At 60.6% G+C, this 57,671-nt stretch carries 48 protein-coding genes and 1 tRNA gene (2 of these 49 cut by a window edge); 20 read left to right on the forward strand and 29 right to left on the reverse strand.

Annotated elements, in window-relative coordinates:
* From SAZ10_RS00550 to SAZ10_RS00565, 4 genes are all read right to left on the reverse strand, one after another.
* On the reverse strand, positions 1-82 hold the 5' portion of the coding sequence (locus SAZ10_RS00550; RefSeq protein ID WP_318607210.1) for a hypothetical protein. It extends 779 nt beyond the left edge of the window; only the first 82 of its 861 coding nucleotides appear in the window; its start codon is at positions 80-82; its stop codon lies beyond the left edge, outside the window.
* A 551-nt stretch (positions 83-633) separates the two neighbouring features.
* Positions 634-1,071 (reverse strand): hypothetical protein, encoded by a 438-nt coding sequence (locus SAZ10_RS00555; protein ID WP_318607211.1) that lies wholly within the window; start codon positions 1,069-1,071, stop codon positions 634-636.
* An 863-nt stretch (positions 1,072-1,934) separates the two neighbouring features.
* Entirely contained in the window at positions 1,935-3,980 is a 2,046-nt protein-coding gene (locus SAZ10_RS00560; RefSeq protein WP_318607212.1) for a portal protein, read from the reverse strand.
* Between the two features lie 231 nt (positions 3,981-4,211).
* Entirely contained in the window at positions 4,212-6,056 is a 1,845-nt protein-coding gene (locus SAZ10_RS00565) for an LPD23 domain-containing protein (RefSeq protein WP_318607213.1), read from the reverse strand.
* A 295-nt stretch (positions 6,057-6,351) separates the two neighbouring features.
* On the opposite strand from SAZ10_RS00565, the gene SAZ10_RS00570 reads away from it, so the two are divergent.
* On the forward strand, positions 6,352-6,861 hold the full coding sequence (locus SAZ10_RS00570) for a hypothetical protein (RefSeq protein ID WP_318607214.1): 510 nt from the start codon (positions 6,352-6,354) through the stop codon (positions 6,859-6,861).
* 60 nt (positions 6,862-6,921) lie between these two features.
* On the forward strand, positions 6,922-7,620 hold the full coding sequence (locus SAZ10_RS00575; protein WP_318607215.1) for a hypothetical protein: 699 nt from the start codon (positions 6,922-6,924) through the stop codon (positions 7,618-7,620).
* Here SAZ10_RS00575 and SAZ10_RS00580 read toward each other — a convergent pair.
* Positions 7,617-8,732 carry a hypothetical protein gene (locus SAZ10_RS00580; RefSeq protein WP_318607216.1) on the reverse strand — a complete coding sequence of 372 codons (1,116 nt, stop codon included), beginning with the start codon at positions 8,730-8,732 and terminating at the stop codon, positions 7,617-7,619. The two genes, SAZ10_RS00575 and SAZ10_RS00580, sit on opposite strands and share 4 nt — an antisense overlap.
* 1,301 nt (positions 8,733-10,033) lie before the next feature.
* Between SAZ10_RS00580 and SAZ10_RS00585 the strand changes: the two genes are divergently transcribed.
* Positions 10,034-11,023, forward strand: a complete 990-nt coding sequence (locus tag SAZ10_RS00585; RefSeq protein WP_318607217.1) for a hypothetical protein — start codon at positions 10,034-10,036, stop codon at positions 11,021-11,023.
* Positions 11,024-11,142: 119 nt separating this feature from the next.
* Complete coding sequence (locus SAZ10_RS33540; RefSeq protein WP_412535130.1) at positions 11,143-11,406, forward strand: DUF982 domain-containing protein; 264 nt, start codon at positions 11,143-11,145, stop codon at positions 11,404-11,406.
* 937 nt (positions 11,407-12,343) lie between these two features.
* On the opposite strand, the gene SAZ10_RS00590 is transcribed toward SAZ10_RS33540, so the two are convergent.
* From SAZ10_RS00590 to SAZ10_RS00600, 3 genes are all read right to left on the reverse strand, one after another.
* A complete protein-coding gene (locus SAZ10_RS00590; RefSeq protein WP_318607218.1) occupies positions 12,344-13,603 on the reverse strand; it encodes a hypothetical protein in 1,260 nt (419 codons plus the stop codon).
* Positions 13,604-13,841: 238 nt separating this feature from the next.
* Positions 13,842-15,305 (reverse strand): terminase large subunit domain-containing protein, encoded by a 1,464-nt coding sequence (locus SAZ10_RS00595; protein WP_412535131.1) that lies wholly within the window; start codon positions 15,303-15,305, stop codon positions 13,842-13,844.
* A complete protein-coding gene (locus tag SAZ10_RS00600; protein WP_318607220.1) occupies positions 15,214-15,624 on the reverse strand; it encodes a hypothetical protein in 411 nt (136 codons plus the stop codon). Before SAZ10_RS00600 ends, SAZ10_RS00595 begins: the two co-directional genes overlap by 92 nt.
* 1,446 nt (positions 15,625-17,070) lie before the next feature.
* On the opposite strand from SAZ10_RS00600, the gene SAZ10_RS00605 reads away from it, so the two are divergent.
* Positions 17,071-17,721, forward strand: a complete 651-nt coding sequence (locus SAZ10_RS00605) for a hypothetical protein (RefSeq protein WP_318607221.1) — start codon at positions 17,071-17,073, stop codon at positions 17,719-17,721.
* Positions 17,722-18,041: 320 nt separating this feature from the next.
* Here SAZ10_RS00605 and SAZ10_RS00610 read toward each other — a convergent pair whose 3' ends face one another.
* Positions 18,042-18,626 (reverse strand): tyrosine-type recombinase/integrase, encoded by a 585-nt coding sequence (locus SAZ10_RS00610; protein ID WP_318607222.1) that lies wholly within the window; start codon positions 18,624-18,626, stop codon positions 18,042-18,044.
* Between the two features lie 395 nt (positions 18,627-19,021).
* On the opposite strand from SAZ10_RS00610, the gene nhaA reads away from it, so the two are divergent.
* From nhaA to SAZ10_RS00625, 3 genes are all read left to right on the forward strand, one after another.
* Complete coding sequence (gene nhaA, locus SAZ10_RS00615; RefSeq protein ID WP_318607223.1) at positions 19,022-20,182, forward strand: Na+/H+ antiporter NhaA; 1,161 nt, start codon at positions 19,022-19,024, stop codon at positions 20,180-20,182.
* Positions 20,183-20,257: 75 nt separating this feature from the next.
* Positions 20,258-21,061 carry a potassium channel family protein gene (locus tag SAZ10_RS00620; protein ID WP_318607224.1) on the forward strand — a complete coding sequence of 268 codons (804 nt, stop codon included), beginning with the start codon at positions 20,258-20,260 and terminating at the stop codon, positions 21,059-21,061.
* A gap of 374 nt (positions 21,062-21,435) precedes the next feature.
* Entirely contained in the window at positions 21,436-23,145 is a 1,710-nt protein-coding gene (locus SAZ10_RS00625) for an adenylate/guanylate cyclase domain-containing protein (RefSeq protein ID WP_318607225.1), read from the forward strand.
* 24 nt (positions 23,146-23,169) lie between these two features.
* Here the strand turns inward: SAZ10_RS00625 and SAZ10_RS00630 are convergent, their stop codons facing one another.
* The 8 genes from SAZ10_RS00630 to SAZ10_RS00665 form a co-directional block, all read right to left on the reverse strand.
* Positions 23,170-23,616, reverse strand: coding sequence for a response regulator (locus SAZ10_RS00630; protein WP_318607226.1), 447 nt, complete (start codon positions 23,614-23,616; stop codon positions 23,170-23,172).
* A 39-nt stretch (positions 23,617-23,655) separates the two neighbouring features.
* Entirely contained in the window at positions 23,656-26,331 is a 2,676-nt protein-coding gene (locus SAZ10_RS00635; RefSeq protein WP_318607227.1) for a PAS domain S-box protein, read from the reverse strand.
* A gap of 560 nt (positions 26,332-26,891) precedes the next feature.
* The gene (locus SAZ10_RS00640) at positions 26,892-28,202 is read right to left on the reverse strand and encodes a sorbosone dehydrogenase family protein (RefSeq protein WP_318607228.1); all 1,311 of its coding nucleotides are present in this window, start codon (positions 28,200-28,202) and stop codon (positions 26,892-26,894) included.
* 175 nt (positions 28,203-28,377) lie between these two features.
* Positions 28,378-30,192 carry an SLC13 family permease gene (locus SAZ10_RS00645; protein ID WP_318607229.1) on the reverse strand — a complete coding sequence of 605 codons (1,815 nt, stop codon included), beginning with the start codon at positions 30,190-30,192 and terminating at the stop codon, positions 28,378-28,380.
* Positions 30,193-30,329: 137 nt separating this feature from the next.
* Positions 30,330-31,994 carry a gamma-glutamyltransferase gene (gene ggt / locus SAZ10_RS00650; protein ID WP_412535149.1) on the reverse strand — a complete coding sequence of 555 codons (1,665 nt, stop codon included), beginning with the start codon at positions 31,992-31,994 and terminating at the stop codon, positions 30,330-30,332.
* 87 nt (positions 31,995-32,081) lie between these two features.
* A complete protein-coding gene (locus tag SAZ10_RS00655) occupies positions 32,082-32,303 on the reverse strand; it encodes an EmrB/QacA subfamily drug resistance transporter (RefSeq protein WP_318607231.1) in 222 nt (73 codons plus the stop codon).
* Between the two features lie 12 nt (positions 32,304-32,315).
* Positions 32,316-33,944 (reverse strand): L-lactate permease, encoded by a 1,629-nt coding sequence (locus SAZ10_RS00660; RefSeq protein WP_318607232.1) that lies wholly within the window; start codon positions 33,942-33,944, stop codon positions 32,316-32,318.
* A gap of 399 nt (positions 33,945-34,343) precedes the next feature.
* Complete coding sequence (locus SAZ10_RS00665) at positions 34,344-34,844, reverse strand: hypothetical protein (RefSeq protein WP_318607233.1); 501 nt, start codon at positions 34,842-34,844, stop codon at positions 34,344-34,346.
* Positions 34,845-35,004: 160 nt separating this feature from the next.
* Here SAZ10_RS00665 and SAZ10_RS00670 point away from each other — a divergent pair, with 160 nt between their 5' ends.
* Positions 35,005-36,690 (forward strand): Na/Pi symporter, encoded by a 1,686-nt coding sequence (locus SAZ10_RS00670; protein ID WP_318607234.1) that lies wholly within the window; start codon positions 35,005-35,007, stop codon positions 36,688-36,690.
* 75 nt (positions 36,691-36,765) lie between these two features.
* On the opposite strand, the gene SAZ10_RS00675 is transcribed toward SAZ10_RS00670, so the two are convergent.
* Complete coding sequence (locus SAZ10_RS00675; RefSeq protein WP_318607235.1) at positions 36,766-37,704, reverse strand: DMT family transporter; 939 nt, start codon at positions 37,702-37,704, stop codon at positions 36,766-36,768.
* Between the two features lie 650 nt (positions 37,705-38,354).
* On the opposite strand from SAZ10_RS00675, the gene SAZ10_RS00680 reads away from it, so the two are divergent.
* Complete coding sequence (locus SAZ10_RS00680) at positions 38,355-38,678, forward strand: hypothetical protein (protein ID WP_318607236.1); 324 nt, start codon at positions 38,355-38,357, stop codon at positions 38,676-38,678.
* Positions 38,679-38,958: 280 nt separating this feature from the next.
* Here SAZ10_RS00680 and SAZ10_RS00685 read toward each other — a convergent pair whose 3' ends face one another.
* Together SAZ10_RS00685 and SAZ10_RS00690 are read right to left on the reverse strand one after the other, a co-directional pair.
* Positions 38,959-39,168 (reverse strand): hypothetical protein, encoded by a 210-nt coding sequence (locus SAZ10_RS00685; protein ID WP_318607237.1) that lies wholly within the window; start codon positions 39,166-39,168, stop codon positions 38,959-38,961.
* Positions 39,169-39,396: 228 nt separating this feature from the next.
* Entirely contained in the window at positions 39,397-39,525 is a 129-nt protein-coding gene (locus tag SAZ10_RS00690) for a hypothetical protein (RefSeq protein WP_318607238.1), read from the reverse strand.
* A 396-nt stretch (positions 39,526-39,921) separates the two neighbouring features.
* Between SAZ10_RS00690 and SAZ10_RS00695 the strand changes: the two genes are divergently transcribed.
* Positions 39,922-40,173, forward strand: coding sequence for a hypothetical protein (locus tag SAZ10_RS00695; RefSeq protein WP_318607239.1), 252 nt, complete (start codon positions 39,922-39,924; stop codon positions 40,171-40,173).
* A 245-nt stretch (positions 40,174-40,418) separates the two neighbouring features.
* The gene (locus SAZ10_RS00700) at positions 40,419-40,706 is read left to right on the forward strand and encodes a hypothetical protein (RefSeq protein ID WP_318607763.1); all 288 of its coding nucleotides are present in this window, start codon (positions 40,419-40,421) and stop codon (positions 40,704-40,706) included.
* Here SAZ10_RS00700 and SAZ10_RS00705 read toward each other — a convergent pair.
* From SAZ10_RS00705 to SAZ10_RS00735, 7 genes are all read right to left on the reverse strand, one after another.
* Positions 40,619-41,566 (reverse strand): DUF5996 family protein, encoded by a 948-nt coding sequence (locus SAZ10_RS00705; protein WP_318607240.1) that lies wholly within the window; start codon positions 41,564-41,566, stop codon positions 40,619-40,621. The genes SAZ10_RS00700 and SAZ10_RS00705 overlap by 88 nt on opposite strands.
* Positions 41,567-41,666: 100 nt before the next feature.
* A complete protein-coding gene (locus SAZ10_RS00710; protein ID WP_318607241.1) occupies positions 41,667-42,074 on the reverse strand; it encodes a response regulator in 408 nt (135 codons plus the stop codon).
* 287 nt (positions 42,075-42,361) lie between these two features.
* Positions 42,362-42,553, reverse strand: a complete 192-nt coding sequence (locus SAZ10_RS00715; protein ID WP_318607242.1) for a DUF3606 domain-containing protein — start codon at positions 42,551-42,553, stop codon at positions 42,362-42,364.
* 229 nt (positions 42,554-42,782) lie between these two features.
* Positions 42,783-43,307, reverse strand: a complete 525-nt coding sequence (locus SAZ10_RS00720; RefSeq protein WP_318607243.1) for a ferritin-like domain-containing protein — start codon at positions 43,305-43,307, stop codon at positions 42,783-42,785.
* 208 nt (positions 43,308-43,515) lie between these two features.
* The gene (locus SAZ10_RS00725) at positions 43,516-43,989 is read right to left on the reverse strand and encodes a VOC family protein (protein ID WP_318607764.1); all 474 of its coding nucleotides are present in this window, start codon (positions 43,987-43,989) and stop codon (positions 43,516-43,518) included.
* Between the two features lie 1,870 nt (positions 43,990-45,859).
* On the reverse strand, positions 45,860-46,405 hold the full coding sequence (locus SAZ10_RS00730) for a hypothetical protein (RefSeq protein ID WP_318607244.1): 546 nt from the start codon (positions 46,403-46,405) through the stop codon (positions 45,860-45,862).
* A gap of 101 nt (positions 46,406-46,506) precedes the next feature.
* On the reverse strand, positions 46,507-46,662 hold the full coding sequence (locus SAZ10_RS00735; protein ID WP_318607245.1) for a hypothetical protein: 156 nt from the start codon (positions 46,660-46,662) through the stop codon (positions 46,507-46,509).
* Between the two features lie 221 nt (positions 46,663-46,883).
* Between SAZ10_RS00735 and SAZ10_RS00740 the strand changes: the two genes are divergently transcribed.
* The 3 genes from SAZ10_RS00740 (at position 46,884) to SAZ10_RS00750 (ending at position 48,573) form a co-directional block, all read left to right on the forward strand.
* The gene (locus tag SAZ10_RS00740; protein ID WP_318607246.1) at positions 46,884-47,279 is read left to right on the forward strand and encodes a hypothetical protein; all 396 of its coding nucleotides are present in this window, start codon (positions 46,884-46,886) and stop codon (positions 47,277-47,279) included.
* A gap of 450 nt (positions 47,280-47,729) precedes the next feature.
* Entirely contained in the window at positions 47,730-48,161 is a 432-nt protein-coding gene (locus tag SAZ10_RS00745) for a hypothetical protein (protein ID WP_318607247.1), read from the forward strand.
* Positions 48,162-48,487: 326 nt separating this feature from the next.
* Positions 48,488-48,573: transfer RNA gene (locus tag SAZ10_RS00750), tRNA-Leu, on the forward strand.
* 116 nt (positions 48,574-48,689) lie between these two features.
* Here SAZ10_RS00750 and SAZ10_RS00755 read toward each other — a convergent pair.
* Positions 48,690-49,391: an outer membrane protein gene (locus SAZ10_RS00755; RefSeq protein WP_318607248.1), complete on the reverse strand. Its 702-nt coding sequence runs from the start codon at positions 49,389-49,391 to the stop codon at positions 48,690-48,692.
* Positions 49,392-49,925: 534 nt separating this feature from the next.
* Here SAZ10_RS00755 and SAZ10_RS00760 point away from each other — a divergent pair.
* The 5 genes from SAZ10_RS00760 (at position 49,926) to SAZ10_RS00780 (ending at position 57,326) form a co-directional block, all read left to right on the forward strand.
* Positions 49,926-50,660, forward strand: coding sequence for a competence/damage-inducible protein A (locus tag SAZ10_RS00760; protein WP_318607249.1), 735 nt, complete (start codon positions 49,926-49,928; stop codon positions 50,658-50,660).
* A 117-nt stretch (positions 50,661-50,777) separates the two neighbouring features.
* Positions 50,778-51,602: a universal stress protein gene (locus SAZ10_RS00765; protein ID WP_318607250.1), complete on the forward strand. Its 825-nt coding sequence runs from the start codon at positions 50,778-50,780 to the stop codon at positions 51,600-51,602.
* 122 nt (positions 51,603-51,724) lie between these two features.
* A complete protein-coding gene (gene gpt / locus SAZ10_RS00770) occupies positions 51,725-52,222 on the forward strand; it encodes a xanthine phosphoribosyltransferase (RefSeq protein WP_318607251.1) in 498 nt (165 codons plus the stop codon).
* Positions 52,223-52,352: 130 nt separating this feature from the next.
* Positions 52,353-52,832: an NUDIX hydrolase gene (locus SAZ10_RS00775; protein WP_318607252.1), complete on the forward strand. Its 480-nt coding sequence runs from the start codon at positions 52,353-52,355 to the stop codon at positions 52,830-52,832.
* Positions 52,833-53,492: 660 nt separating this feature from the next.
* The gene (locus SAZ10_RS00780; RefSeq protein WP_318607253.1) at positions 53,493-57,326 is read left to right on the forward strand and encodes a vitamin B12-dependent ribonucleotide reductase; all 3,834 of its coding nucleotides are present in this window, start codon (positions 53,493-53,495) and stop codon (positions 57,324-57,326) included.
* A gap of 303 nt (positions 57,327-57,629) precedes the next feature.
* On the opposite strand, the gene SAZ10_RS00785 is transcribed toward SAZ10_RS00780, so the two are convergent.
* Positions 57,630-57,671, reverse strand: the final stretch of a protein-coding gene (locus SAZ10_RS00785; RefSeq protein ID WP_318607254.1) for an amidase. Its footprint extends 1,398 nt past the window's final position; only the last 42 of its 1,440 coding nucleotides appear in the window; its start codon lies off the right edge, out of view; its stop codon occupies positions 57,630-57,632.

Consider the following 57,671-nt stretch of genomic DNA (forward strand, 5'->3'; position numbering starts at 1 on the left):
CAAGGGGGCCGCTCTCCGGTTGCTGTTCGATTTCCGGATTTTCCGGTTCATTTTCGGCAACAGGATTCAACTCGTCAGCCATGTGACGCACTCCTTTTGGGTTGGTGCTGATGTGTTGGGTGAATGGCGGCGCCCGCGCCGCTAATCGCGGGGGTCGGCGATTGGCAAAGGCACAAATGCAACGCAGTCAGGGCCGGCGATTAGCGAAGCCCAAGCGGCCGTCCAATCTCCCCCCTTGCGGGGGAGATGTCCGGCAGGACAGAGGGGGGCGCGAAGGGCAGCGACATCGGCCCTTCTTAAGGCGCCTAACATCTCCTGCCCTGCAGCCTGCGTGTCAACCCTGCCTTGCGTTCAGCTCGGCAACAACCTTCATCTGATCGGTCCCGGGCTCAAACCGCTTGCTCGCCATTGGGCTGCGTTAGCTACTGCCATCCGCGCGGCATCATCTCCGCCTGGTAAGCAATCTGGCAGTCAAGACCTGGCCCGCCGCATTGCGTCGGAGAAGGTCCTCCCGAAAGCGCTTTCATTGCTCACTGGCGAGAGATTACCTACCGATGCCCAATCCTGTGGACAAGGCTAACGCCGGGATTGCTGGAGCACGACCACCGCCAAGCGAGTCGCGCCAATTCAAGTTTAGCTATCCTCATAGTAAGAATATATACCCCCGAGCCAATCCAGCACCGAGTGCCACTCCCCGGACAGCGATGCGCCATTATAGATTAACTCATATGATGGAACGTAAAGAACTCCAACTTTCACTCCATGAGTCAGGTAGTCATGCACTTCGCTCTCACCGACTCCGTCGTGAACGTAAACTGCCACCATACCATCATCAATTATTTCAATTTTTCGCTCCTCACGCGAGTGACGTGGCACAACGAATGTTATATACTGCTTCCCGCGCTCGGAGAATTCCAGATCAATTGTTGTCGATAGCTGCCTATCGGACAAATTGTTTACCCGATTTATTGATTCGTCAGGTGATACAACTGAGTATATCATAAGCTCTGCCATTCCTGCAGAAAACACTATCATCACGAAGATAGCAAAACCGACGCTTCTGGCGCGCATGCATCGTCCTTGATAGCTACCCGGTTCGCGTCGGAGAAGCTTCTGCCGAAAGGGTTTCCGTTGCGCCGTGGCGAGATATTACCCACTGATGCTCAATTGTTGGACGGGTCTAACGGAAATATGAAACGCCATTTCTGAGAAATACATATAATATTCCTCAACCGTTCCAGATTCTTCCAACTTAATTATGAGCGTCTTCATCCCATCAGGTCTCTTATTTGAAATATCTACCTTTATAATCTTGTACAAATTGGCCGGGTTCACAACCTCTTTTTCAGCGTTACCATATGCAGTATCAAACATCACAATGTTGAACAATTTAATGTAATCATTCCCGTGGTCATAAAATTGGACCCATATAATAGATGCACCCATGTGCCGCAGCGCCGACAGGTATAATTTTTGCTGTGAAATCAGGTCGCCCAATTCGGACAACAAATCGGCTACACGCTTTTTCATACTGATCAGGTTAGCCAAGAAATGCCGGTTTTGGCAATGATCGAGGGCAACTTCCGCCTGGAGCGGTATGGAACGTATACCCAGTACCGGTATACGGGCATTCGTAGAAACAGGTTCTACCCCTATACGGATTGGGGGTTTCCTGCACAAGATGACAGTCTTGGCGAAGAGACTGTCGGGTTGGCTTGGTTGGCGTCGACATCCGGCCGGCCTGCTGAAGCAGGCCTAGCTTCTCGTCCCCCACGCGCGCAGGCCGCTAGGCGGCCCGGAGCTTTCATCGGCATAGGCCGCTCGCCTTTACCGGCAGTGTTGAGGACCGCTCCAGCAGAACGAGGATCCCGTTCCGCCTTTCCGTTCAGAAGCCCTTGAAGATACTCGAGCAGATTTTCGGGCATGTCGTTCTCCTAAGCTCGGTTTGACGCATTGGCTCCGGGTGCCCGGCCCGACGTCACAGCCGGCATGTTCTCCTCTTGTGGAGGGAAGGCCCGGCCAGTCTGTTCCTTGTTGATCTCGGCAGCGACCTTCATGCGGTCGGTCTCGGCCTCGAACTGCTTGATCGCCATCTCCTGAGCCTTGTTGGCCTGCTGCTGCTTGAGCTGAGCATTCTCGGCCTGCAGCTGCTGGATGAGCTGCTGACCCTGCTGGATCATCTGCTTGCCCTGCTCCATTTGCTGCGCGATCTGCGGCGGCAGGCCTTGCTGTTGCTGTTGCTGCAAACCGGGCGGCAGGAGCGACTTCAGCCGCTCGGCAATCTCGGCTGCACCCGGCCAGTCGAGGTTCTTCGCAAGCAGGTCGCCGATCACCGACGCCGCCGGCGGGAAGGCGCGGATGAACTCGACCATCTGCTCGGCCGCCTCCTCGCGCCGCGTCGTGAAGCTCGGCCCGGTCTCGACGGTGAGGTCGTATTTGCCGGCCGCGAGATCGTGGATCGCGAGGATCGGAGCGCCATTCGGATCGACCATCGGCTGCCCGGTCTGGGCGTTCATCTGCGGCATCTGCTGGTTGACTGGCACGGTACGCTCCGACCCGTCCTCGCCGAGCACACGCACGATGCGCGGCTTGTCGTAGACCTTGGGAATGAGGTCGATCAGGATGCGTCCCGTGTGCCTGATCGCGCGGGCAAGATTGTCGATGAAATGGAAGGTGGAGACGTCCCCTTCCCTTTGCCTTGCCAGGATTGCCCGCCCCGACACCTCGTTCGATCGCGCCCCAAGCGACGCATCATACATGCCGATGATCGCCTTCATGTCGTCGGAGGCGTTCAGCGCCTCCTGCAGCGCGCCGGCTGCCACCCCCATGTCGAGCGGCTGCCGCTGCGGCGGAACAGGCCCCTCATATTCAAGGTATGCATGCGAGCGCGTATTCGCCGTCTGCCACCGCTCCTGGTCGTGATCGAAGGCGCCCTTGGGACCGATGAACGGCACCTTCGGGGCGAGTGCCACAAGCTCGGTGGAAGCCGTGCGCCAATAGTTGAACATGCGCTGCGCATCGGTGGCCGAATGGATCAGCGAGCGGAAATAGCGCCTGCCTTCGATATCGAACTCGTCGCCATAGACCGGTACGATCGGGATGTACCGGCCGAGCCAGTCATTCTCCTCCAGCACCTCGAGCCCGGACATGATCCGCTGCCGGACCTTGAACGACCTCGCCATGCGCTCGCCATGGATCTGCAGCGCGCCCGCTTCGAGCAGCACTTGCAGGTCAGGGTCTGTCTCCAGCGCCTGGCGATCGAGCACAGTGCCGTCCTGCAAGAGCACGATCGGCCGCTCGACCTCTTCGCGCATCCAATGCTCGGCCACCAGCACCGAGCTCTCGTCGCGCCAGTCGGTGCCGATCAGCCCCTTCCAAGCGGAGTCGTCCCAATTGACGGTCGCGTTGCCCTTATACTGCCGCTCATATTGCGCCTTCGCCAGACGATCGACCACGAAGGCAACATTCCAGTCCGAACTGTCGGCCTCCGTCGAATTCGGATCGCCATAGACGCTGAACGGGTTGGCGACGCGCCGGATCAATATGTCGAGGTCGAGGCTGTCGTCGGTCGCATGGTCGAGCACGACGCGCCAGTAGCCGAAGCCGCCCGAGACGGCGGATTCCACGGCCGTGTCATAGGCAACATCGGCATTGGAGACATATTCGATGTTGCGGATCAGCCCACCGATCACCTCGGCCGTCTTCGGATCAGCCTTATCGTCGGCCGGCCTCACCTTGATCGACGGCTTGTTCTGCCGGCTGTCATTCACCACCTGGCGGATGAAGACCGGCAGCTTGTTGATGGTAAGACACGGTCGCCCCTCGCGTATACGCTGAGCCCGAATGTCGGCCGGCCACTGCTCACCCTTGCGGGCAAAGATGATATCCTCGAGCGCCGCCTGCCGGTTGTGCTCCTCGGCAGACTTGCAGCGCTCGTAGGCCTCGCGGGCATCGCGGATGACATCGTCTTTTTCGGACATTGGCGATCTGTCCCCAGGCGTTGAAAGAGTGTACTGATGGTATGGCCAGCGCGCTTCGCGCCCCTCCTCGGAGATTGGCGAAGCCCGCAGTGACGGCCAATCTCCCCCCTTGTGGGGGAGATGTCCGGCAGGACAGAGGGGGGCAACGTAGGGCGCGGCGTCGCCGTGAGCTTGGAAGCCAAATCGTCTCAGCCGAGAAAAACTAGCGTAAGAGACAGCTTGCGTTGCCGATCAAAGGTTCTGCTCGGAGGCGCCGCCCCGTTTCTCCCCGCCCCGTTGACCGAGAAGATAAGCCAGCATCGCGGGCGCACCGACCAGCGTCAACAGACCGCCGCCCGGCAAGGTTGCACGTACAAAGCGTTTCGCCGCCTCGCGCTCATCCATTCCTCGGCGGTTCATCGTCACCAATAGGCGTTCGTTGATGGCATCCCGGAACGATTTGGCCGGACCTGAACCAGCCCAGATACCATGTCGGGCCACTGCCGGTGGGTATCCCAGGTCACCAAGCGCAATATCCTGAATCCAGCGTTCCAGCGCAGCGTACTCGTTCGGCCGCGGCGCGCCTTCCCAAAACGCTGGGTTTCTTAGCGCGTCCTCGATAGTTATCTCGCCATCCAAGAACTCCTTCCTGATATTTCGGGGCGCTGCGTCCCTGCTGGCCTTGTAATACGTGGTAAGAAATCTTGGATCCCGGGTGGCCATCGCAATTCTGCGGAAGACACGTGTATCGATCTGGATCGGCACCAGGTTGCCCTGCAGATTGGCCGTTAATGACGTCCCTTTTGCCTGGAATCTGGGATCGAGCCCGATGCCGGAGCTGATCAGTTCGGCGTTCCTCCCGTGCTGGTTCTGCAGCATATGGCCGAAGCCGTCCGGGCGCGTTCCGAGTATCGGCAACCCATTTTTGTGTAGGGAGTAGTAATAAGAGCCGCTGCGAACGTTCCGACTTGGTGTCGATAGCGCCGTCGAGCCACCGATGTGTTCGGTGAGGTGATTGAACCACTTGTTACCATAGTCCTTGCCGAGTTCATCCACGAATATCAGGCGCCACGGCTCGAGATTTTCGGCCTCACGACCGCCGAGCCTCGGGCCGTCCTCCATCATTTTTCTTATCTCGTCCCGGACCTCGGGCCGATGTAAATTGTCGCGAACACGCTCCGACGTGCCCCGAGCAGGTTTGTATCGCTCCAGCGGCCGCTGCGGCTTGTCCTTAGCGTACACGCCCTCTTCGAACAGGCCGTCCAACGGGCCTCGGCTCGGCCGCGGGGGTTCCGCTGGTGCCGGTTTCACCTGCGCCGGGACGCTCGGTCGTTGCAGAGGAGGGTCGACTTCGGCCAAACGCCCTGTGAGTTCCGTCCCGCCGTTTTCGATTTCCTTCGCCTTCGCCACCTCATTGAGCTGCGCCGCTGCCTGTTCCTCGACCTCGGCCAGTTCGGAACGCCACATGTTGTCCCGCCCTAGAAACAAACCGGTCGCTTGCCTGATCTCTTCATGGCTGGCGCCCCTGGCAAACATCTCCTCGGCGAGCTTCACCGCTTCCCTCGCTGCGACGCCACCTCCTTTTCCGAATGCTGGGATCGCGCCTAGTGCCGATAGAGCCGCTTCGCCATAGCCACCATTGTTGAAAGCCCGTCGCGTATCGTCCGCGGCCGTAAGGACGCCGAGCGGCGACCATTCAGCTAATGCTATGCTCCTTTTGGCGTTGTCTCGCGCCGAATACTTGTCCAGACCGACTTGTTCGAGCCCGGAACTCAAGAGGTCTGTATACCGGTCGCGGAGGCTCGACTCATAGCTATTGAGCTGATCCCGATAGCGCCCCTGCCCCAGATAATACCGCGCAATCATGAGTTTGTCTGAGAGCGAATTCATCGCTCGCTGTACGGGGGCGCTATGCAAACCATCCCGGCGGAGCACATTTAAGAACCCAAGCAGCGCCTCAGATTGATGGAGATCATCCGCTCTCTTCGCCTCTTCGATCGCCGCAGCAGGGTCCTGAGGAGCCCACGACTCACCTTCTGCGAGTTCCCCTGCAGCATTGCTCTGGGCAACATCCCGCAATTTGCCTAAAACGCTCATAGTAAGAATCATCCATTCAGTTCGAATTGCGTTGTAAGTGCAGGCTATGGCGGCCTGCTGTGCTGCAGCAGCTGACCACCTAAACAGGTTAGAGCGTGCGTTTGGGATTTGATCTTCTACTTACGGGAGACTGGCTGAGAGCACTGCTTGGAGCTCGCTCTACTCAGCCGTTGCTGCGAACAAGCCCTCTGATGAGCACCGCGGCGTCATGAACGCGTGCATCTCGGCGCCGCGCCACCATTAGCGCGCCCAAGGGTTTCCACGCCGGCACCGACCAGCATATCTATAGTCTGTCATGCACCCCGATTTCCCACCCGGAAACACCCGCCCCATCGTGTACGCCACCACTGCCGACGGCCTCAGCCTGCCCGTCATCGACGTCACGCATCCGGCATTCGCGGTTCCCGACGATCCCGCGAGCCTCGCGGCCAGGCGCGATGAAATCCTCGCCTTGGCCCGTCGCAACCGCTTTATGCCTGCCTTCGTTACGCGACAGCTCATGCGGTTGGCGGCGCCGCGGTCGCCGCTGCTCCGCAAGCTCCTTGCATCGGACCGCGACTACCTCGACAGCATCTCGACCTACATCCTCAAGCTGGGCCCGGATCACCTGCCGCCAGGATTCGACAGTCCGGTGGACCGCAAGGTCGCGGCGTCTCCGCACATGCCGCTCATCAGGCTGCGCATGCAGCAGATCGCGCGGCTTCTGGCCAAAGCGCTCCTCGCGCCGCTCGGCGAAGCGCCGGACGCGGGCCTCGATCTCGTCAATATCGCGGGCGTCCGGCGCTCGACAGCATCAACGCGCTGATCATTCTCGCGCGTGAACACGCCTCGCTGCTCCGCCGTCCGATCGCAATCCACGTCTTCGATGCGCAGGCAGGAAGGCCCGCCCTTCGGCGCCCGCGCGCTTGTCGAGCTAACCGCGCCCGGCAGACCGCTGCATGGGCTCGAGGTCCAATTCCAGCACCATGCCTACAACTGGAACGACACCGCCCCGCTCGTCCGCCTGCTCGCCGGCCTCGCCGCGCGAGGCGCTGTCATTGCAGCCTCATCCGAAGGCGGTCTGTTCGAATATGGCAGCGATGAAGCGGTCGTGGCCAACCTCACCGTGCTCGCGCGCGCTGGCGTGCCGATCGTCGCCGGCTCGGTCACGAGCTCGAGCAAGCTTCGCAAGCGGATGATCGCGCATACGAAATTCCAACTTTTTGCGCGGGGGCTGGAAGGTTTCGCGCCGCTCGCCGAGCCGAGCGGCTATCACGTCGCCGAGAGCCGCACCGCCATTGTGAGCGAGCAGGTAGTGCTGAGGGCGACGGGAACCCTTTCGCACTCAGTTTGGACAGTTGAACTACCTGTACGTGGGAATGACGCTGAGCCCAGCCTAGCATCTCCGCAAAATGCGAGATCGAACGGCCGCTCCGCCTTCGCCAATTGCCAGCGTGGGGAGATTGGCGAAATCCTTCATAGCAGCCAGTCTTCCCTTTGTGGGGCAGATGTCCGGCAAGACACAGACGAGCAACGTAGGGCGCGGCGTCGCATCGCCCGCCTCCTACCCGCGCAATCCCTCTAACGTCGTGCCGGTGGATCCCCCAGTTGCTCGGCAAGAAATCCGAGCAATCCGACCGGAGCCATCGCCGCCGCGAGACTGTTGACCTTCATAAGATCCTTGAAGGATTGATGGCTGTTGACCTCGCCGCGGCTCATCCCGGCGGCATAGGGATATTGTGTCTGGTTAGAAGGCTCAGCCTGAAGAAGAGGCGACAATTGCGTAATGGTTTTGGCAATGGGGCCCAAGTCCGCCTGCGACCTATGGGCCGACCCGAGACGGCGTGTGGCCGACTCGTCGATGTCCGGGTTCGACAAGGCCCTGTATCCGCGTGGCAGGCTCATCCATTCCCCTGGCAGGATTCCGAAGGGAGCTTCAGCCGACCTAAACGAGATCGGCGATGCGGAAGAATTCGGTTTCGGAGGAGCAGGCGCTGCCTTCGGACCGAAGGATTTCGGCGATGCCGGAGGGATACCAGGCACCGTCTTCGGCGGCAATGCAGCAGCCGGCGACCACGGTGACGCCGGAGATCGGTTTGATCCTGCGCTCGGCTTTCCATAAACGAAATCGGCGCCATACTTCGAAACCAGCGCGGGAAGGATGTTGTTGTCGAGCTGGTCGAAGGAGAGTTGACCGAGGAGAGCGGCGGTTCCCGCAGGATCAAGTCCTGAACCGACGCCTATCGTTTCGACACCAATGTTGCCGTCGCGCTCTACAACTCGTCGAGACACAACGCCCGGATACAACGCGTGCAACCCGGGGACAGTGATGTTACCTAGCGTTAATGAATCATCGTCAACTGAATGTATTACTGTGCCCAAACCTAATGGAATTGTTGTAAACTCTCCGTTCTTCGCAGCGTTCCCGGTGAATGGGGTGGGCGCCTCCGACACCAAGGCATCAAATACCTGGCGAGGAGTAATGTTTCCATACGCGGGAACTATCGGATTGTAAGCGTGATACTCATGATATCCCCCCAAAATGTCATCAATAATAGCGATCTTTTCTTTCGGATTTATTTGAGCTAAACCTGGGTGTGATTGAATATAGTCGCCGAAGTTTTTAAGAGTAAATGACCCATACTTATTAGTCGTGAACGTTGCGGAGCCATCCGCACCAAAGGTCCAGCCGCCCATTCGTTAATCCTCTTAGAGTCTGTTTGAGTTGGTTGAATGAACTATCCTGAAGCAAGACGCTTTTCATTGCAGTTTGGATCAATGTGGTCGGAGGCGTGGATGTATTTTCGCAGTCGTAGCTCACGACGCGGCGACAGCGGCGAGCCAGCCGAGGCTCGGAAGACTCAGCGCCCAGGCAACACTCCGAAATTGGGGCGGAATGCCATTCACAAACTTCTACTTCTGCGCCCGGCGAGCGAAGTACGTGACTAAGCGATCGATAACTTCGAATGCGAGAACAGGTACAATGACCCTGATGTATTCAATAAACAGCCCAAAAACCGTTGGAACGGAGTCGATCCAAATAGCCCTACCAAACGCGTATTCGCTGTAACTATAATTCCCCTGAGGTGAAAAATGCAACAGTCCTTTTATAAGTATATATATCATAGGTACGATATATATGTGGTGCATGCCAAGGTATTTTTTTACTGGATAGATAATCATAAATATTATTAGAAGAAATACCAAAAGAAGCGCAGCAACAATCGGGCTGAACACATTTATATTAACAGAAAACAAATGGACAACTAAAAACAATACAATAGTCCATATCAGGAATTTGATTAATGACAGCATGTGATATTCCCCGGAAGATTGAAAGCGGTCCCCTTTGTCAAGGGCCCGGGCCATGCTGCTGTTCCTTCAACAAATTTAAGACTACCAAGCCCTGAGAAAGCAGCGCTTTCGGCGGTTCGTAGCCAGGATTTCGTCCACGGCCGCTCTGTGTTCCGAAAAGTTGGGTATGAGGCCCAGATCAATTGCCTGCCGCACACATTTGTCACCGCCACCGAGGAGTTGGCTTCAGTCAGGCAGTGCTCCAGCTTAATCATTGAAGCAGCGGGAGGTGGCGTCCGGACGCCCCGGCTGTGACCGTAGCACGATCTACCGAAGTCAACGCTTTCAACCTCCATTCCCGTTTTCGGAGAGTCCTGCATATCCAATACCCGTTATAGTTGTATAAGCTATACACGTCCGCAGGCCGGCTGACGAGCATTTTAATACGTTAGGTGCAACGGAGGCGGCAGCTTTGTTGGCCTCAACCTTTCCTGGTTGCTTTGCCGCTGGTCGCTTACGTCGCAATCAGATGGCATATCGCTACGCAGCCCCCTCTGACATTGATGGCCCGCGCCAGCGCCACCCAATGTTCCCGCCATCGCGCCGCCATTATCGCCTGCCCGTCTCTCCATGCCGTAATCGGCCGGAGAACTTTGGAGCCCCTCATGCAGTCCCCCTGCCCGCCCGCAGACAGCCGCCCCATCGTGTACGCTACCACCGCCGACGGCCTCAGACTGCCCGTGATCGACGTCACGCATCCCGCATTCGCAGTCCCCGACGATCCCGCCAGCCTCGCCGCAAGGCGCGATGCGCTCCTGGCCTTAGCCCGTCGCAACCGCTGGATGCCCGCCTTCCTCACGCGGCAGCTCATGCGGCTGGCGGCCCCGCGCTCGCCGCTGCTCCGCAGCCTGCTGGCGTCGGACCGCGACTATCTCGACAGCATCACGACCTACATCCTCAAGCTCGGTCCGGATCACCTGCCACCCGGATTCGACAGCCCGGTAGATCGCCAGGTCGCGGCGTCTCCGCACATGCCGCTCATCAGGCTGCGCATGCAGCAGATCGCGCGGCTTCTGGCGGAGGCGCTCCTCGCGCCGCTCGGCGAAGCGCCGGACGCGCCCCTTGATCTTGTCAACATCGCGGGCGGTCCGGCGCTCGACAGCATCAACGCGCTGATCGTTCTCGCGCGCAACCACGCGTCGCTGCTCCGCCGTCCGATCGCGATCCACGTCTTCGATTCTCAGCAGGAAGGCCCGGCCTTCGGCGCCCGCGCGCTTGTCGAGCTAACCGCGCCCGACGGGCCGCTGCACGGGCTCGAGGTCCAATTCCAGCACCATGCTTACGACTGGAACGACACCGCCCCGCTCGCCCGCCTGCTTGCCGGCCTCGCCGCGCGAGGCGCTGTCATTGCAGCCTCATCCGAAGGCGGTCTGTTCGAATATGGCAGCGATGAAGCGGTCGTGGCCAACCTCACAGTGCTCGCACGCTCAGGCGTGCCGATCGTCGCCGGCTCGGTCACGAGCTCGAGCAAGCTTCGCAAGCGGATGATCGCGCACACGAAATTCCAACTTTTTGCGCGCGGGCTGGAAGGTTTCGCGCCCCTTGCCGAGCAGAGCGGCTATCACGTCGCCGAGAGCCGCACCGCGCTCATGAGCGAACAGGTGCTGCTGCGGTCGGCGGGGCCATCGAAATAGTCGTTCAAACTATACCGGTGGAGTAAGACTTCTAAGCGCCATATTCGGGCCTCATCCTGGGCGAACAATAACTGGCGCTCCTCCTTCGGAACTTGGACGTCCTTACGCGGTTTAGATTTATGCGACACATAGAATTCGACAGACCAGTGAAGATCGCTCTCGGCAAGCCACGGCGGGCAAGGGCGATCAAAACGGTTATCGAGGCTTCGAACTGCTTGAAAAGTCCGGATTGGCCGACGGGCCACAAACCCCTATCCCGGATCGCCGCAAAGCAGCTCGACGCAGCGCGCATAGGGCATCTGACACCCGCTGAAGCTCGCGAGGCTTTCGCAGATGCCGCGCTTGAGGCCCACGTCCTGGTTCCTGCAGGGACGAAGCACTGAAATCAGGCAATGTCCCCACCGATAAGCGTCATGGTGCTGCAGCAGCTTGCCGGAACACTGCTCCGTCGTAACAGTTAATCTGTGCCGGCACGTTCCCGGCGCGGCCTCATCCGGCTTTCGAAGCCACCTTCTTCTTCGGGGCCGCCTTGCTTTGGCCTGCCTTACCGAATGTCTTTGCATCCTTCGTTCGAGCGGCGCTTGCCGGGTTTGCGCTGCTCTTGCGCTTCCCCGCCGTCGAGTGTTTCACCTGCGCGCGGCTTTTGCTCGGTTCCGACGTCTTTTTCGGAGTCCGCGAGAACAGACGCGTGAGAAAGCCCATGTCATCCTCCATCCGATGTGTCGCGATCACAACGAGCTTGGCAGAGGTGGGGTTCCTCTCTCGGGCGCAGGTCCAAAAGGCGATATAGGGACGTCGTCGTTCCGATCGCCAATTCCCGCAGCTGAATTTCGAGGCGCTTGGTAGTCTCGCCCATGGCCGCTCAGAGGCCGCCTTCGGAGCTGCCACGGCGGGTTTCCTCTGACTGGTGTTCAACGCAGGCTGGCGCGCACTATCGGGGCCGGCGAAGTTGTTGACGTCCACTTACCCTCCCCTCACGGGGCGGCCACTTTATCACTTTCCCTTCTGCTTCCAGTCGCCGCCACTCGAGTTGATACTTCCGCCATTCACGTCGCTGCTCTCTGGTGAGAAGCTTGACGCGATGGCGCCAGCTCTTCCCTATCAGGATTCTTTCGGCCACGGACAGGCCGCCATACCATCGCGGCTGTTCCGGCAGCGGATCGGAACTATCGACCGCTGCGGGAGAGGAGCTTTCCTTTCTGGTCTGGGAAGTGTCCTGCATGACCAACACCCGTTTTGGTTGAATGCAAACTATACACATTCGGCGGCCGACTGACGAGCCTTTCAGCGGCTCACCAAAGATGTAAGCGATAGTTCGCCTTATAAGTTCATAATCTTCCTTGGAGCACTTTTCGGCCGTGGATCGCCCAGTTGGCTGGCAAGGTATCCGAGCAGCCCGACCGGAGCCATGGCCGCAGCAATGCTGTTGAACTGCAGCAGATTCTTGAACTCCGGATGAGTGTTGACTGCCTCCCTGATCTCCCGGGCGAGATCGGGAAACCGGTTCTTGAAGTAGCTCGGGCTTAAGGCGTAAGCGCGAAAAGCATCCGCCCAGAGTTCGCGATCCCTGCTCTGGCCGATATATCCGTATTGCTTCGGCGAAATAAGGTTCTCATTCCGGATCTCGCCATCGATACCCGTGCTGTAGTTCCGGTGCAGCTCCGGCCTACGATTGTAGGTTGGCAGGCCTTTGCGGCCTTTCGCCGTAATCTCGACGACATGGCCGAACTCATGCGCTTTGGTCTCCAGGAGTTCATCGGCTGGTAGCCTTGGATCAACGACTACTTGTGTCGGCTTGCCTGTCTTGTCCAACTTCACGAAGCCCGTTTCACCTTTGGCCAGATCCTTCGGATCGTATTCAATCTCCTTGCCCATTATCTTCTTTGTGATTTCGTCGATCGCCTCCTCCGGCAGAGGCACGTCTTCGCCGCCCGCAACCCGCCGGCCAACCACGTATTCCGCATCCGCATTGAAAGGGCGCCCATCGAGATCGTAGAGGAGCTTTCCTTTCTCATCCGCAGGTACGACTCCCGGGTAGTCATCTTTGAATAGCCTGGTTTCCTTGGGAAAAGGGCTGATCGCAGACCGATTGTTCCTGAGATTTGCCAGCCGTTGGCCGGCGAGCTTCGCAGCTATCTTCTCACCAGCCTCCCCTGCTATCTTTCCCACAGCCTTCCCGGGAAGAAGCTCAGGCTGAAGGAGAAGCGGCGCCCATTCCGCGACGGCTTTGGTCGTGCGGCCCAAATCCGTCGTCGGCTGATAGGTAGGGCCAAGGTAGCGCGTCGTCAGTTCATTGATCTCATCGCTCGTCGGCGGCCTAAAGCTACTTAGCCGGTCTCCGACCTTTTCGAGCAAAGGCTTTGGAACACCCAGCTTCTCGGCCGCCCATGAGGTCAGGTACCCTCCAAGCAAACTAAGGTCACCTGGCATCCCGACGGTTTGTTCTGCCGCAGTACGTACTCCTGCCCCGGCCGACTTGCCGAGATCGGTCGCCGCCTCCCCAAGCCCTCGAAGATCATTCTCCGCCTGGCCCTTCAAAAGGCCATAAAGATACTCACGGCCGAATAGACCGTCGAACATGCTGTCCTCCTTGGTTTGGTGCGTCGGCGCCGGGTCGATATCTCTGCCGCGCTCCGGCTCCCTCGGGAGCGAGATTGCGCCTTGACCGATGGGATATGCGGGTCAGTTCGCCGTCTTGCCGGCTTCGGAGATTGGCTGAAGCGCAAACTCGAAGCTGGAGATCGGCAGCACGCACGCAAACAAAGGGCCAGGAAATGCCCTTGACGCACACAACTCCCCCTACTGCCCTACTGCGTGCTCACCCCATCCACGCCCCCTGCCCGAACGCGGTCTGCCGCTTGGGCTTCGGTTTCGTGCGCGCGTGGCGCAACATCATGTAGGCGTAGCGGGATGCGCTGAGCACGTCGTCGTTGAGCTTCACGATTACGCCGTCCTTGCGGTGGTAGGTGCGCCGCTCCTCCAGCCAGAAGCCGCAAGTCTTGAACACCTTCCAGCGCCCGGTCTGCATGCGGTCGAGCATGTCGATGACGCCGGCCTCGACGCCGACGCCGCCATCCTCGAAGGTCGCCTTCTCGGGCAGCATGGCGAGGCCCTGGGCGACATAGAGCTCCTTGTATTCGGCGCCGGACGGATCCTTGTCGCGCCTCAACCCGTCATGCGGCCACGCCCACGGCAGCCACGCCGCCCATGGCTTCAGCGCCGCCGCATGCACGACAGGCGTCGCCTGGCTTTTGCGATATTCGGCCGTGACATAGACCACGTCATTATCGCGGTCATGCGCAAGCTTCACCGCGCCGAAAGGATGGTCGTAGCCGAAGTCCATCCCGCCGATCTGGGCCCAATGCTCGGGAATGGCGAAGGGCTCCACGACGATCTCATCCTCTGCGACCGGAAAGATCAAGCCGGAGCCAAGCGTGGGAAGGCCTTTGGCCCGCGCCTCGCGCTCATGCGGCTGGTAGGAGGCAATGATCTTCGCCCGCTCGTCCGGCGAATAGTGCTCGGCATCGTCGATCGTCATGCGCGTGACGTGGCGATGCTGAGCCGCGGGATCGTCGGTTGCCGGCATCAGGAAACGGCGCACCACCTCCGACATGCCGAGAAGCGGGGTAAAGGTCTGCTGCGCGAACTGCCCGCGCTGCCCGTTATTCGTGCGCGTCAGGCCCTCGCTATAGATATCGGCCGGCGGCTCCTCGTCGAACCACACGCCGTCGACGGTCGGTCCCTGCCATTTCTCGCGGCCCTTCTCATAGGCCTTGAAGGCAAGGATGCTCTCGCCGGCCTGCAGATCGCCGCCGCCGCCCCAACGCACGACGACGCTGTCGAGCATGTTCGCCACGCCGCTCGCTCGCGTGCGGTCCTTGATGCAGTCGGCGGGAACAAAGCCTGTGCCCCATTCCTCCTCTATTGCGGGTGGACCGATCAGGATGCGCTGCGGGTTGTCGCGCGTGCTCTCGCGCGTCACCGAGCCGGCCCATAGGACCACCGGCTTGTCGAAGGTCGCCCCGTCCCACCAGTCCGGATAGCGACCGGTAAGGTGCATCGCCCATTCCGCGCCGCCGGCAACTGTCTTGCCGAGCTGATTGCCGGCCATGAACAGGCGCTCGCTAAACGTCGCGCCTGCCTGGTGGAACTCTCTCTGCCTCATATAGGGCCGATAGAATTTGAGCCTGTTAGCGCGCTGCCGGCGCTCGGCTTCGGCCTGAAGCGCGGCCATTTCCTTCAGCATTGTCGAGAGCGTCGAGGAAGGGTCGGATGGCGGCATCGAGCTTGCGGATCCGTTCGACAAGCTGCTCATCCGTCATCTGCTCGATCGGGTTGAAGTTGACATTGAGATCGCGCGGCAACAGCGACGTGACCATCTTCACGAAATCCTGCGGCCGCTCGTCGATCATGCGCTGGATAGCGGCCGGTCCCTGGCCTTCCCAGGCGGCAAGCACATCTTCAAGAAATGCTTCGCCAAGCTCGCTGCGCGCGCCCGTGGCTCGGGCGCCAATGGCCCGCCCGGAATTGCCTGGCTTGATGACATCTAAGGGCGGATGGCCCGGGCCGCTCTCGTCCCCATCATCTTCGGAAGCACTCATCCGGCCACGCACTCGATTGTAAAAGAAAATGTAGCAGCGAGAGGCGCCGACGCTGACGCCCGCTCTCGTGAACGACGGAGAGCGGGTAAGTGTGAGGGGCAGCGATCGCGCCTGGCGATTACAATAACGCTCCAGTAATCACCCTCTGAACGGCGCAAAGCAGTAGATCGTCACCCACAGCACATGTGCGGCGATGAAGCCGAGAATGAAACCGACAATCATGCGAGGCGCTCCCTCTGCCAATCTCCGACGTCTGCGATTTGCCGCAAACTGAATGCAAGGCTCCCCTTCTCCCCCTGCGTGGGCTTTGCATGGAGGGCGTAGGCCGGTGAGGTGGGCGGATGGACCGTTTTTTGAAGGCCGCCTGGGCACTGTTCGGCCGCTGGGCGGGGACTGCCGAGGGGTGCGCGACGGAGTGCAACGCTCCCGAAACAGGTGACGCCACGTTTCAACAGCCATCGCCAGCACGATCCGCGCCCGGCCACGCTGTCTCGCCGCCTCTCCAACGACCTACAATTCTAGAGGATAATTTTCCTATGCCACTTTCGGTTACCGAATGCAAGAGCTTTTTGCGCACCGAAGCGAATTTTCAAATTTTCGGTGGCGGGTCGCCCCAGAGGTGGGGGGTCCGTGGGAACCTTCCGCAGATGGCCAAACCCGTTGGTCGACCATCGGGCAACGATAGATGGCGAGAGCGGCGTCAAACTCATCAGTGGACGACACGTCCGAGTCACCGCCTTAGGCAGCGCCTCCGCATGGTCCGGATGCCCCCAGCCGGTATGACGAACAGCCGGCGCCCGGTTGCATCGACGGGCATAACGCCTTTTAGCGCTCGGCTTCGCTCCGCCGCCGCGTCGATGTTTACAATTCTGGAGGATAATTTTCCTATGCCAAATCCGGTTACCGGATGCAAGAGTTTTGTTTGCCAGGTCGAACCGAATTTGTCCCTTCGCAAATTGAGCCCGTTGACGACCTTCACTAACGGGGTCGGACGGCGGATTTGCGCCAGTTTGCGACCTCGCGCCAACAATCGGTGAAGGTCGCCTTTGGGGAGTAAGAAGCGGACACTGCGTTGCCAGGGCCTTGTCTTAGGGGGCGAACGGCCGTTGGTTGGCATTACAGCTAGACTTGGGTCCGACCGCGATTGCTCATCCAAGGCGCGTTCGACGGTGATAACAGTAACGTACTTCAACCCCTGCACTTTCATCGCATGGCATGAAGAGGATTGCCTCCCGCCAATCGCGGCCGCTCTAGTACCCAACATTGCGGGAGCGTGAGTCAATGGCGTTGCACGCTCTTCCTGAGTTCCCAGGACGAAGGTCTGGAACTGCCGATGTTCCGTGCTCCAATGATTCCAGGTACTAGTGTCGTTTTGATTTCGAAGTTCGCCCAGAACCTGATATCAAAGTCAGGCGAACGTCGAAATCATGGCACCGGGAGTTTGCGATGATCAAACGGAGGCTGGCGGTCAGCGTTTTATCTTTCGCAATATACTTGCCGATTTCGGAGCAAGTTCTTGCTGACGATGCGATGCTGACGGGTTTTCCCTCGATCGTGCTTTCGGGGGGATTGGCAAGGGTAAAGACCTACCCGATGCGCCAGCCATTCGACAGCACCTTGAAGACCGACATTCTGGATGTTTCTCTCGAGAAGACGACCCTCGATGATGTCGTCAAGGCGTTTGGCGGCAAAATACGCACGCGCGGCGACAAGGCAGCATCGGTCAGCTGGGTTTGCTACGAAGTCGAGATAGGCAACCACTACACTCGTGAATGGTTCATCGCTGATGGAGGTACAGGCGAAGGAAAGCACATCCTGACCACGTTGGCGGGAGAGGAGAGTGACGATGCGATGTCGGGATGCGAGATTGGCCCGAAGGAACTGATGAATGTGAAACTGCCTGTTCCCGCTCTCGACAAAAGCAACAAGGACCTCGAGGCGGCTTTCGGGGTAGCGGTCTCAAACGGTATTATTCGTTACGCTCATGCCGGCCGCTCGGATCAGGATGGGAGGGCGAAATTGCAGTTCTTGGTTTATCGTCTCAAGGAAGGCCACATCACCGGCATCGCGCTAGTCCAGCGAACGTCTTCACGTTGACGGACAGCAAAGAGTGAACCTTGCAGGGCTGAATGGCCTCTGTTGAGACTGGTTTTACACCCCCTCGGGCCAGAAATGGTTCCCGTGGTTCCGCGTGTAAGACCCGGAGAAGGCGATTTCCGGCAAGAGTTGGAAGTTGGCGGATATCGACAAGGTAGAGTAACGTTAGGCCGCCGATGCCGGGCGGTGGATCAGCGCAGAAGACCGGGCATTGTTGGAGGTCAGGTAACCAAACTCTGTGCGGACCTTGCAGCCGTAACAGCCGAAGGTCTGCAATGGGTCACAGAGCGCCGCTTCCTACGGCGACGGTCTGCAGTTCTCTACAATTCAACCTGTTCCGAGATTGCCAACGCATCGTCGACTTCGATGCCGAGGTAACGGACGGTGCTCTCCAGCTTGGTGTGACCGAGTAGAAGCTGCACGGCGCGGATGTTCCCGGTCTTCTTATAGATCTGCGACACTTTGCTGCGTCTCATCGAATGCGTGCCATAACGCTTTGGGTCGAGCCCGATGCTGGCAACCCATTTGTCAACAATCCTTCCGTACTGTCGTGTCGACAGATGCGGTTTCGCCCGCACGCGGCTAGGGAAAAGATAGTTTCGCTCGGTGAGATGTCGTCGCGCAATCCAGGCACCGACTGCGACTCTGGTCTGTTCCGTGATCTCGAACTGCACTGGTCGCCCAGTCTTGCGTTGAATGATGACCGCGCGATCACGAACGATGCCGGAGAGCCCAACAGTGACGGCGACCAAGTCGCAACCACGAAGCTTACTGTCGATCGCGAGATCGAAAAGTGCCAAGTCCCTTGCTGCGCCAGACACCTGCAGCCGTGTTCGAATGCTCCAGACCTCGTGCGGCTTGAGCGGAGGCTTCTGACCACCGATATGGCTTCTGTTCCAGGGCATGGTTTTTCTCCATGCCGCCCTCCGCAGCCGCAGCACTCCTATGAGCCACTGAACTCTAGCCCTGGTCTTGGAGTACCCCTGAAGGATTCGCCATCAATGGGTACCGACTTGGAACGACATTGATATCAGGGCCTCAACAAGGGACGCGCTCGCGCCACTTCTCGACATTCGTGCCATCGGTCAGGAAGGTGGCTCATTAAGCCCCAGGCGGTCATTCCGCACTACCTAGGCGTTGACACAGCCAATCGCACTTTCTATCTGAGGCCAAAGGCGTGTGCTGCGTGCGCCCGGGGTTTGCCCCGAATACGGAGAACGAGACCAACCGTTTTCCGCAGGGACCGCAGCCTTTGTCGATTAGCAAATCTCATCCGTCACGTGGCCGCCGTCCGTCCTCGATGCTGCGAGAGTTTCTCGACAGTTCGGCCTCGGGCGGTCTGATATTGATGGCCGCAGCCGCGCTCTCGCTCGTTGCGGCCAACTCGCCGCTTGCACCCGCCTATTTCAGCGCACTGTCGAGCTATCTCGGCCCGCTCAGCGTGTCGCATTGGATAAACGATGCGCTCATGGCGCTCTTCTTCCTGCTCGTCGGGCTTGAGATCAAGCGCGAGATGCTGGATGGTCAACTCTCCTCCTGGAACAAGCGCATTCTTCCCGGTGTGGCCGCCCTTGGCGGCATGATTGTACCGGCGCTCATTTACTCGGCGTTCAATGCGGGCGACCCCGCAACCGCACGCGGCTGGGCCATCCCGTCCGCTACCGACATCGCATTCGCGCTCGGGGTGCTGTCGCTTTTGGGCAACCGCGTTCCCACTTCGCTGAAGGTGTTTCTTGCCGCGCTTGCCATCATCGACGATCTGGGCGCCGTCATCATCATCGCGCTCTTCTACAGTGGCTCGCTCGACATGCTCGCGCTCGGCAGCGCAGCGCTCCTCCTAGCGAACCTCGTCATCTTCAACCGCATGGGTGTCGCCCGGTTGTGGCCCTATCTCGTGCTAGGGGTGCTGCTATGGTTCCTCGTGCTGCGCTCCGGGGTGCATGCGACGGTTGCGGGCGTATTGTTGGCGCTCACGATCCCCTTACGCACATCTCCTGCCCGGCCTCACGATATGGAGCATTCGCCACTCCACAGACTTGAGCACGCTCTATACGGTTGGGTGACATTTCTGGTTGTCCCGATCTTTGGCTTTGCCAATGCGGGCGTATCGCTCTCCGGTCTTTCGCTCGGTGCGCTGACCGACAATCTCACGCTTGGCGTGGCGCTCGGGCTCCTTGTCGGCAAGCTGGTGGGTGTTTTCGGCAGCGCGTACCTCGTCATTCGTGCTAACTGGGCTGAGATGCCAGCAGCCGCAAGCACGCTTCAACTGCTCGGTGTGTCACTGCTCTGTGGTATCGGCTTCACGATGAGCCTCTTCATCGGTCTGCTCTCCTTTGCCGATGTTCCGCTTGTGCAAGAAAAGGTCAAAATCGGCATTCTCGGTGCCTCGCTCGTGGCGGGGCTGCTCGGATTTGCAATCCTGCGAGTGGCACCGAGTGAGACGAACAAGGCCATGCAGTGATCGACCAGTTGCGGTTCTATAGTGACCAGCCGACCTGGTGCGACTTCTCACATCTTGGGGCATTATCGAGCAGCCATGGACGACCGCCCAGCCACCGAAAGCCGGCCACGCAGCAGTGCGGGTGCGCTCCGCGCACGTCTCCGTCGGCTCTATCATGGCCGCTCTGCCGGTTCTGAGTGGTTCCAGTACGCTGTCATGGTCGTCGATCTGCTGATCGTCGCCTTCTTCGTGGCCAGTCCTATTCTGCGCGAGCGGCCGCTCTTCCTCTGGATAGACTATTCGATTGCGGCTCTTCTCGGCCTCGACATCACCGCCCGGGCACTGGCTTCGAGGGACATCCCGCGCTGGCTGCGGCAGCCAACGAGCATCGTGGATACATTCATCCTGCTCACGCTGCTCTTTCCGCTATGGCTTGCCAACCTAGGGTTCCTACGCGTGCTGCGGCTATGGTCGCTGTCGCGAAGCGGAACATTCTGGCGCCCCCTGCTCAGACGCGGCTACGCTCCTTGGCGCGAAGTCGTTCAGTCCGTGATCAACCTGATCACCTTCCTTTTCGTGGTGACAGGCTTCATCTACACATTCTTCTTCCGCGAAGGCTCGGGTTTAGCAGGGTATATCGACGCTCTGTATTTCACCGTAACCAGCATGACGACGACAGGTTACGGCGATATCCTGCTCCCAGGCCCCTGGGGCAAGCTCACTTCGGTTGTGATCATGCTGGCCGGCGTTACGCTCTTCATCCGGTTAGGGCAGGCCGTTTTCCGGCCGTATAAAGTCTGGCATCCCTGCCCGCGGTGCAGGCTGCAGCGCCATGATCCGGACGCGGTCCACTGCAAGGCGTGTGGATACATGCTCAAGATTCCGGATCCGAACGATTGATCCCGTTGCGGAAGCTGAGTCAGCCTCAGCGGCGAGTGCGCGGCTTCAAATCATCTTGCTGCGCATGTAAACTGCTCCGCATCGAGACCGAAATGGAAATAACTGGGCGCCACGTCCGCGTAGGCGAGGCGAACATTGCAAATCTGCGCGAAGCGCATGCTTGTGGCACCCGACTCCGTTGACCGCTATGGGTCACGACTTCGCATTGGGCGACAACGCAAGTCGCCTGGACGTTCGCTTTGGACGGCGCGAAGGCCACGCTCCGACTTACGAACGCATGCCGCTGCTCGAGCAAATCGCAGTGGGGACGTGGCTGATTGTGGTTTCATTGCCGGCGGGATAGAAATTGCTATCCTCGAATTGAAACCTATCGCATGGGCGAAGCGCCGACAAAGAGGTCGATAGCCGTCCTCGCGGCGGATGCCGTGGGGTATAGCCATGTGGTTGCGACTGACGAGGCTTTGGCCCTTCGCGCGCTGGCGAGCAGCCGGCGCCTGATCGACCCACTCATCGAGGAGCATGGCGGGCGAATCTTCAACACCGCCGGAGACAGCGTCCTGGCGGAATTTCCTCGAGCAGCCGAGCCAGTCCGCTGCGCGGTAGCCATACAGGAGACCTTGCGCGGCACTGAAGGCAAAAATCCCCTCCTCACATTTCGCATCGGTATCTCCTTCGGAGAAGCCATCGCCGATGGCTCCAATCTTCTCGGCGCAACTGTGAACATGGCGGCACGGCTCGAGGCGGTTGCGCCTGCCGGAGGTCTCTGCATCTCGGGTGCCGTTCATGACGCGATCATTGGAGAAATTGCCTATGAATGGCAGGATCTGGGCTTCCGTCATCTCAAGAACCTCATCAAGCCGGTCCGCATTTTCCGTCTGGCTGCCGGGAATAGCTGCGCCGTGCCGGTCGTGGCCGGCGCCACCAAACCCCTGATCATCGTTCTTCCCTTTGCCAGCAAGAGCGGCGGCCAAGCCGAGGAGGCCTATCTGAGCGATGGGATCACCGAAGACGTGATCGCCGGATTGTCTCGATTTGGCCGGTTGGCCGTTCTCGGCATGGCGTCGTCCGACGCCTATCGCGATCGCACGGCGGCACTGCCCGACCTGGTGAAGGAATTGGGGGTGGATTATGCCGTGCAGGGCAGCGTCAGGCGCGCGGGCGAAACCATTCGGCTGTCGGTGCAGCTCATCGACGCGCGCTCCGGCCTGGCGATCTGGGCGGAGCGATATGACCGCATCATCGACAATCTCTTTGCGGTCCAGGACGATATCTCCGCCACGATCGTGGCCACGATTGCGGGTCAGCTCGAGGACGAGGGTGCCGCAGCCGCGAGCCGAAAGCGCACCGAGAACATGGAGGCGTATGACTTTCTGCTGCGTGGGATTCATCTCGCCCGCGCCCTGGATCCGGCCTCGGCTACCGCAGCGCTTGCCATGTTCGAGAAGGCGCTGGCGCTGGATCCCGACTATGCGCTCGCCCTGGCATGGTTCGCCTTGATGAAGCTGCGTGTGACGGTGTGGCACCCTGGCGACCCGGACGAGATACTTGAGCCGGCACAACGGGCGCTGGAACGCGATCCATCTGAAAGCTGGTGCCATCTCGTCTTCGGCCAGATCATGATGTACCGCGGGCAGCTCGCGGAGGCGGAGCAACACCACCAGCGCGCATACCAGCTGAACCCGTTCGATGCCCATGTGATGGCCCTGCGCGCGCCACTCGCGACTTATCTCGGCAGGCCGGGCGAGGGAGAACGATGGGCGCGCCGGGCTATGCAGCTCAACCCCGCCCATCCGGACTGGTACGCAACCAATCTTGGGCTCGCACTCTACTGCCAGGGGCGCTATCAGGAGGCCGTTTCCGCATACGCGGAGGTCGCTGCGCCGCAGATCGGCATTCTTGCAGGGCTCGCGGCGAGCTATGCGCAGCTTGGTGATATGGACCGGGCAGCGGCGTCGAAAAAGCGTCTCCTTGAGCTTGCGCCCGACTTCTCGGCGAAACGCGCCGTCGGGTCCAGGCCGTTTCTCCTTGAGCGGGACCGAGCTCATCTTCGCGAAGGTTTGGAGAAGGCCGGACTGCCGCTTTAGAAATGAAGCTGCGTAGAAAATGTTCTAGGAGAGCCGAAGGGCGGTCCGAACTACCGCAACCAGGGAAGCCGAGGTGTAAGGCTTGACTAGCCAGCCGAGTGGCTGTGCGGGTGCGGCGCGGGCCTGGGCAGCTGGATCGGAATGCGCAGTCGCGAAGACAGAGCGCAAGCCATATCTTCGAAACAGCTCCAGCGCAGCATCGATCCCATCCAGAGCGCCGGATAATCGGATATCCATCACGACGAGGCTAGGCCGGTCCGAAGCGGCAATCGCCAGGGCCTGCTCGGCTGAACCCGCTACTGCAACCTCAAATCCGGCCTCGGTCAGTGCGCTCTCCATATCCGTAGCGATGAGAAAATCATCCTCGACGACCAAGATTCGCGCCGCCGCGGCGCTATCCACCGGTTCGACCGCCTGCAAATCCGGAGAAGTCGGCGATTGGCGGTCAGGCGGGGCGGTAAACTCATGCATCCGGCGCGATCCAGGAATGACAGAAGGAAATGGGGCCCATTACGAGAAACGAACAGTGCATTGGGTGTTTGGCGCTGTCGTCACGGTGAGTTCACCGCGAAGCTGCCGCGCGAGGCCCTGGACGAGCCTGAGCCCGGACGAGCGGTGGCGGACCGCGGCCAGATCGAAGCCCGGACCATTGTCTTCGACAAAGATCCTGAAAGCCTCACCATCACGCCGCAGGCCGACCCGGATCGTGTCGGCTGCGCCCGAGGTTCCGTATTTGAGAGCGTTGGTCAACAGTTCATTGAGAATCAGCGCCAACGGCATGGCGGAATCATTGGGAAGCTCAGCGTCATCCATCTCATACGCGATGCTGACGTCTTCCGGAAAGGTTTGTCGTATCGTCTCACAGACAGCGCGCAGGAAATCCCCCGCGTTGAAGTGGGTCGAGTTGACTGTGCCATATAGGACCTGCTGGGCAGCGGCCATTGCTGCAACCCGATTACCCGCTTCACGAAGGATGTGTCGCGCCTCTTCATTTCCGGTCTTCTGGCCGGCCATTCTCAGGAGCGACTGCAGCATTTGCATGTTGTTCTTCACGCGATGATTCAACTCGTTGAACAGCAGCCGCTGCTGTGTTTCAGCCTGCTTTCGTTCGCTGATGTCGACGAGCATGTTGATGCCGCCGACGATTTTTCCGTTCTCGTCGCGTAGAGGCGTTGGGTAGGGGATAAAGGGGATACGCACGCCGTCGGGGCGTTCGGCGACAGCCTCCATGTTGCGTATGGAACGCCCCTCCTTCAGAGCGATCGCCATCGGGCATTCGTCGTGCGGCAAAGGCGTGCCGTCCGGCCGATACAGTTTCCAGGTAACGCACCATTCGTCCTTGCCGATTTCCGGTGTGCGCCCGGAAAGCTCGACCGCAGCCTCGTTGAAGTAGGTTATCTTGCCTTCAGCGTCCGTGGTGTAGATGGCTGCCGGAATGGCGGCGAGCAGGTCTTTCAATTGGCGCTCATTGGCGCGCAGCTTGGCTTCGGCAGCCTTGCGGTCGGTGATATCGCGCGCAATCTTCGAGGCGCCCATGATGCGGCCGCGGCTGTCGCGGATCGGCGAGATAGTCAGGGAAATGTCGACCAGGCTGCCGTCCTTGCGGCGACGGATGGTCTCGAAATGGTCGACATTCTCGCCACGCCGGATACGGCCGAGAATCTCCGGCTCTTCCCCCAGCCGTTCGTCCGGGATCACCATCGTGATGTTCCTGCCTATCGCCTCATCTGCGCGATAGCCAAACAAGCGTTCCGCGCTTGCGTTCCAGGTCATGATGGTGCCGTTGAGATCTTTGCTGACGATGGCGTCGTGAGAAGATTCGACGATTGCGACGAGCTGGCTGGCTGCACGTTCCGTCCTCTGACGGGCATCTTCGAGGCGCACTCGGTCCAATGCAAAGCCGAGCTGTCGAGCGACGGTTAGAGCAAATCGGAGCTCGGAGTCCCTGAAGGCGTGTTCACTGTTATAGTAGGTCATGAATTTGCCGAGCAGCTGACCTCCCGAGACGATGGGAATGAACGCGAGCGCTGTAATTCCTTCGCCGCGAATCTTGGCTTTTAGCGACTCTGGCAATTCGCTTCGTTCGATATCTCCTATCGTGATGGGATCGGGCTCGGTTGTGTCGAGCGACCACGGAGAATGGCCTTGCACTGCCTGCTGATAAAGCTTCGACAAGTTGCGAACGGCCACGAATTTGAGCACGCCAGCCTCGTCGAACCGCAAAATCGAGGCGCGATCGGCATGCAGGGCGCGCATGATTGTGTCGAGCGCGAGCTCGTAAATCTCAGCCAGGTTTTCTGCGCGCTGCAGCCCGTCAGTGAATTCATAGAGCGCAGCTTGCTCCTCCATGTGCCGGACCAGGGCGGCCTCGGCCTGCTTGCGTGCTGTGATGTCGTTTTGCACACGCACCGCATGCAAGAAGCGGCCCTGCGCATCTCTGACGCTCGAAGATGTGACGGCTACCCATATCTTCGTGCCGTCCTTGCGGAGAAAGCGTTTCTCATGCCTGTAGCAGTCGATTTCACCTCGCACCTGGCGCTCGAACTCGCGCAAATCGGTCTCGACATTCTCCGCCAATTCGGGATCGAAGACCGACCTGCCGATCAGCTCTTCGGGTGCATAGCCGAGAAGCCCGGCCAAATGGGCGTTGGCACGCTCGATCTTGCCTTCGGCGTTGACCTCGGCGATGCCGATTCCCGCCTGGTGATAGGTTGCAGCTAGCCGCTGGTCTTGTTGCTTTATGATCTCGTCGGCCTGGCTCCGGTTCGTGATGTCATGGAGACAGTTGATGGCGCCGATGACTCGGCCGTCTTGGTCTTCGATCGGCTCGATATCGACCATCGCCGATATCGATGATCCGTCCGGCCGCTCGATTATGGTTTCCGCGCCCCTGACAGGAATACCGGTACGGAGCACCGTGGCCATCGGAGTGTCGCCACGCGTGATCTCGCCCATCGAAACAGAGCTTATGAGTGCCGTATGGAGTTCGTTATCAGAGCCGAGCACGGGTGTCCGCCCCCACAGCTCGACGGCACGCTTATTGAACCAAAGCAAGCGCCCTCGCGCATCGCAGGCATAAATTGCGACGGGCAGCTTTTCGATAAAATCCGGAGCTGACTCTAGGATCGGCACGGTTTGAGGGAGATGAACGATCCTCTCCGAGCCGACGACATTTCCGATACTCATCAATCCCCTTCTGCGCAAAAAATAGACTGCCGCGAGCCGGACAACGAAACCGAACGGTAAAAGTTCCAATCGGTTGAGCTGGCTGGGCACGAGCCGCAGAACCCGCTCGGCTGCCCAAGCAGGAGATCTGGCCATCGAAGCCAAAAGGAAAGATCAGCAGTCGACAACTGGGTCGGGAAGCTTCGTAAGCGCAGATCGGATCTCAGAGACGCGCTGTTCGACCAGTCTGATCTGGATGCGCAGGTGCTCCGATTCCGGGCCGCGGTGACTGTCGAAAGCCTCTTCCAGTCTCTTCAGTTCTGCGCGTGCGTGTCGCAGCTCCTCCAGATGCACAGCTGACGAAACAGGTTGCCGGTCGGCGGAAGGTTTGAAGGTAATTTGCATAAGTCATTGACCATCATTGAGCCGGCGCAACAACGCGGCAATGGTAAGCAGGTTCCAACATTTCTAGCAAGGTAACCTGTATGTCAGGCGGGACACGGGAAGCCCGCCCATTTTCGCAAGCTGGACAGGTGCCCGCGTCGATGAGTCGATCTTAATGGCCCGGCGCGCGGACCTTATCAACTGCGCCCCGGCTCACCCGTCACGCGCCAGATCACATCGCCCACATCGTCCGCGACCAACAATGAGCGGTCGGGACCGATAGCAACGCCCACCGGCCGCCCGTAGGATGCACGCTCATCCGGTGAGAGGAAACCCGATAGTATGTCGCGCGGTTGCCCTGCGGGGCGTCCATTTTCGAAAGGTACGAATACGACCTTGTAGCCGCTCAGCTTGCTGCGGTTCCACGAACCATGCTGCCCGATGACCATGCCGTCGGGAAAGCCAGGAAGGGTGCCTGCCGGGAGCCAGCAGAGACCAAGCGAGGCCGTGTGGCCGCCCAAGGCGAAATCCGGTGTTATCGCTGTCGCAACCAGGCCCGGGTTCTGCGGCACGCGGTCGTCCACGATCCTGTCCCAATAGCAAAAGGGCCATCCGTAAAAGCCGCCGTCCTGCACGGATGTCAGGTAGTCGGGAGGCGTCTCGTCTCCGAGACCATCGCGCTCGTTGACTACCGTCCACAGCGTGCCGGTCTTCGGCTCCCAGGCCATCCCCACCGGGTTGCGCAGTCCGGAGGCAAAAATGCGGCTTTTGCCGCTCTCGAGATCGAGCACATGGATCGCGGCACGCCCCTCTTCCGCTTCCAGGCCGTTGTCGCCGATATTGCTGAGGGAGCCGACGCCGACGAAGAGCTTCCGTCCGTCGGCACTAGGCAGCAGGCTGCGCGTCCAGTGCCCGCCGGACTTGAAGTCGACCAGCTTCCGGCCGCTTGCGCGAATGCGCGTCTCTCCTGTCGCGTAAGGAAACGCAACCACACCGTCGGTATTGCCGACGTAAAAGGTATCGCCCAGCAGCGCCATGCCGAAGGGCTGATTTAGCCCGTCGAGGAACACCTCGCGCATCTCGGCTACGCCGTCGCCGTCGGAATCGCGCAACAGGCTGATGCGATTCGGGCTTACGCCGACCGCGGCAGCGCGTTTCATCGTACTGAACATCGCGTAGTCGAAGATAGAATTGATGCCGCCCGGTACGCTCAGCGCCTCGGCCGCCAGCACGTCACCGTTCGGCAACACGTGGATCCAGCGGGGATGCTTCAGGCCGGCTGCGAAGGCGTTCACTCGGAGCCCCGGAGCGGCAGTCGGTGTTTGCCCTGCGGCCCATCCCTTCGCCGTCGGCATCTTCAGCGTCGGTATGCCTTGCGGCCTTGCCGCCGGGATCCTAGGTGCGCTCCCATAGGCCGGCTGCTTCTCGCCTTCGCGCCCGTGCCGCCAAAGGATCGCCCCGGCGCCGATCAGGGCGACCGCGCGCGCGAAGATGCCGGACATGCTCATTGCTTCCCTCCAGTTGCGCGCACTCAGACTACATGAGGCAACGAGGGCGTTATATCGAAGATGCAGTGTCTGACCGTCAATCGGCTATTCCAGCCTGCTTGGTTCGGCCACCCAACAAAGTCGAGGAGATGCGACAACGACACTTGATGCCGCGGCTTCGCCCGCGCCTGACTGCTCAGTGGTACGGCCAATAGAGCGGGGTGACGATGACCGTCACGATGAGCGTCCAGATCAGCACGACCAGGCCGAGGCGCCAGAAGTCACCGAAGTGGTAGCCGCCCGGCCCATAGACCATCAGGCTCACACCGTTGGCGAACGGGGTCAGGAAGGACGCGCTGGCTCCCATCGCTACGCTCATCACCATCGGCAGTGCCGAGACCTCCATGTCGCGCGCCGCCGCGAACGCGATCGGCATCATCACAAGGGCCGTCGAGGTGTTGGAGATGAATTGCGTGATCAGGGTCGCCGCAAGGAAGATACCGACGAGCACGGCGGTCGGACCGAAGTCGCCGAGCAGGTGGACGATGTGATTGCCGATCATCTCGGCGGCGCCGCTCTTCTCCATGGCGTGCGCGGGCGCGATCATGGCGCCGATCAGCAGAACGGTGTTCCAGTCGAGCCCGCGATATATCTGCGGCACGCGCACGACGCCGGTGATCACCGTGAGGCAGGCGCAGAGGAGGCACGCGATCGGCGCCGGTATGATGTTGAAGACCAGGAGCACGACCAGCAGCGCCAGGATCGCGAACAAGCGCTTTGCGCCCCGGCCGAGCGCGACTGCCTGCATACGGATCTGGTCGGGCGAGTCGATGACCAGCAGCTGGGCGCTTGACAGGTAGCGCTCCAGGGCCGGCCAGCTGCCCTGCAGCAGCAGGTGGTCGCCCGAGCGGAGGGTGAGCCGCGGGCGGACCAACTCGGCCCCGCCGCGCTGCACCGCCAGCACCATCACCTCATGGTCCTGGCTGGTCATGCCGGGGAAGACCGTGCTCCCGATCAACGCCGACCGCTCGGGGACGACGACCTCGGCCAACCCGGAGTTCCGCGAGAGGAGTACGTCGCCCAGAGCCGCTTTGTCGCCGTGCTCGCGCACCTCCAGCCGCAGGTCGGCCGCCAGCCGGTCGACCTCGCGGCCGTCGCCGCGGACGAGGATCAGGTCTCCGGCTTCGAGCCGGTCGCGCTCGAGCGGCTGACCATCCTTCTGATTGAGGAAGGCGACAGCGCGCACACCAGCGTACGCGCTGAGATCGACGGCCTTGCGCGACGTACCGATGAGGGGTGAGGTGGCGGGCACCGCCAGGCGGTGCAACTCGTGCTCGAGCTTGTAGTGTTGCACAAGCGTGTGGGCGTGACCGCTGAAGTCGGCCAGGATCGCCTCGCTCTGCCGCTCAGGCAGCAACCGCTTGCCGAGCCAGACGACGATGATGATCGACCCGATGAGCTGCGGTATGCCGAGCACGGACCACGCGAAGAAGCCGATGTGGCCGGCGCCCAACTCCTCGGCCTGCGTAGCGGCGATGACGTTGACCGGTGAACCGAGCAAGGTGAGCTTGGCACCCTTCAGGCAGGCCAGCGCGAGCGGGATCATCAGCTGCGACGGCGCGATCCCTGTCCGGACCGCGATGATGACGGTCACCGGCAACATGGCGGCGACGGCCCCGTTCATGCCGATCAGCCCGCTGAAGATCGCGGCCACGACCATGAGTGCGACCAGCAGCGTGGTTTTGCTGGCGCCGCTGAGACGCAAGAGGAGCTGGCCCGCCCAGGTGCCGACCCCCGTCGTCTCGACAGCCACCGCGAGGGCAAGCAGCGCGGCTATCAGGATCACCACCGGGTCACCGAAGCCGGTCAGAGCCTCCGGCATGGTGAGGACACCGGTGAAGTAGAGCGCCAGGGACGCCCCGATCGCGACGACGACCGCGGGCACGGGGTTCCAGGCGAACAGCAACAGCGCTAGGCCAATGATCGACAGCGTGATCGCGATGTCGTTCACGGGGTCACCCTGGTTAGCCAGCGTGGCGACTCGAGCGCCTGCTGGATGTCATGGCTGACGTTCAAAGAGTTCAGTGCGCCGACATGAACATATTCCATGGTGCGCTCCCTTCTGCTCCCGTATCGTTATTCCAGCGCTCAATAGCCCAGGGCAGCACCGTCGCCGCGCGGATCGGCGCCGCCCTCGTAGAACCCTTGCTCGCGATTGACGCGAATTGCCTGCGCGTGTCCCAGATTGTCGTTCCAATCGGTGACCATCTGAACCGGCTGCCCTCGCCTTTTCAGCTCGCGTGCAACCTCATCCGAGATGCGGCCTTCGAGTGACAGATTGCGCGTGCGGGTGCCCCAGGTTCGGCCCATCAGCCAGCGCGGCGCTTCGATCGCCTGCTGGACGTCGTAGCCGAAATCGACGATGCGGGTCACCATCGCGGCCTGCGACTGTGGCTGCCCCTCGCCGCCCATCGATCCATAAGCGAGGTAAGGCTTGCCGTCCTTTGCGAGCAGCGCGGGGATCAAGGTGTGGAACGTACGTTTGCCCGGATGCAGACAGTTGGGGTGCTTCTCGTCCAGCGCAAAAAAGGCGCCGCGGTTCTGGAGCAGGATACCGGTGTCGCCGCCCACCACGGCGCTGCCGAAGTCGTGGTAAATTGACGAGATCAGTGAAACGACCATTCCGTCCCGGTCGGCGGCGCAGAAGTAACACGTGTCCCCTTCAGGCGCCCGCTTTTCGTGCGGATGCTCAAAGGCGATGCCCGGCGGCACTTGGGCGATATCGAGCGCCCGCTCGGGATCTATCAAGCGACGGCGCTCATCGGCATAGGCCTTGCTGATCAGCTGCTGCACCGGGATATTCACGAAACTCGGATCGGTGAGCCACTCCTCTCGATCGGCAAATGCGATCTTAACGGCCTCGGCCATGTGATGATAATAGTCGGCCGTGCCCTCCCCCCAGGCGACGACGTCGTATCCTTCAATCAGGTTGAGTATCTGGATCGCGGCAAATCCTTGGGTGCTAGGCGGTAGCTGGTACACCTCATAACCACGATAGCTGCCCGTGATCGGCTCAAACCATTCTGCGTGGAAAGCGTCGAAGTCTTCGGCTGCCAGGGGGGAGCCCTCTGCCTGCAGCGCCGCACAGATGCGTTCGGCAATGTCACCTTCGTAGAAGCCATTCCTCGCGCCCTGGCTGGCGATCTGCTGGAGTGAATCGGCAAGATCGGCTTGAACCAGCCGCTGACCTTCACGAGGAACACGCGCGTCAGGCAGGAAAATGGCCGCGGTCGCCGGGTAAGCGTCCAGAATCGGTTCGTCCTGCGCGGTCCAGTCGGCGAGCGAACGGGTGACCGGCATACCTTCGCGCGCATACTCGATGGCAGCCTGGAACAGCTCGTCCCAGGCAAGCCGGCCAAAACGTTCATGTGCCAAACGCCAGCCGTCGATTGCGCCCGGCACGGTCAGGACACTGAGCGGGCCACGCGCGGGAATTTCGCCGTCCTTGCTCCGTGAACGATAGTAGTCGAGCGTTGCCGTGCGCGCCGATGGTCCGCTGGCGTTGATGCCATGTACGCTGCCGGTCTGCGGCTCCGCGATCAGCCAGAACCCGTCGCCTCCCAATCCCGCCATGTGGGGGTAGACGACGCACAGCACGGCATTGGCCGCGATCGCTGCATCGACGGCACTACCGCCATGCTGCAGAATGTTCAGCCCCGCCGCGCTGGCGAGATAGTGCGGCGTCGAGACCACTCCGTGCGACGCATATGTCGGGGGACGGCCTGTACGGGGACCATTGGGATGACTCATCATCGCCTCCTGTCTGTCAGTACCCGGGGTAAACCGCTGCGGAAGGCATTGCCCGTCCGCAATCAACAAAGATCGTTGCCCCTGTGCGGCCTACGATGTCCGATCGTCGAACTCCATGCCGACGTCCCTGACCGTGTCACCGGAGTGATCCATGAAGCGGGTCCAAATGGGCAGCACACCGCCCAGGACGAGGCTTACAAGACCTATCCACCACACGAGGTTGCTCCCGCCGGTCGTGCCAAAGCTGATGATCGGGAATGCGGCGAACAGCAGCAGCAGCGCCCAAGTCTCCGCTTTCAGCTTTCTATCCATGGCGCCGTCCGCTTATCGAGCAAAAACAACCAGTGCGATCGTTGCCACGCCGGTCAGGATGGCGACGATCACGGTCCAGGGCAAGGTGATCCGCAGAACCGCTCCTTCCTGGCCACTTGCGCCGGCGACGCTCGTGCCCAGCACGATGTTGGCGGGCGCGATCGCGTTGCCATAGGCGCTGCCGGCTGCTTGCGCGGCAATGATGGTCTCCCTGGACATCCCGTGGAGCTGAGCCACGCTGCTCTGCACACCTCCAAAAAGCACGCAGGAGGCAGTGCTGCTCGACGTCATGAAAGCGCCGAGAGCGCCGATGACGCTGGCGACGCCGGCATAGACCAGCGGTGGAGAGACGGCGGCAATGCCGTAGGCGAGAGTCAAGATTTGGCCGCTATGATCCAGGATACGGCTCGTCACCAGGAATGCGATCACCGGCACCGAAGCCGGCACCGCATCGACGAGCAGGGCAGACCAGATGCTTTCCGGCGTATGGCGCTCCGCCCAGGCGCGATAGTAGCCGCCCGCCCGGTACACGATCCAGACGATCACGGAGGTGATCAACACCATCATCCCCGGATGCGTAAAGACCGTAATAGGCGCGTAGCGGTCGATCGCGGCGTTGCGAACCCCAAAGCCGGTCTCAACGGCGGGGAATGGCAGCCCGACCTGAAGCCGCCTCATGAATTCGTTGATCGACGGAATGAGGAGGACGCCGAGGGTCACGGCGGTCAGTACAAGATAGGGCAGGAAAGACATGGCCAGCCCCATGACCGGCGCCGCCTCGCTCTCTTCGCTGACTTGCCTTTCCACCATGGCCGGCCGGTTGGTGATGCCCTGGACTGGATCGCCGTATCGCCTCCAGCGCGACAATGGATAGAGTGCCAGCAGCGCCACGGCTCCGGCCAGGAAGGTCGACAGCTCGGGGCTGAAGAGTGCAACGAGCAGTTGTCCGACCCCAAGAATGGTGCCGAGGATCAGCACCAGAGGCCAGGCGTGGCGCACCGCCGGTCCCCTGCCGTAAAGCCACACGACAAGGAAGCCGGCGAGATAGGTCGGTATGAGGATCAGCAGTGACGATTCATAGGCGGCCCTGACGACGTCTTCCACACCGGAGACTCTGAGCAGCGCCAGCCATCCGACCCCAAGCGTGCCGAAGAACCTCGCCCAGGCATGTGCGAGAACGCCCATCGCTACGGCATAGACCGGCTTCACGCCAACCGTGATCAGCAGCGGCACGACCACGGCGACAGGGGCGCCAAAGCCGACAATGCCCTGCAGGAAGGAAGCAAACACCCAACACAGCGCCAGAATGATGAACAGATCGTTGCGGCTGAATCTGGAGATGCCTTGCCGCAGCGCATCGTAGGCGCCGGCCTGCTTGGTGATCTGGTACAGGAGCAGCGCCGGCCAGATCACATACAGGATGAAGATGGCGTCCCATACGCCCTTCGCGCCTGCAACCGCCAATGTGTCCCACGGCGTTCGAAAGGCAAGCAGTGCCACGATGCCCGAAACGAACATCGCCATCGGCCCAGCTTCCGGGGCGCGCCAACGCAACGGTACAAGGAAAACAAGGAGCGCGACGATCGACAGTATCGCCAGCACCCAGTGCAGAAGATCAACAGGGACCTGCGCCGTCTCCATGCGTCCCTCCACAGTACGCGATCACCAACTCGCCGGAGGTCCGGGGGGCTGATGCGCTATTCAAGGGCAAATAACGTGAACGGCTTCCTTAACAGAAGTAGTATTGCCTCGGAGAGCAATAAATTGCAAGTGGCTATAACCGCATCGATCCAAACTTTTGCCGAGCAAATATATCATCGCTCTGCTTTTATAAACTAATTTCGCGAATAGATGCACATGCCATGCGCTATGCAGGACTTGGGGGTGGCGTAGCAGGCGGTCCCATATCCGGGGCGGCACCTGGAATGAATGTTCAAAATCTATGAATTTGTTGGCTTTGCCCTTCTACAAATCGGAAACGAAGCCCCGCACCGGCCGAGCATGGACTCCTCCCGCTTCACCGGCAAAGTGTCCCTCCGGTCAAGCCGTGAGCTTCAGCGCCTTGGATATCTCGTCGAGCGTCGCCTTCTCGGCATCGCTGACCTGGACGCCGCCGAAGCCCAGGAAACCGCCTTCGCTGGACGCATTGGCAACGCGATCACTGATCTGATGGAGCCAGGTCTTGAACCCTGCAGCGTCATCCGGAGCCTTCGTGTCGACAATTGCTCCGGCCTGTGCAAGCGCCTCCAGGATAATTGGCTTCATCTCGGATGCGCTCTTTCCCGAGAGCTTGCCCTGAATCGCGCTGCGTGCCGCGGAGCGCCCCTCGGACGTTTCGAAGTCGGAAACGACGGACTTGATGAGAGCGTTGGCGTTGGGGTCTGATTTAGCCGCTACAAGCGCACTGCCGCTCGCCAGCCCTTCCTTGGTCATGCCGATCAGGCCGCTTGGGTCGGCAAGCGTGACGGCCATTCCGGCCATCATCACGCTGCCGAGCACTTGGCCCCATTCCTCCGCCGTGAAATCTGACTTGGTCGCCATGGGTGCTCTCCATTTTGAGGGAAAGGAAACCCCGCGGCACAATGCTTGGCCGCGCCCATCGCCAGACGTATTGTGAGCCTGACCAAGCTTTGAGACAAATAAACTTATGGACATGCGCAATTCCTTCTCGATGAACGCCCAAGTCGAATGAAAGCGACACATGTCAACGACGATCTCGGTTCTCGGTGGAGTAGGCCTTTTCCTGCTTGGCATGAGCATCATGACCAGCGCCTTCAAGGCATTGGCCGGCTCGGGGCTGCGCAAAACGCTGCGGAAGGCGGCTGCTACTCCAGTTTCAGGCGCCTTCTGGGGCGCTTTCGTTACGCTGATCGTGCAGTCGTCCAGTGCTACCACGATGACGACCATCGGTCTTGTGAGCGCGGGATTGCTCACCTTTTCCCAGGGCTTGGGACTGGTCTTTGGCGCAAACGTTGGCACCACGGGGACAGGCTGGCTGATTGCGCTCATCGGTGTTCGTGTCTCGCTCACGGCCGCCGCGCTGCCGATGATCTTCATCGGCGCCTTGGTCAGCCTGTTGGGCCGTGGCCGCCTGTCGGCGGCTGGTGGAGCGCTCGCAGGCTTTGCCCTCGTGCTTTTCGGATTGACCACACTGCAGCAGGGTATGGACGGACTGGCCGAACAGTTGCACCCGGCAGACCTTCCCGCAGTCTTTGGCCCAGGCGTCAGTTGGTGGTCGAGCTTGCTCGGCGCAATGGCATTGATCGTGTTTGGACTTGCAATGACGGCGGTGATGCAATCGTCGACCGCGGCGGTCGCGGTAACGCTATCGGCGCACTACGCAGGAGCCGTTGGACTGGACCAGGCTTGCGCCCTCATCATCGGGCAGAACATCGGCACGGCGACAAGTTCCGCCCTGGCTGCCATCGGCGCAAGCAGTACCGCCAAGCGATTGGCTCTCGCCTATATTCTGTTCAAGCTGATTGCGGCCGTGATTGCACTGGCGCTGTTTCCAGTCACCAACGCCCTTCTCATTCGCGCCTCGAAAACCATCGATGGCGTGACGCTTTTGGCTGCCTATCACACTGCCTATAACGTCGTTGGCGTTGCCGTGCTGCTGCCGCTCATCGACAGGTTCACGAAATTCATTGAGCGAATTCTGCCGGAGCGTCGGTCACCGCTTATGCGTAGCCTCGACCCGGCAGCTCTTGTGACACCGATCGCGGCTGAGGAAGCGGTGCGGCGAACGGTTGCGCGCTCGCTTGGAACCATGTGCCGATCGATCGACGTGGCGTTGACGGCTGGGAACGATGGACACTCACCACGTGGCGAGCGAGATGCAGCATCACTGATGGCGGCCGTCGATGCGTTGCGCCAAGCGCGGGAATTCATGCAGGAGGCGAGCGGCCCACCTGAATCGGAGGAAGAACAAGGGCGACTGACCAGCACACTGCATGCGCTCGATGAAGCCTCTCGACTGGCCGAGGTCGTTGGCGCGAACGGCGAATTTGAACTGGCGCCTGGCGAGCCTGAAATTGCGCGCGCTGCGGAACTCTGCGCAATGGCCATGCGCAATGCAGTCCTGGTGGCCGATGAAGTGGGCGCGCTGCCGGGCACCCAGCGCGAGGATGCCGCGGTCATGGCGCTCGATAGCGGCAGGAACGTCGCAGCAAATAGCGCGTCTATCGATCAAGCAATTCTCCAGCTTGAATACTACGCGAAAACACTTCGCGAGTTGCAGCCGGCCCACCGCAAGGTGACGTTGAGTTCGGTAGCTGCTGGAGCGGTCAGTGCAGACGAGGCGTTCGCTCGTGTCGACACTGTCCGGCGCCTTGAAGCGCTTGCGCGTCACTCCTGGCTCTCGGCAGCGCATCTCGTCGAAAGCTGAGCATAAAGCTGCCGCATGATGGGCCGCCCTGCAACTTATCTTGAACGCGCGCCGCTCCAAGCGGGCACGCTCCGGCTAGACAGTCGCTATTTCAGCTTGGGGCTTCTGTGCCCGCGCGACGATGATGATGCCGACGAGTGAGACAGCCAGGCCAAAGACCATAGCCCAGGACAGCGGTTCACCGAACATGATCCAAGCCCAGATCATGACGACTGGCGGGCTCAGATACAGGACTGCTGTGACCCGAGCCGGAGACGACTTGCGGAGGGCCAGATAATACAGGCCCCACGCGCCTATCGTGGCAACGAGGACCAGCCAAACGATTCCACCGATAAAGCCCGGTTCAGGGATCGGAGCCACGCCACCTTCGTGCCAGGCGAACACGGCAAAGATTGCCGCCGCCGAGAGGCATTGGATGCATAGCTTCTGATGCACGGGCATGAAGTTCGTCGGGCTGCGCTTCAAGAGCAGCGTCGCCATCGCAAGCGACAGAGTTCCGGCGACAGGCAGGGCGTACGCCCAGACTGGCACGTCGCCCATATTTATGGACCGGCCGGAGGCGATCAGCACACCCGCTAGACCTATGAACGAGCCGATCCACTGCTTCGTCGTAAGGGCTTGTCCAAGGACCGGCCACGATAAGAGCGCGACCGCGAGTGGCAGCATGTCCGTGATAAGGGCAACTAGCCCGGTGGGCACGCCGGAGGAGATCGCAAGCGCGAACGCGCCCAGATATGCCGACATCGCAAGCGCGCCGAAAAGCATCTGGGGCAGAACGTGCTCCCGGCGCAGCTTAGGGCCGACGGTCAGTGTGAAGGGCAGCAGTACAAGTCCGGACACCAGGCTGCGCCAAAGCAGGATGAGGAAGATTGGCGCATGATCGCTCGCAAAGCGAATGCCGATGAAACCGGCGCTCCAGCAGATCACCAGAACTGCTTCCAACAGGACAAGGAGCGCCACAGCAAGCAATCCGCTTCGGGGGCGGCCGGACGACAATATTGACACTTCGCTCATCGCGGCGGGCCTTCGAGCTGGTCGAGCATGGACACGGCAATCCTGTGCGCTGTTTTCAGTCGCCCATCGTGTCCGTCGAGGGCAATGGCCATACCCAGGCCACCGCCTCTCCCTCAAACGCGACATCCAAGGTCGACTTTGCCCAGAGCACTTGTGGGATCGAGCGACACGACGGCAGGTCCATCAGCCGAAACTGAGCCGCAGCAATTTTGCGCGCGAGGCCCCGCCTCCAACTACGCCAAAGTTAGATCTGCTTCAGGCCTCGAGCACATAGCCTCAATGACTCACCTTCTCCGCCTTCTCCAGCTCTTCGAGGAGCTTGGCAAGGCGCCGAGGAGTGTGGGGGTCAACGCGAAGGTCTAATACCGTACGCAATTGCCGGCGATTGGAGCCAGTGGCGATGAGCCTCTGCAGACCAAGGGCCACCGACCGTTCTGTTTCAGCGTCAGTCATCGGACTGCTCCGCTCTCGACGTGTTGCAGCCTTAACAAAAGATAATGCGGATCGTTCCCTGTCTGTGGCGCCCTCCCCTCAAAAAAGCTGCCGGTACCGGTCGGCTTCCTGCGGCAATTCCTCTTTTGGAACAAATAGCGAACAAATCTGGCCGACACCTATTGACCGGGCGAGGAATAAGCTCCTATTTCCTCCCGATGCCTGACACTGGAGGAAGACGGAAGCGCTATGCGCGGGGCTGGAAACTGAGCAATGCCCATGAGACGGGACAGCTCGTACGTATCTTCTGCGGCATCTGCTGTAAAAAGCGCTGGTACCTTCCCGACGACCTCAAAAAGCTGATAGGCGACGTCGAAGCCGACGACATTCCACGCCACATGCGATGCGAGAAGGGACACGACAAGGAATATCTCCAGGCCGAGTTCCGTTACCTGACGGCACGGGAGCGGCAGACGATACGCGTCAGGCGGCTGGCAGAAGTCAGGATTGTTCGCAGAGTCATCTGGACGGATGAGGACTAGAAAGGCAGGCGATCAGCTCGCCGCACCGCGGTCCCAGGCGGCGAGCCGACGCCAGCTTCTGGGCAACTGCCGGGGGCCGACAGCAACCCTGGCGCGCTCATCCTTTCCTGCCCCTGTTTCAGAACTATGGCGCTGCAGAGGTCTTCGAGCAACAAGCTGGATACAGGCGAGCCACGAGAGGTGCAAGGAAGCCTTGTGGTCATGCAGAAACGGATCAGCAGTCGCCGGCCTCTGAGCCGACGTCTCCGAGGTCGGCGGCAACCGCTATCCCTCCTGCTTTCTACTGATGAGCATCCAACAGGAGGGAGCGACCGTCCTTCAGCGCGATTTCCTCGATGAGCCCCTCCAATTCAGGCCCTACCGGGCAGTCCGGCATGACAGCCGCAACCGCTTTCGAAAGCGTCAGCGACCGAAATGCATCCCAATCTCGAGCGGCTACGAACATACGCCGGACCAACTCGGTCAGGCGGAAACGCTCGTACTCTGTCACGACAACCTCCCTGTTGCCCCCGATTGCCGATCAGGGGCACGAATGGTGGCGCCGTGCTATCACATATGTGATAGCAGTCTTTCTTTCCTCTGCCTCGTCAGAGCACCCGAGCGCGAGCCCGGCGGCAGCTCCGCCGACCGATTGGCCCTAAGGAACCGCCCATGCCGCGAAGTGCACAGCGACAGACATTGGGAGCCGCGTGGCGATCCACATGGACGCACGTCGCCCTTAGTCTACTTTGAGCACTTCCGCGCCGGCCTGTTCGTCAAAGATGATCGCGCAGCCGAGCCTGACCGCGACCGCCGAGAGCGCATTCGCCAATGACTCGTCGGTAGTTACGAAGTCGCCCGTTCTCATGCGCAGCTCCTCGACCGCGTGTGATGTGGAGACAAACTTTCCGACCACTTGATCATGAGCGCAGGTTCGAACCACGGACTCGACATCAGCAGGCTCGAACGGGTAGGCCCATCCAGCGTCTTCCATTGCAGCGCTCCGACAGTTGTAGCCCCACTATTGAACGTCGCGATCATGATCAATGTTCCCTCGTCATCGCGATCCGAGCTGTCGGCTCCCGGAACGGACCAACGCCGCTGGCGTTTATTCGTCAGTGATTGAAGAGGATGCCTCCATTCGAGAAGCTGGCAAGACGTTTGCGGTGGCAGTGGACGGACCTGAATGCGAATCCGGAAAACCTTCGACGTCAACTGCGACCCGCTCAACTAAACCGCTGCGGATCATATGGAGGAGCGTGGCGTGATCGAATTGACGGAGAAGGAAAAACGGTTTCTCAAGCGGGTCGACACCATTACGCATTTCCCCTGGTCGAACAAAGTTGCCGCCGCAGACGCCAAAGGCAGGACCATGCGGCTTTCCAGCGCGACTTTCTCCCGCCTGAAAGATGACGGCATCATCATCCGCACTGCAAGCGATCTGACTTCGGACACCTATGTCGTCAATCCCGACCCGGTGACTCCAGACGTTAAGGAAGTTCAGGAAGCCTCTTGATCCAAGCCAGTTCCTTCAAAGCGTAGCTGGAAACGTCTCTGCCCCTGCCTCTAGGAACTAACCCGACTCTCGACGGTTCGGCGCAGATGGCAGACCATCCCGTCAATCGCGCCCTGACAAATGCCGGCATGCTGTTGTCGCGGCCGTGGGCGTTTCTGATCCTCATCAGCTATGCCGTTCTGTGGACGCTCTTCCAACCGGACACGCTCAACTGGCACGGTATAGCGACTCTGGTGACATGGGGCATGACACTGTTCATTCAACGGGCTGAACATCGTGATACACAGGCTCTCCAGGCCAAGCTCGATGAGCTCCTCAGGCAAACGGAGCGGCAAGAAACGAGTTCACTCAAATCGACGAGAAAGAGCCCGAAGAAATCGAAGGGCAACGCTCGGCCGAACAGAAGCGTCGGTGAAGGGGCGAAACCGGAACGAAGGAAGGCAGCCTACAAAGGGCGCGGCCGGCGCGGCTGCCCGATGTCGCACTCGAGCGACTCCATATCCCATCGCCCAAGCGCGGCAGCAGCGCGATAGGTGCTCTCCAGGAACTCCAGAAGCGCACGCTCCGGATCGGCAGCGCTACGGACGTGTTCGTAAGGCAGCAGGAACTCGCCAAGCGAGCTGTCGTAATAAGCGCCGCGAGGGGAAACCTTGGCGTCCGCGAAACCTGCCGGACTGGGATAGGCATAGGAGTAGAAGGCTGGAAAATCGGTTCCTCCGCCACCGGGCCAGAAGCCTGCCGACGAAACCTCGTGACTATAGGCTTCGCGAGTCACCTCATCCGGCAGTGCGGGGATGCCCCCAGGATGCATGGGAGCGCGCCGGCCCGAAAACCTGGTAACGGCAAGATCGAAGCTACCCCAGAAAAGATGTACCGGGCTTACCTTGCCGATAAACCCGGTGCGGAACTTCTGCAGGACGGTGGCCACGGTGATGCACGCCCGAAAGAACCGGTTCACGGCGTCGGCGTCATAGGGTCGCTCGACCCGATCCTCCGAGAATGCAATTGCGTTCGGAATTTCGTTCGGTCTTCCATCGAATTCGGGTGTCCCGCCGAGCTTCTCGATAAGGTCGAGGACGTTGGCGTGGAAAGCCGCAACCGACATCGGTCCAAGCGGAAAGCGCGCGGTCAGCCCGTCTGTGGCGGAGCCGATCAGCTGGTGATCGATCAGGTCGAGCACCAGCTCAATTCCGCCAGGTCGATCCGGGACCAGCCCGGTCGAGAAACCTCTTGCCACGGGATAGAGCGTGGCGTGCCAGGAATGGTTCACCCAGGGCGTGCGGGCCAACCGATATTTTCCGACGATCTGGCAATAAAGCTGCAGGGCGGAGCACGTGTCACGCCAGGCGGCATACGGCAGATCCGGCCACGTTTGCTCATTATGTCCAGCCATCTGTCCAACCTTGCTTCGACGGGCCGTCCAAGGCCCAGATCGGAGTGGCAGTACAAGCCAGCCCTCCACCGTCTATGCTACCGGCCTGCCCCGGCAGTGCTCAAGAGGGCCCTACGGACTCTGGTATGGGAGCCACTGAGCCGGCGATCAGAGAAACAAGCGCCTGATACTCGAAGGGCTTCTCCAGACAAGGCATGCTCCGATAACGTTCGGGAAGCGATGTACACTCATAGGCGGTTGCGAAGACGACCGGCACCGCCTTCGAACCAAGGAGGTCTGCAAGCGGAAATACCTTGCCATCCGAAAGAGCCACGTCGAGGACTGCGGCGTCCAGTTGTTCGGTCTCGGCCAGACGGATCGCTCCAGCGACTGAAACCGCGGGGCCAACCACATCAACCCCTGCGTCCATCAGAGCGGACGCTATGTCCATGGCGATGAAGTATTCGTTCTCCACCACCAGCACGCGTCGTCCGGCTAGCCTTCGCTTCAGATTGTCGGCCCTGATCATGCTCCTGTTCTGGCGCTCGCCTCCCCCAGTCCAACGGGCGTTCATTTTTTTGCCTCGAAGCCTCCCTACACAGCTAGGGTTCGCATCGATGTCAACCTTTATCCGCCACGCTACTACTTGCCCGATCTGTACCGGCAGATACGCGCTCTGATGCCGTTCCCAAACGAGCTTCGCGCAACCGCGCCGTCTTCGCCTCGCGGGCGCTCCGTTCTGCATCCATGATTGCCTTCGCCGTTTTCGTCGTCTGCTCGCTGCGGCTACGCAGCATCTCCCACTTCGGCGACATCCTACTTTGCTCCGCGCATCGTCTTGGCTTCCTCCATGAGTTTTTGACGGTCGTTGCCGTAGCGCCGGACGAGCGTCCGGGCCTGGTCTGCGGTGAGACCGGTCTGCTCGGCAAGATATTGGACCTCGTAGTCTTCTCCGCCAGCCACTCGTGAACGAACGTGCTTGTTCTTCTTCGATTTGTCGTCTGGCACGGACCGTCTCCCTCGACCATGGAGCAACGGGCGATGGACAGCTAGGTTCCCTTCCCCGGCCACCGAACTGCCCCCCGAGATGCATAAGGTGTGTGGACATTCGCCCGATGCCGCCACTTTCGGCTCGGCCTGACTGGAATGTCCACACACGTTAGCCGACCTGATGTCGGCGCGTGCACCGTGTCAGCCTGCCAAATCGCAGGCTGACACGCGCCCGCGGGCGAATGCCCTATGCCATTTCTTGCATTGCGCGCTGGTTCACGCCTCGTTCGCCGAGTTGCGACAGCGCCTTGTCGGTCTTCTCTTCCTCGGCAAGGGTTTCCTTGAGGAGTTTGACCACATCGTCTTTGCCAAGCTGTTCGGCCCAGGCGATCAGGGTCCCATAGCGTGCAATCTCGTAATGCTCGACGGATTGCGCAGCAGCCACGAGGCCGGCATCGACTGCCGGAGCGCCCTTGTATTGTTCAAGGATCTCTTCACCCTCCTCGACAATGCCGTCGATGGCAGGGCAAGTTTTGCCGCGCGCGGGCTTTTCGAGCAGCTCGAACACTTTTTCAAGGCGCTCGACCTGCGTTTCGGTCTCGTCGCGGTGCTTCTGAAAGGCCGACTGGACTTCCTCGGCCTCGGCGCCTCTCGCCATCTTCGGCAACGCCTTCAATATCTTCTTTTCGGCGTAGTAGATGTCCTTGAGGCCATCCAGAAATAGTTCTTGCAAGCCTTTGGTGCCGGCGGTCGACTTCTTGGCAGCGGGCATCGCTGTTGCCTCCTTTTCGTTTGGGGGTCTCGATATCCGAGATGACCCCCAACGGATTGAGGAATGTCTTGTTCCGATACGCGGCAAGCAAGCTGTCCTCGGCACTTGAGAGCCGGCGTTCATCTGGTCAGCCAGAATAAATAACAGGAGCGCCCCGAAGAGGTCAGACGATTGCCAACTCGTATCCTCGACGGATCAGTGGGGGACGTCAGCCGCGTCGCGCCGCCTCGATCGCGGCAACATCGATCTTCTTCATGTCCATCATCGCGTCGAACGCGCGTTTCGCTTCAGCGCCGCCAGCAGCCAGCGCCTCCATCAGGACACGCGGTGTGATTTGCCAGGAGACGCCCCACTTGTCCTTGCACCAGCCGCATGCGCTCTCCTGCCCGCCATTGCCGACAATAGCGTGCCAGTAACGGTCCGTCTCATTCTGATCCTCGGTGGAGATCTGGAACGAGAAGGCTTCGGTCTGTTTGAACGCGGGCCCTCCGTTGAGGCCGAGACAAGGTATACCGGCAACAGTGAATTCGACCGTCAAAACGTCGCCCTGTTTGCCTGATGGGTAATCACCGGGCGCACGATGGACCGCGTCAACCGAGCTATCGGGAAACGTCTCGGCATAGAAACGGGCAGCAGCCTCGGCGTCCGTGTCATACCAGATGCAAATCGTATTCTTAGCGATTGCGCGTCCCTTCGCCATTGGGTGTCCCTTCGCTTCTGAGGCCGGATTCCAGTCCTGCTTTCCATACACCGGGCCCGCTCCATAGTCAGCCTCGAGGTGCAATTGGAGCGCAGTCGACCGACCGAGGTGTGGAAAACGCCATACAAGGCGAAGAACCCGCCGAAGATAAAAATGAAATGGCGACTTCTCCACCATCACCGAGATGGGGCCAACGCATTGGCACGCTAGGCCTGCGGCCGGCTTGAGGCGACCGAACGACTTAATCCCTAGGTGGGGATGGCGCAAATATAAGTATTTGCTAAATTAGCATTTGTTATATCTACCCGGAATTGTCTTTGCGTGGGCCAAGGCCGCGTTGCGTTGCAAGCCCCCCAAGCCATACTTGCTGGCGCGGCCTTGTTTTTTTGTCGGATGTGACGCCTTCAGATCCAAGCGGCCCGAAGCGGCGCACCGTCACCTACGGGTACCACTATTCGTCGCCCAGCCGCCTTTTAAGATAGAGATACATCAGGAACAACACAGCCCCGTATGCGGCAGCGAAGCCCACAAACGCCAACAATTGCATGGCTCTCCCCAGCCAAAAAACTAGAACTCCGTGATTTGCGTCGAGGTTCCCGCCGCTGTCTCTTCACAACCCGGCGGGATCACTAAATCCACCAAAGACCCGGCTCTTATCTCGAATGTGATACGCCGGCGGCTTCTGTATATGCTAATATTCTAATCCAAGGAATTGGGGTCGAAGGGCGCGTCCGGCCGGCGGCCGGGTGGCTTGCGGTCGCCGGCCATTCGCCTTCGATGAGTACTGCGCTAAGAGCGCCGCATATGACGGTGACAGCAGCCGCCTTCCTCATTGACTCTCTTGTCCCAGGCCCGCATTGGCCAGGACGAGGTTTCGCTCCGGACGGTAACTTGGTCGTTTGTCGACGTTTATTCGGACCTAGGTCCGAGGGAAACCATCGAAGGTCTGAGGCCTGGAACGAACCCCTTCCCTTGAGATTTTCCGCACTTCAAATTGTGCTGCGACGCACGACCAAGGGCAGTCTAGCGGACTTGCCAGTGGAATTGGCTTGGGAGGATTTCCGTGAAGGGAAGAAGATCGGCGATTTTTCGCAACGCGCAATGGGAGGTGACAAAAAACGGGATCGCCTCGCGCAGGACTCGTGCCCCGTGCTGCTTCCTCATTGACGCGGAACTGTTGCTTGCAACCGACACTTTCGGTGCGCGGCAACTGTATGATTGGCCGCCACATGTTGCCAGCAAACCGTGGGTTGAACCTGATCTGTTCATTGAGGCGTTCAGGGTGGCGATCGACGCTCACGAAGGCCGATATCCCGGAAGGGTGGACCAGGAGCGGCTACAAGCTTCGTTCGACGAAGCCCTCCGGGTTTCCGGGCAACGCTCAGGTCCGCATCTATAGCGGGCGCAAGGCGGTTCAGATGCTTCGGCGCGCTGCTTCCGCCGCGCAAAGGAGGCACATGCACGGTCGGCCCACAGCCTGAGAGCGGCTGCGAAACGCAGCCCGGCTGGCAATCCGCAACAAGAAAGATCGTCCGAAAGCCCAGCCCGCCGCGCCCGGGGGGATTGGGACGGACGCGGCGAGCCTCTTTCCGGCCAACAGGTTGACAGGGCGTTTCAACCTCTCGGTCAGATCAACCGAGTTTGCGTCCTGAAAGCGGCCGATTCATTATGATTCGTTAAACTCTGGCCCGGTCTAAGGTCCTAGGACTTTGGTCCGAGCGTGCTTGGCCTCCGTCATCAGACTTAACGCATGGGGCCGAGAACATGCGAAGCGCTTTCGGACAAATCCGATGCATAAACAAAAAGATAGAGCGGCATGCCGATCCAGTTTGATCGCACGCCGCTTCACCCCTTACGCCGCCGAGCGCTGCCTCGTTTGAAAGCCCCACATCGTGGCGAGGTCGTCCAGGTCGGCGCGCAGGTTGTCGGCCATGGTGAGCCGTTCCCGTTTGTGTGGTGTCAGCTCGGGCAGAGCCTTTCCCTCCCCGCAGACAGCTTCGATGTTCTCAAAACCGCGTCGGCCGATGAGCTCGCGACAGCGCCTCAGCTCATGGATCGCGCGCAGTTTCGCAGCGACCGGATCACCGCGCGCGCCATCTACGCGGTCCCGGCTGTAGTCGACGCTCATGATCTTGCCTCCTGCGCTCTCCCATATCTCGCGAAAGCGGTCGGCCGCCTGCTTCTGGGCGCGCCCGAGGAACTTGCGAGCATAGAGCGTTTCGATCGCGCTCTCCCTGACATTGATTGCCGCGACTACCGTGCGGGGAAAGGCCTTCTCGCCATCGAGATCAGGGCGCCAGTCAGGGTTTTCGATCCGGACCGATTGCAGCTTGGGCACCATGGCCCTTGCCCCTCCGGTTTTCGGCTGCTTGGCCTTGTCTTTCTTGCGCTTAGCCATTGCTGAAAGGTCTCCGTTCCAAGATCTTCTTCTTGCTCAGGATCAGTGCCGCTAACACGGCACACACTCGCGCCCTGCGCGCGCCGAATGCACATCTCGCCTCACCCCAGGATCGACACATAGACCAGGCTGACCGGCTGCTTGTCGTCGAGGCCGCGGTCGGTGCGCAGGATGCTGAGGGGTGCGGGCATGAGCTTCGTGTAGACGCGGTAGCCGCTCGGTGTCGTACGGACATCGAGCCCGCCCGTTGTCTGCATTGGCGGCGAGGCGGCTGCCGCGGTTCCGCTCCGCTGCGTGAGCGAAGGACAGATCGCACCCGCTGGGCGATGGTGAGGTGTCGGGGGATCATTACAGAATTCGCTTTGCATTCGGCTTCTATAATGGGATTTTTCCGACTTAGCAATAGGAAACTTCCTAGTAGCCTGCACGCGAGGAAATTTCCTATTCTCGCTCCATGCTGACGCTGAAGGAAATCGTAGTGAAGCGGCTCGAAGAGCTGAACATGGGGCCGATCGCGGCTGCGAATGCCGGCGGTATCGAGCGCACCTTTATCCGCGATATCATCGAGGGGAAGAAACGGTCGGTGAGGTCCGACAAGCTCGAGGGTCTGGCCCGGGCATTGCACCTGGATGCTGCTGCACTGGCCCGCAACGAGATGGTTCGTGTCGACGGCGACAAGTGGGGACAGCTGACCGATGAACGGCCGCCGCCGAAGCGCGCGGCTACTACCACGGTGGCCGCACGCATTGGCGAACTGTTCGCCAGCCTTCTGCAGTCGGATGAGGACACCCAGATCCGGGCAATCAAGGTTCTTGAGGAAATTGTCCCCCGCCGTCAGCGGTCCGGAGTTACGAAGACGAAAGCGCATTCGTGATCGACGCGGACCTTGAAGGTCATCCCGTGAAGGGATGTCATCGCGTGCCCGATGGCCTCTGCATTTTCCTGTACCTTTCTGACCAGCGCTAGCTTCGGCGCGTCCCATGTCATCGACCGAAGCTGCTCCATCGCAGCCTCGTTTTTCGTCCTCGGCCTGGTTCTGATAGCCATCCCTCGGCCCTGTCTCCTTGGCGTCAATGCTTAACGTGAATAGGAACTTATTCCTATTGGCACGTCAACCATGATGTTGCTGCGGCTATTCGGCGCCGCAATCACTGCTGACATGTTCCAGTAATTTCGTAGCCCGATGTAACCCCACTTCTGCGGCCTTCCCTTCGCCGAGAGTGAGATATTTCCTATTTCCTACTTGCTAAGTCGGAAATTTCCCATACACTCGTTCCGTCGCTGAGCCAAGAGGCCTCGGCAAGGCGACACGATGGGAACGGCAATGCCTCGATGCACCGACCGCAACTTCCTCCTCCTTGCTCAAGCTCAGAACCGTGCCCTATGGAGAGATATCCGGAGGTACGACTATCCGGCCGGCTACATCGCCTCGCTTGAAAGCAATGCCGACCGCCAGCAGGCTCGGTATCTGCACCTGCGTCGCGCACGGCTCGTTGAGCGCATCAACGAGGCGATTGCCCTCCCCGCTTCCTTCTTTCGATCCGTCTATTTTCGCTCGCTGTCAGGCCAATGCGTCGTCGCGGCCGACGAGGCCGTCGAGGAAATCCGCCGGGCACTTCGCCGTGAGCGCGGCCGCGTACGTTCACGTCATTGGTCCGCACGTCCCGAGCGCTTGGCCGAACTCGCCGAAGCCATGACCTACGCACGCTATTTCCGCCGCTACGCTAAGCGTGTGTGGCTCAGCGAAGCTGCCTGACACGAACCCGCCGCGAAAGGATCCATTATGAAGCCGGAAAGCACGCCCGTAATCGACGAGACGCTTCATATAGCGCACGCCGTCGCTGCGCTCGGCGACCGCATTGCCATGGATAGCGAGCGCTTTGCTTGCCAATGCCGCGCTCCGTCCAGCACTCAGGCGAACGCTGCGCCGACGCCCGCCTCCGTCTTGTGCGGGGGTGCCGCGGCGAAGGCAACCCTCCCGAAGGATTGTTCCGCCAAGTGAGGCGGTCGCGGAATGAAACATCATGATCTGCAAAAACGTCTGTTGCCAAAATCTTGCGAAGCATTGAAAAACGCAGCCGTGCGGACGTGGCGGAACCGGTAGACGCAAGGGACTTAAAATCCCTCGGGCTTTGCCCGTGCGGGTTCGATCCCCGCCGTCCGCACCACCCTTCGCTCGTCGAGCTTCGGGTAGCAGGCGCCAGAATCCGCTGTCTACGCCAAGCGCCCACGGAAAAGAGGGCCCGATGTCGAGCCCTCTTCAAAAAAGCCTGACGATGAAACGTCAGAACTTGTAGCTGATCTTTGCCGACACCGTATTTATCTTGGTGTCGATGCTCTGCCCGGGAATGGTGATCGTCCCATCGGTCGCTCCGCCGAAATCCACGTTGCCGAAATCATAGTAGCGGTAACGGACGCCTAGGATGAGGTTGTCGGTGAACGCGTAGTCTACGCCAGCGCCAGCCGTCCAGCCGGTTGCCGTCTTATCTTGATCGGCCGAGAGAAAGTCACCGGGAGTAGATACCGATTCGCTGTGCTTCACGCCGCCAAAGGCGAAGCCTCCAGTCCCGTAAATGAGCCAGCGGTCGAGCGCCCAGCCAAGCTCGCCGTTTACCGAGCCGAACCAGTTGACCTTCGTCTGGGTGTTCACAGTGGCGCCAAGGGTGCTGAATGATTCCGAGCCATCGATGCCGGCTCCATTGATCTCCGCCTCGGCGCCTACGGTCAGCTGCTGGAACTGCCAACGAGCAGCGATATGGCCGCCGCCATATGCCCCGCTGAGATCATTGCTCGTGTCTACGCCGAGCGCCGAGAAGTCGACATTGCCCCAGCCTCCGCCAGCCTGGACACCAAAGTAGTAGCCTGTCCAGGTGAACACGGGCGGTGGCGGCGCTTCAGCGATCACATCGGCCGCGAAGGCGTGGCCCGGCACGCCGAAAAGAGCGAGAGTGGCGAGGGCGGTGGCAACAGACAGCGACTTCATCATGAAGTGTTCCTTAAGTCTGCCCCGCCAAGAACAACCTACCACCGTTTTCGCGAACGGACAGATGAAACCAAAGCGCTGTCTACGAATACCATCGCTTAGTTGCAGAATCACAACACGCTCCGAAGAGAGCCGGATAGTACTCGCTAAAATTGTTGAGGGTCGATCTTTTCAATTTTTCGTGAAGTCATAAGCTTCAGCTTCAGGTTGCAGCGACGGCTTATGTGAGGAGAGGTCCCGGCCAAGCTCAAGCTAGAAAAGCCTGCGTCGGCGAAACCCTCTATGACAGCCAATCTCCCCCGTTGTGGGGGAGATGTCCGGCAGGACAGAGGGGGGCGCTGTCCCGCCGACCTATCCGCGACAAACTCGGCTTTTCCCTCTCGTACCCACTTACCCGCCCGGGATGGCAATCCTGGCGAGCCGCTTGGCCTGGAACTTCGCCTCTTCCGATCTCGACCACCGCCTTCACAGATCGGAGCCATTGCCGGTCGAAAGCCTGCACGTTATCAGACGCGAATCGTTTCAGTGGAGCGCCCGATGGCCGAAATTGTAACAGCCGCCATGCTGGTCATCGGCGACGAGATCCTCTCAGGCCGGACCAAGGACCGCAATGCCGGCCATCTCGCCGAGATCATGACGGCGACCGGCATCGACCTCAGGGAGGTGCGGATCGTGCCTGATGACGAGGCCGAGATCGTCGCTGCCGTGAATGCGCTGAGATCCCGCTACGACTACGTTTTCACCAGCGGCGGAATAGGTCCCACCCACGACGACATCACCGCCGACGCGATCGCCAAAGCGTTCGGCGTGCCCTGCGAGTACGACGCCAGGGCAATGGCGCTGCTTGAAGAGAGCTATGCCAAGCGCGCGATGGAGTTCACCGACGCACGCAAGCGGATGGCGCGCATGCCGCGTGGTGCCGACCACATCGACAATCCCGTTTCGACCGCGCCAGGCTTTCGCATCGGCAACGTCCACGTGATGGCCGGCGTGCCGTCGATCTTCCAGGCAATGCTCGACAATGTGGTGCCGACGCTGAGGACCGGCACAAAGCTCCTCTCGGCCACGGTCCAGTGTCTGTTCGGCGAAGGTGTGATCGGCGGTCCCCTCGCCGAGATTCAGAAGGCGCACCCCGACACCATCATTGGCTCCTACCCTAAATACCTGGACGGCGGCTTCTCCACGGATATCGTCGTGCGCGCCCGAACACCCGAGGCGCTGGAAAGTGGCCGCGCCGCGGTCGAGGCGATGGTGGCTGGCTTACCGAAGTGAGCGGCGAATAGACCTTGAACAATTCCGCGTGATCGGCTTTCCGGAACCCCGCCAGCCTTTCGCTCGTTGCTTTGCGTGCTTATCTCTTAGGTTGTAGGCAACGGTGTGGAGGCTCTCATGAGCTACAAGACCATAGTCGCCATCATTCAGACCCCGAAAGATAGCGAGCGCCTGCTCCACGCAGTCATGCCGCTCGCGGCGCGGCTCGGCAGCCACGTCGTTGGCGTTCATGCGGAGGCGCTGCCAATGCCGATGACAACCGGCATGGGCTTTCCGGACGCTGATTTCATCACCACCGCATCGGAACTCAACCGCAAGCGAGCCGCTGAGCTCGAGTCGCATTTCTCTGCCCAATGCGCGGATTCGGCCGTTGCTTCGGAATGGCGTGCGGTCGAGAGCTTTTCCGGCGACAGCGCGGTCGCAGCCCGTGCCGCAGCGAGGACTGCCGATGTGGTGGTTGCCTCGGAAGCCGATCCGAAGGAGACGACGCATTCCGCGGATCTCGACGCCTTGCTCTACGACACCGGCCGGCCAGTGCTTCTCGTTCCCCTGGCCGGCATGAATGCAGGTCCTTTCGGCAAGGTGCTGGTTGCGTGGAACGGCACGCGCGAGGCCGCCCGCGCGGCTTTCGACGCGTTGCCTTTCATCATGGAGGCCGACGAGACCATCGTTGTGACGGTGGATGCCGACGACGAGTTGTCGAGCTCCGCCAGCCAGCTTGCTGCGGCGCTGGCGCGTCACGGCGCCCACGTGTCGGTAAGCGCACTGAAAGCCAGCGGCCGCTCCGTGGCCGATGTGATCGCCGGCCAGGTGGCTATTTCCGGCGCAGATCTGCTGGTCATGGGCGCATACGGGCATTCGCGGCTGCGCGAATTCCTGTTCGGCGGTGTGACCCGCTCGGTACTGGAACGAATGCCGGTCGCGACCTTCATGTCGCGCTAACCCGTTTTCGGCATCTGACAGCTTCGCGCCGGCCGGCGGGCTTGCGTGAGGCCGCGATTTCCGGCTAATTCCGCGCGCATTCCCTCTAGCAGATCGCGCCTGGGGCGCGACCGGAGTGCGCGATGTCCTTGCCAGAGAAAGCTTTTCCCGTTTCGTGGGACCAGTTCCATCGCGACGCACGTGCGCTCGCTTGGCGCCTAGCCGGCTCGAGGAACGAATGGCGGGCCATTGTCTGCATCACGCGTGGCGGGCTGGTGCCGGCCGCCATCATTGCCCGCGAGCTTGGTGTCAGGGTAATCGAGACCGTGGCAGTCGCCTCCTATCACGACTACGCCAGCCAGGGTGAGCTGAAGGTACTGAAGGAAGTGGCACCATCGCTGGCCGAGAATGACGGCGAAGGCATCCTCATCGTCGATGACCTTACGGATACCGGCAAGACGGCAGCAATCGTCAGGGCGATGCTGCCGAAGGCGCATTTCGCGACCGTATATGCCAAACCGAAAGGCCGGCCCCTCGTCGATACTTTCGTCACCGAAGTATCTCAGGATACCTGGATCTACTTCCCTTGGGACATGGGCTTCACCTATCAGAAACCCATCGCCGACGATCACAAGGGCTGAACATCAGCGGCCGAAAACGGGGATCGCCGCTTCTTCTACCTTGGCGCTTTCAGCGAATCATCCATATAGGACATAACTAGCGAGGGCAGCCAACGCTTCAGGGACACTCGCAAACCAGCTGAAATCGGTCATGGACATCACCGCTGGCCATATCCTGGAAAGAGTTCGTGCTGGGTTCGGCGGTGGACCCTGCCGGTTGCAGGTGGCTGCCCTCCCCTGGCGCAGTTCCAAGGACGGCATGAAGGTGATGCTCGTCACAAGCCGTGACACCGGGCGCTGGCTGCTTCCGAAAGGCTGGCCCGCTCCTGGCGAGGACCTGTTCGAGGCGGCCGCACGCGAGGCCCGTGAAGAAGCGGGCCTGAAGGGCTCCATCTCCAAAAAGGAGGCGGGCCGCTATTTCTACGTGAAGTCGGTCGCAGGCGGCGCCGATATACGCTGCGAAGTGCTTGTCTATCCGCTCGAGGTCGACCGCGTCGCCAGCAAGTGGAAAGAAAAGGGCGAACGCAAGCGCAAGTGGCTGAGCCCCGCCAAGGCTGCGGAAATGGTCTCGGAAACGGAGGTCCGCAAGCTGATCCTCTCTTTCGCGGCCGATCTGCGTCAGGCCGCCTGATATCCAACGCACTGTGGGCAGCAAGGCCCTAGGGAAGATGCTTCCTGCCCCGCCGTCCGACTCACCTGTTGCCCTATTCCCCCACTGCTCTGCTGCCCTACCTCCGTCCCCACAATCCACAATCCTGACGCACAAGATGTTGGGGTCATAATCCCTTCAAAAAACGAATCCTTGACGGAGAAAAACGAGTCGCTTCTTATGATCGGCGTGCTCGCGTTTTGGGCACGGTCGGCGGCTCCAAACGTCGGCGTTACATTCCCGTTTTTCCAGCGTTTTGGTCGGTTGCAGCCCTTTTCGAGGGGCTCTCCGCGTGCGGAGCTTTTTGCCCACGACAAGGGGGCAAAATCTCTCGAAAAATAGCTGGAAAAAAAGTGTTATTAACCTATATTTAGTGTTTCGGACCGACCATAAACACTAAATACTGTGAGCGCCCTCAAAGCGAGGGAATCACGAGAAAAGTCGGGACAGGGGGCCGGCGGAATGCCGGAATCGCGCGGAGGCGCTGCTCTCTTGAGGAGAGAGGCGGACCGCGGATGAAGGCAGAGCCGTCGAGCTGAGCGCCGGCCGTTTTTGGGTCGGAAAATTTGGGGACGCGCCCTTGCAGGAATCGACGAGGAATTCCTGTGGAAAGGCGCTATATGTAGGGACCGGATTAAGACGATGCGCATCGAACGCCGTTTCACCAAGGAAGGTCAAAGCGCCTACGCGCAGATCGAGTTCCGTAAGGCGGTCTCGGAGATCAAGAACCCTGATGGCTCGGTTGTCTTCCGGCTCGACGACATCGACGTGCCGGCGCAGTTCTCGCAGGTTGCGGCCGATATCCTCGCCCAGAAATATTTCCGCAAAGCCGGCGTGCCGGCACATCTGAAGAAGGTAGAGGAGAACGACGTTCCCTCCTTCCTGTGGCGCTCCGTTGCTGACGAGGCCGAGCTCGCCAAGCTTCCCGAGGAAGATCGATACGGCTCCGAGCGCGATGCTCGCCAGGTCTTCGACCGGCTCGCCGGCACCTGGACCTATTGGGGCTGGAAGGGCGGGTACTTCGCTTCGGAAGGAGATGCCCTCGCCTTCCGCGACGAGCTCGCCTACATGCTCGCCACCCAGCGCGTGGCGCCCAACTCGCCGCAATGGTTCAACACCGGCCTTCACTGGGCCTATGGCATCGACGGCCCTGGCCAGGGCCATTATTACGTCGACCCTTTCACCGGCAAGCTGACGAAATCCAAGTCGGCCTACGAGCACCCGCAGCCGCATGCCTGCTTCATCCAGGGCGTGCAGGATGACCTCGTCAACGAGGGCGGCATCATGGATCTGTGGGTGCGCGAGGCGCGCCTCTTCAAATATGGGTCCGGCACCGGTTCCAACTTCTCCATGCTGCGCGGCGAGGGCGAAAAGCTCTCCGGCGGCGGCAAATCGTCGGGCCTGATGTCCTTCCTGAAGATCGGCGACCGTGCGGCGGGCGCCATCAAGTCCGGCGGCACGACGCGCCGTGCCGCCAAGATGGTGATCGTCGATGCCGACCATCCCGATATCGAGGCCTTCATCGACTGGAAGGTGAACGAGGAGCAGAAGGTCGCCTCGCTGGTCACCGGCTCCAAGATCGTCAAGAAGCATCTCAGCGAGATCATGAAGGCCTGCATCAACTGCCAAGGCCACGATGACGACTGCTTCGACCCGAGCCTCAATACGGCGCTGAAGCGCGCGATCAAGGCGGCCAAGAAGGATGCGGTGCCGGAGAACTACATCAAGCGCGTCATCCAGTTCGCCAGGCAGGGCTATAAGTCGATCGAGTTCAAGACCTACGACACCGACTGGGATTCGGAGGCCTATCTCACCGTCTCCGGCCAGAACTCCAACAATTCCGTCTCGCTCAAGGAAGACTTCCTGCGCGCCGTCGAGAATGACGAGGACTGGAAGCTGATCCGCCGTATCGACGGCAAGGTCGCCAGGACCATGAAGGCACGCGATCTCTGGGAAAAGATCGGCTACGCGGCCTGGGCATCGGCCGATCCGGGGCTGCACTTCAACACCACGATGAACGACTGGCACACTTCGCCGGCCGCAGGCCCGATCCGCGCCTCGAACCCGTGCTCGGAATACATGTTCCTCGACGACACGGCCTGCAACCTCGCCTCGATCAACCTGCTCGCCTACCGCAATGCGGACGGCTCGTTCGACATCGAACGCTATGAGCATTCGGTCAGGCTCTGGACCATCGTGCTCGAAATCTCCGTCATGATGGCGCAGTTCCCGTCGAAGGAGATCGCCAGGCTTTCCTACGAGTATCGCACGCTCGGCCTCGGCTACGCCAATATCGGCGGCCTCCTGATGACCTCCGGCATTCCTTACGACTCCAGGGAAGGCCGCGCGATCTGCGGCGCGCTCACCGCGATCATGACCGGCGTCGCATATGCGACCTCGGCCGAAATGGCCGCCGAGCTTGGCGCCTTCCCGGACTATCAGCGCAATGCCGAGCATATGCTGCGCGTCATCCGCAACCATCGCCGCGCCGCCCATGGCGAGACCGGGGGCTACGAGAAGCTGTCGGTTAACCCGGTGCCGCTCGAGGTGAAGGACTGCCCGTGGCCGGGCCTGACCGATCACGCGCGGCTCGCATGGGACCAGGCCCTCTTGCTCGGCGAGAAGCACGGCTACCGTAACGCGCAGGCAACCGTGATCGCGCCGACCGGCACGATCGGGCTGGTCATGGATTGCGACACCACCGGCATCGAGCCCGACTTCGCCCTGGTGAAGTTCAAGAAGCTCGCCGGCGGCGGCTACTTCAAGATCATCAACCGCGCCGTGCCCGAGGCGCTGCGCACGCTGGGCTATTCCGAGAGCCAGATCGCCGAGATCGAGGCCTATGCGGTCGGCCACGGCAACCTCAACCAGGCGCCGGCCGTCAACCCGTCGACGCTCAGGTCCAAGGGCTTCAGCGACGAGAAGATCGCCGTAGTCAATGCCGCGCTGAAGTCCGCCTTCGATATCAAGTTCGTCTTCAACCAGTGGACGCTGGGGGCGGACTGGGTGAAGACCGCGCTCGGCTTCAGCGACGAGCAGCTCTCCGACGTCTCCTTCGACATGCTTTCCGCCCTTGGTTTTTCGAAGAAGGAGATCGAGGCCGCTAACATCCATGTCTGCGGAGCGATGACGCTGGAAGGCGCGCCCTTCCTGAAGGCCGAACACTATCCGGTGTTCGACTGCGCCAACCCGTGCGGCAAGATCGGCAAGCGCTATCTCTCGGTCGAAAGCCACATTCGCATGCTTGCGGCGGCACAGCCCTTCATCTCGGGCGCCATCTCCAAGACCATCAACATGCCGAACGACGCGACGGTCGAGGACTGCAAGAACGCCTACATGCTCTCCTGGAAGCTGGCCCTGAAGGCCAACGCGCTCTACCGCGACGGCTCCAAGCTCTCGCAGCCCCTCAATGCCTCGCTGATTGCCGACGAGGATGAGGACGAGGAGGATGCAGTCGAGGCGCTCGCCGCCCAGCCTGCCGCGGCGCGTGCGGCGCAGGTTACGGAGCGGATCGTAGAGCGCATCGTCGAACGCGTAGTGCGCGACCGCGAGAAGCTGCCCAATCGCCGCCAGGGCTACACCCAGAAAGCTGTCATCGGGGGCCACAAGGTCTATGTGCGCACCGGCGAGTTCGGCGACGGGCGGCTCGGCGAGATATTCATCGACATGCACAAGGAGGGCGCGGCCTTCCGGGCGATGATGAACAACTTCGCCATCGCCATTTCGCTCGGCCTGCAATACGGCGTGCCGCTGGAAGAATATGTGGAGGCCTTCACCTTCACCAAGTTCGAGCCAGCCGGTGTGGTGATCGGCAACGATGCCATCAAGAACGCCACCTCGATCCTTGACTACATCTTTCGCGAGCTTGCCGTCTCCTATCTCGGCCGCCACGACCTCGCTCATGTCGACACGTCCGATTTCGGCAACACGGCGCTTGGCAAGGGCATCCAGGAGGGCAGGACCAATCTGCTCTCGACCGGCTGGACGCGCGGCTACAAGCCGAACCTAATCAGCAATACGGCAGAGCCCAAGGGTTTTGGCGGCGCGCCCCCCTCGGCCTCCCCTGCCCGCCCCGCAGGCTATTCAGGCTCGAACGTGCGCGCCATCTCGCAGGGCGCAACGGTGACGGCGCTGAAGCCGGCCTATGCCGGGCTGCAGGAGGAAACGACCGCCTTCCGCCGTGATTATGAGGAGCGCGCCAAGGAGCTGGCCGAGGAGATCCAGGACGAGAACCCGCCGGACCTGTTCGAAAGCGACGAGCCTTCGGAAGCCACTGCCCTCTTCTCCGACAAGGCGCAGGCCGATGCCTCTGCCGCGAAAGCCGAAGCCAAGAAGATCCAGGCCGCGCGCCGCAGCCAGGCAATGATGCAGGGCTACACCGGCAGCATGTGCTCGGAGTGCCAGAACTTCACCATGGTGAGGAACGGCACCTGCGAGAAGTGCGACACGTGCGGCGCGACCAGCGGGTGCTCGTGAGCCCCGACCCGCAGAAGAAAAAATGAATGTGACGTGACGATGTCTCTGTAGGTCTCTGTAGGCAGCATCTTGGCACTGACCCGACACGAGGTCGGTAACCAGCCAACCGGGACGATCAGTGAGTGATGTCAAAGGCCCGGCTGCGAGAGCATCCGGGCCTCTCGTTTTGGCGTTGCTGCTCATCACCTTCGTGCCTGCCATCTCGCTCTGGCTGCCCGAACAGATGGGACTGAGATAGGTAGCGTGAAACAGGCCCAGGCTGTTCGGCCGTGCAAATACAGACAGACTTGAGCGCGCGCTGCTCTAATTAAAGGCCGAGATCTTCGGTCTCCTGCCCTTCCAGGG

The organism is Mesorhizobium sp. BAC0120 (assembly GCF_033542235.1).
Taxonomy (GTDB): domain Bacteria; phylum Pseudomonadota; class Alphaproteobacteria; order Rhizobiales; family Rhizobiaceae; genus JAWRCU01.

Coding starts and splice junctions, on each gene's coding strand:
- SAZ10_RS00555 (WP_318607211.1), bottom strand. CDS start 1,071: ATGCGCGCCAGAAGCGTCGGTTTTGCTATCTTCGTGATGATAGTGTTT.
- SAZ10_RS00560 (WP_318607212.1), bottom strand. CDS start 3,980: ATGTCCGAAAAAGACGATGTCATCCGCGATGCCCGCGAGGCCTACGAG.
- SAZ10_RS00565 (WP_318607213.1), bottom strand. CDS start 6,056: ATGAGCGTTTTAGGCAAATTGCGGGATGTTGCCCAGAGCAATGCTGCA.
- SAZ10_RS00570 (WP_318607214.1), top strand. CDS start 6,352: ATGCACCCCGATTTCCCACCCGGAAACACCCGCCCCATCGTGTACGCC.
- SAZ10_RS00575 (WP_318607215.1), top strand. CDS start 6,922: ATGCGCAGGCAGGAAGGCCCGCCCTTCGGCGCCCGCGCGCTTGTCGAG.
- SAZ10_RS00580 (WP_318607216.1), bottom strand. CDS start 8,732: ATGGGCGGCTGGACCTTTGGTGCGGATGGCTCCGCAACGTTCACGACT.
- SAZ10_RS33540 (WP_412535130.1), top strand. CDS start 11,143: ATGCGACACATAGAATTCGACAGACCAGTGAAGATCGCTCTCGGCAAG.
- SAZ10_RS00590 (WP_318607218.1), bottom strand. CDS start 13,603: ATGTTCGACGGTCTATTCGGCCGTGAGTATCTTTATGGCCTTTTGAAG.
- SAZ10_RS00595 (WP_412535131.1), bottom strand. CDS start 15,305: ATGCCGCCATCCGACCCTTCCTCGACGCTCTCGACAATGCTGAAGGAA.
- SAZ10_RS00600 (WP_318607220.1), bottom strand. CDS start 15,624: ATGAGTGCTTCCGAAGATGATGGGGACGAGAGCGGCCCGGGCCATCCG.
- SAZ10_RS00605 (WP_318607221.1), top strand. CDS start 17,071: ATGATCAAACGGAGGCTGGCGGTCAGCGTTTTATCTTTCGCAATATAC.
- SAZ10_RS00610 (WP_318607222.1), bottom strand. CDS start 18,626: ATGCCCTGGAACAGAAGCCATATCGGTGGTCAGAAGCCTCCGCTCAAG.
- nhaA (WP_318607223.1), top strand. CDS start 19,022: ATGCTGCGAGAGTTTCTCGACAGTTCGGCCTCGGGCGGTCTGATATTG.
- SAZ10_RS00620 (WP_318607224.1), top strand. CDS start 20,258: ATGGACGACCGCCCAGCCACCGAAAGCCGGCCACGCAGCAGTGCGGGT.
- SAZ10_RS00625 (WP_318607225.1), top strand. CDS start 21,436: ATGGGCGAAGCGCCGACAAAGAGGTCGATAGCCGTCCTCGCGGCGGAT.
- SAZ10_RS00630 (WP_318607226.1), bottom strand. CDS start 23,616: ATGCATGAGTTTACCGCCCCGCCTGACCGCCAATCGCCGACTTCTCCG.
- SAZ10_RS00635 (WP_318607227.1), bottom strand. CDS start 26,331: ATGAGTATCGGAAATGTCGTCGGCTCGGAGAGGATCGTTCATCTCCCT.
- SAZ10_RS00640 (WP_318607228.1), bottom strand. CDS start 28,202: ATGAGCATGTCCGGCATCTTCGCGCGCGCGGTCGCCCTGATCGGCGCC.
- ggt (WP_412535149.1), bottom strand. CDS start 31,994: ATGATGAGTCATCCCAATGGTCCCCGTACAGGCCGTCCCCCGACATAT.
- SAZ10_RS00655 (WP_318607231.1), bottom strand. CDS start 32,303: ATGGATAGAAAGCTGAAAGCGGAGACTTGGGCGCTGCTGCTGCTGTTC.
- SAZ10_RS00660 (WP_318607232.1), bottom strand. CDS start 33,944: ATGGAGACGGCGCAGGTCCCTGTTGATCTTCTGCACTGGGTGCTGGCG.
- SAZ10_RS00665 (WP_318607233.1), bottom strand. CDS start 34,844: ATGGCGACCAAGTCAGATTTCACGGCGGAGGAATGGGGCCAAGTGCTC.
- SAZ10_RS00670 (WP_318607234.1), top strand. CDS start 35,005: ATGTCAACGACGATCTCGGTTCTCGGTGGAGTAGGCCTTTTCCTGCTT.
- SAZ10_RS00675 (WP_318607235.1), bottom strand. CDS start 37,704: ATGAGCGAAGTGTCAATATTGTCGTCCGGCCGCCCCCGAAGCGGATTG.
- SAZ10_RS00680 (WP_318607236.1), top strand. CDS start 38,355: ATGCCTGACACTGGAGGAAGACGGAAGCGCTATGCGCGGGGCTGGAAA.
- SAZ10_RS00690 (WP_318607238.1), bottom strand. CDS start 39,525: ATGAGAACGGGCGACTTCGTAACTACCGACGAGTCATTGGCGAATGCG.
- SAZ10_RS00700 (WP_318607763.1), top strand. CDS start 40,419: ATGACACTGTTCATTCAACGGGCTGAACATCGTGATACACAGGCTCTC.
- SAZ10_RS00705 (WP_318607240.1), bottom strand. CDS start 41,566: ATGGCTGGACATAATGAGCAAACGTGGCCGGATCTGCCGTATGCCGCC.
- SAZ10_RS00710 (WP_318607241.1), bottom strand. CDS start 42,074: ATGATCAGGGCCGACAATCTGAAGCGAAGGCTAGCCGGACGACGCGTG.
- SAZ10_RS00720 (WP_318607243.1), bottom strand. CDS start 43,307: ATGCCCGCTGCCAAGAAGTCGACCGCCGGCACCAAAGGCTTGCAAGAA.
- SAZ10_RS00730 (WP_318607244.1), bottom strand. CDS start 46,405: ATGGCTAAGCGCAAGAAAGACAAGGCCAAGCAGCCGAAAACCGGAGGG.
- SAZ10_RS00735 (WP_318607245.1), bottom strand. CDS start 46,662: ATGCAGACAACGGGCGGGCTCGATGTCCGTACGACACCGAGCGGCTAC.
- SAZ10_RS00745 (WP_318607247.1), top strand. CDS start 47,730: ATGCCTCGATGCACCGACCGCAACTTCCTCCTCCTTGCTCAAGCTCAG.
- SAZ10_RS00755 (WP_318607248.1), bottom strand. CDS start 49,391: ATGATGAAGTCGCTGTCTGTTGCCACCGCCCTCGCCACTCTCGCTCTT.
- SAZ10_RS00760 (WP_318607249.1), top strand. CDS start 49,926: ATGGCCGAAATTGTAACAGCCGCCATGCTGGTCATCGGCGACGAGATC.
- SAZ10_RS00765 (WP_318607250.1), top strand. CDS start 50,778: ATGAGCTACAAGACCATAGTCGCCATCATTCAGACCCCGAAAGATAGC.
- gpt (WP_318607251.1), top strand. CDS start 51,725: ATGTCCTTGCCAGAGAAAGCTTTTCCCGTTTCGTGGGACCAGTTCCAT.
- SAZ10_RS00775 (WP_318607252.1), top strand. CDS start 52,353: ATGGACATCACCGCTGGCCATATCCTGGAAAGAGTTCGTGCTGGGTTC.
- SAZ10_RS00780 (WP_318607253.1), top strand. CDS start 53,493: ATGCGCATCGAACGCCGTTTCACCAAGGAAGGTCAAAGCGCCTACGCG.